A 46,954-nucleotide genomic window follows, 5' to 3' on the forward strand; every position below is an offset into this window, starting at 1 on the left:
GCGGATCACGCCGGAGACGCCGGCACCGGCGCAGGAGGGAGCCCCGCCGTGCCGGCTCCCTCCACCGCCTTCCGGTTGCGCGCACCTGCCTCCGCTCATCTGGGCCGACGGGTCACGTCAGGTCCCTCCGATTCCGCCGGCCTGATCCGCCGGGCAGGCCCTGCCGCCGCCGAGCACGGCCGGTGCGACGGGGGTGACAGGGGCGACGGGGATCACCGACGCGGCGGGCAGGGCCGCCGTGCCCACCGGCCTCACCGGTACGGCGGGCACGGCCTGGAGGGCCGACAAGGGGGGACCCGCCGCCACCGAGGCCACGGCCGGTACGGCGGACGCCGCCGAGGCCCCAACCGCGGCCCCGACGGCGGTCGCGGACCCCACGGTCGTCACGGATCCCACCGCCGGTACGGACAGGACGGCATGCGCCCCGCCGGTGTAGATCCCGGTGCCGCCGCCCGCCGCCGCCCCGGCGTACGCGGACCCGGCCGGGCCGTGCGTCACCGCGGCGTGCGCCAGCGGGGTGTGCGGGACCGGGGTGTGCGGGACCGGGCAGTGGCCGGAAGCGAGCGTCCGGCGCAGCCGGTGCTCGTCCAGCGGACCGCCGAAGGCGAGCCCCTGGCCGTGGGTGCAGCCCATCGCGCGCAGCGCGGTGATCTGCTCGGGCCGGTCCACGCCGTCGGCGACGGACTGCATCCCGAGATCGCCGGCGATACGGAGCAGCCCCCTGGTGATCTTGTAGAGCCGCGCCGACTCGGAGATGCCCTCGACCAGCCCGCGGTCGAGTTTCAGGACGTCCACGGGGAGCCGCCGCAGCGCGGTGATCGCCGCGTAGCCGCTGCCGAAGCCGTCGAGCGCGATCCGCACGCCGAGCCGGCGCAGGGCGGCGAGCCGGCGCTCCAGGTCGTCCAGGGAGACCCGGGGGTCGGTGTCGGCCAGCTCGACGACCAGTGCCCCGGACGGCAGTCCGTGCCGGGTGAGCAGCGCCTCGACCGAGCCGAGCGGCAGCGAGCGGTCCAGCAGCCGCCGGGCGCCCATCCGGACGGTCACCGGTACGCCCACTCCGGCCGAGGCCCGTTCCGCGGCCCGGGCGACGGCCTCCTCCAGCACCCAGCGGCCCAGTTCGGCGGTCTTCTCGCCGTCCTCCGCGACCCGCAGGAACTCGGCGGGCGTGAACAGCACGCCCTGGGAGGAGCGCCAGCGCGCCTGGGCGGCGACCGAGGTGATCCGGCCGTTCTCCAGGTCCACCACCGGCTGGTGCAGCAGGGTGAACTCGCCGTCCTGCAACGCGGCGCGCAGCCGGGTGGCCAGCTCCGCCTTGCGGACGACGTCCTGCTGCATCTGCGGGCGGTACAGCTCGACGCGGTCCTTGCCGGCCGCCTTCGCCCGGTACATCGCGAGGTCGGCGTTGCGCAGCAGCTCGCCCGCGGCGAGGCCGGGCTCGGCGAAGGCGACGCCGATGGAGGCGGCGACACGGACATCGTTGCCGTCGATGGAGTAGGGCTGGGAGAGGGTGACCCTGAGCCGGTCGGCGAGTTCCAGGATGTGCCGCTCCCGCGCCGCGCGGTCGCGGGTGCCGTCCCCGACGATCAGCGCCGCGAACTCGTCGCCGCCGAGGCGGGACGCGGTGTCGCCGTGCCGGAGCGACTCCTGGAGCCTGCGGGCGGCCTGGATCAGCAGTTCGTCCCCGGCCTGGTGGCCGATCGTGTCGTTGACCGCCTTGAAACCGTCCAGGTCGATGAAGAGCACGGCCGTGCCCCGCAGGGCGGCGCCCCGGTCGGAGGCGCGGCGGCCGGACAGGGCCTGCTGGACGCGCCGGGTGAACAGGGCGCGGTTGGGCAGGTCGGTGAGCGGGTCGTGCTCGGCGCTGTGCTGCAACTGCGCCTGTAGACGCACTCTCTCGGTCACGTCCCGGCTGTTGAGGATCAGGCCGCCGTCGTGGCGGCTGACGGTGGACTCGACGTTCAGCCAGCCTCCGCGGCCCGAGCGGAACCGGCACTCGATCCGGGTGGTGGGTTCGTGCACCGCGCTGGCCGCGAGGAAGCGGCGCACCTCGTGGACGATGCCGCCCAGGTCCTCCGGGTGGATGAGGTCGGCCAGTTCGGTGCCGACGAGGTCCTCGGCGGGACGGCCGTAGACCCCGGCCGCGGCGGCGGAGACGTAGCGCAGGACACCGGTGGGCGCGGCGATCATGATGACGTCGCTGGAGCCCTGCACCAGGGAGCGGAAGTGGTTCTCCTTGTGGGCCAGTTCCTGGGTGAGTCTCATGTTCTCGACCAGCATGATCGCCTGCCGCACGACGAGCGCGAGCACCACGGCCCCCGCGGTCAGCAGCACCACACGGTCGGGGCTGCGGCCGTCGAGGACGTTGTAGAGGATGCCCAGCGTGCAGACCGCCGCCGCGAGGTAGGGGGTGAGCGCGGCCAGGGGTCCCGCGATGGGGCGGGAGGCCGGGTCGTGCAGGTAGGGGGCCGCGAAGCGCGGCCCGGTGGGGTGATCGGCGGGACGACCGGTGGCGTGACCGGTGGGGCGTCCGCTCCGCGCGGCCTCGCCCTGTGGGGTCTCGCACCCCGGGTGGCCGTCCGCGGGGCGGGGATGCGGGCGGGCGGGCGGCGGGTTCTGCGCGGGCAGACGGACACGGACCGCGCGGAGACGGCCGCCGGGGCGGTCGCCGTCGGGGTCGGTGTCTTCGGTACGGGCGGTGGCCCGGCCTGCGCCGGGACACCCGTCGGTGCCGCTCCCCGCGGCGTCGCGGCGGGGTGCGCCGGGGCCCGTGGGGAGCTGAGCGCCGCCGTCCCGCCGTACGCCGTCGTGACCGGCGGCGGCCAGGTCCGCCGTGCCGTACGGCGCGCCGTCGTGGCGGAGCCCGTCGTGCCCGGGGCCGTCGTGGCGGGGCCCGACCCAGGGGGCGTAGGCCAGGAGGAGGGAGCCGGCGAACCAGCCCGCGTCGAGGAGCTGGCCGGAGTGGTAGTTGCTGTGCAGCAGCGGGGAGGTGAACACGGCGTCGCACAGCACCGTGAGGGCGAGGGCGCCGATCGCGGTGTTGACGGCGGACCGGTGCACCGGTGAGCGCCGGAACTGCAGTGCGACGACCATGCTGACCAGCGCGATGTCCAGCAGCGGATACGCCAGGGAGAGCGCGGTGTGCGCCACGCTCGGCCCGTCGAAGCGGGCGGCCTGGGCCAGCGCGAGGCTCCAGGAGATGGTGAGCAGCGAGCCGCCGATCAGCCAGGCGTCCAGCACCAGACGGACCCAGCCCGACTTGGTGGTGGGCCGTTTGGCGAGCACCAGCAGACCCACGATGGCGGGCGGCGCGAAGCACAGGAAGAGGAGGTCGGCGATGCTGGGGCTGGGGACGGGCCGCCGCAGGACGACCTCGTACCACCCCCAGACGCCGTTGCCGAGGGCCGCCATCGCCGAGGAGAGGGCGAACAGCAGCCAGGCGGGACGGAAACCGGCGCGCGGATCGCGGGCGTAGAGGAAGCAGGAGACCGCGGCGGCGCCGCCCGCGGCGCTCAGCCCGAAGTCGCCCATGATCAGAGCGAGTTCGTTCGTACCCCAGTCGAACGCGGCACCGACGGCGTATGCCGCGCACACCAGGGCCAGCATCAGCTGATGCATCAGGCCCGGCCTTCCTCCGCCGCCGGACGGCGGCCGGGGCGGGAGGCTCCCGGGGAACGGCCTGCCGTTCCCGGGGGCCCGCCGGTCCTGCGGCGCGGCGCCGAGCGTGGTCGTGGGAGAGGACGGCGCGCTCACCGGGGCCTCCCGGTCGGCGTCGTTCCGGGGTCCCGCGGAACGCGGGACGTCACCGAGGTGCCGTGCTGTGCGCGGTGCCCACCGGGCGGGCCACCGTGGCGGCCGCGTCTGCGCGTGGTCGTGCTCCAGGGTCGCCGCCGGCGGTCTCGCCGCGTCGGATCGTTCGTCCATAGGCCGTGCATCGCCTGTCGCCCCCCTCACAAGTCCGAAAGTCCGTCCCCGGCGCCGAACGGTGCGCGGCGCAGCCCCTGCCCGGACGATACACCAGTCTCGTCACTCAGGGACAGGGGTTCTCTACGCTCAGTGACGGTTGACCCAATGCGGGCACTTACCGCACTCACGGGACTGCGGAGGGTGCCCGGAAAGGTTTACGTACCCGTGATGCGCCCGGTTCAGCGCATTTCGCGCCCGGTCGTGCCCGTCACAAGGATCACGTGGTCAAGTGGTTGACGGTTCACGAAACGGTGCAACTGGCCCACCAGCAGCCGTTTGGCGCGCGGCAGGAAGGCCGAGGTGGGCCCGCCGACGTGCGGGCTGATGAGCACACCCGGCGCATGCCACAACGGGTGCCCCGGCGGCAGGGGTTCGGGGTCGACGACGTCGAGGGCGGCGGTGATCCGGCCGTGTTCCACCTCGGCCAGCAGGGCCTCGGTGTCCACCACGGCGCCGCGCGCGACGTTGACCAGCAGGGCGCCGTCCTTCATCCGGGCGAGGAAGCCGGCGTCGACCAGCCCGCGGGTGGCGTCGGTGAGGGGGGTGACGACGAGTACGACGTCCGCCTCGGGGAGCAGCCGGGGCAGGTCGGTGATCGGGTGCACCGGACCGCGTGCCGTGGTGCGTGCGGAGCGCGCGACGCGCACCACCCGCGCGACCTCGAACGGCACGAGCCGGTCCTCGATCGCGGCGCCGATGGCCCCGTAGCCGACGATGAGGACGCTGCGGTCGGCGAGCGCCGGGTGGAAGCCGCTCTGCCAGCGTTCCTGGTCCTGCGCCCGGACGAATCCGGGGACGCCGCGCAGGGAGGCGAGGGTGAGGGTGAGGGCGAGTTCGGCGGTGCTGGCCTCGTGGACCCCGCGCGCGTTGCACAGCGTCACGCCGGGCACGACGGACGGCAGGACGGCGGTGATGTCGTCGACCCCGGCGGTCAGCGTCTGGATGAGCCGCAGGTTCCGCATGTGCTCCAGGGGACGCGCCTTGACGGGCTGCCGTTTGAGGTAGGGCACCACGTAGACGGCGCAGTCGGCGGGATCGCCGGGGAACTCCTGCGTCCCGTCCTCTCCGCCGTCCCAGAAACGGTAGTTCAGCCCGTCGGGGAGCCCGGTGATCTCCTGCGGCGGGATGGGCAGCCATGCGTCAGCACTCATGGTCAGGAGGCTATGCCAGGCACACGTCGGCGCACGGGGAAGGGTTAGGTTGGGGGCCGGAGAGCGGAGGGTCACGGGCAGGTGGAGCGCAGGACGGTCGGCGCGGGGGCACTCGGGGTGGGTGCCGTGGGACTCGGGTGCATGCCGATGAGCTGGGCCTACAGCGGGTCGCGGCAGCGGGGCGACGAGTCGGTCAGGGCGGTGCACCGGGCGCTGGACGTGGGTTCGACGCTGCTCGACACCGCCGACATGTACGGCCCGTTCACCAACGAGCTGCTGCTGGGGCGGGTGTTGAAGGAGCGCCGCGCGGACGCCTTCGTGTCGACCAAGGTCGGGCTGCTGGTCGGTGATCAGCACCTCGTGGCCAACGGCCGTCCCGGGTACGTGAAACGTGCCTGCGACGCGTCTCTCCGCCGTCTCCAGACGGATGTCATCGACCTCTACCAGTTGCACCGTGCCGACCCGGAGGTCCCGGTCCAGGAGACCTGGGGCGCCATGGCGGACCTCGTACGGGCCGGGAAGGTAAGGGCGTTGGGCCTGTGCGCGGTGGGTGTCCGCGGCGGTCGCCGCTCCGGAGCCGGTCCGTACGACGCGACGCTCCGTCAGCTGACGCGTATTCAGCAGGTCTTCCCGGTGAGCGCGGTGCAGGCCGAGCTGTCGGTGTGGTCGCGCGAGGCGCTGGAGGCGCTGCTGCCGTGGTGCCGGGCGCGCGGGGTGGGTTTCCTCGCGGCGATGCCGCTGGGCAACGGTTTCCTCACCGGCACGCTCACCCCGGGCGAGGGGTTCGAGCCGGACGACCTGCGGGCGCGGCATCCCCGTTTCACCGCCGAGATGATGGCGGCCAACCAGCCGATCGTGGTGGGCCTGCGCCGTGTCGCCCGCCGCCACGGCGAGCATGTCACCCCGGCCCAGGTGGCGCTGGCCTGGACGCTGGCCCAGGGCGGGCACGTGATCCCGGTCCCGGGCACCAAACGCGAGCGCTGTGTCACGGAGAACGCCCACGCGGCCGCCCTCGCCCTGACCTCCCGGGACCTCACAGAGCTGGCCGCGCTCCCGCCGGCCCGGGAATCATGGATCTGAGCCTCCTGGAAGCCGTCCGGGGGTACCCGTGCCCGTGAAGCCCGGAGAGACCCGGGCACACGGCCCGTCCAGGGAAGGACCCCCACCCCATGCCGGCCACCGCCCCCCACCGCACCGCATCCGCCGTACTGACGGTGACCGCGCTCCTGCTGGCGGCAGCCTGTTCCTCCGGCGACGGCGGCACCGGCGCCCCGGGCCGGAGCAGCGGCGGCAGCACGTCCCCGGCCTCCTCCTCCGCCGCCGCCTCCGGGACCGCGGCCCCGCTCCCGCCCGCCAAGGGCTCCGCCCGGGTGCTCCGCACGGTCACCACCGGCCTGACCACCCCGTGGGGCCTCGCCGTTCTTCCCGGCGGTGACCTGCTGGTCTCCTCGCGCGACGACGGCACGATCACCCGGGTGGACGTGAGGACGGGCGGCAAGACGGTGCTGGGCACGGTCTCGGGCGTCTTTGCCGCCGGTGAGGGCGGCCTGCTCGGCATCGCGCTCTCCCCGTCGTACGCCTCCGATCACATGATCTACGCGTACTTCACCTCGGCTTCCGACAACCGCATCGTGCGGATGCTCCACGACGGGAAGAAGCCGGCCGGTGAGCAGCTGGGAGCCCCCGACACGGTCTTCAAGGGCATCCCCAAGGGCGCGATCCACAACGGCGGCCGGATCGCCTTCGGCCCCGACGGGATGCTGTACGCCGGTACGGGCGAGAGCGGCCGGCGCGGGCTGGCCCAGGACAGGAAGTCCCTCGGCGGCAAGATCCTCAGGATCACCCCGGAGGGCGAACCGGCCCCGGGCGATCCCTTCCCCGGCTCGCCCGTCTACAGCTACGGCCACCGCAATGTGCAGGGCCTGGCCTGGGACAGCCGGCAGCGTCTGTTCGCCTCGGAGTTCGGCCAGGACACCTGGGACGAGCTGAACGCGATCAAGCCGGGCGGCAACTACGGCTGGCCGGAGGCGGAGGGCAGGTCCACGAACCCGGCGTACCGGAATCCGGTCACCCAGTGGCACACCGACGAGGCATCCCCCAGCGGCATCGCCTACGTCGACGGTGTGATCTGGGTGGCCGCCCTCAAGGGCCGGCGCCTGTGGCGGGTCCCGCTGGACGGCACCAGGCCGGCGGCCGCCCCCCAGTCCTTCCTCCAGGGCGCCTACGGCCGCCTGCGGACCGTCGTCGCGGCGGGCGGCGGCAGGCTCTGGCTGACGACCAGCAACACGGACGGCCGCGGCACCCCCGCGAAGGGGGACGACCGGATCCTGGAGGTGCAGGTGCGATAGGGCCCGGCTCCCGTCCGGCCGTCAGCCCACCCCCGCCCGGTCCTCCGCGCCGTCCGCGAAGAGCCCCGACCGGTGCGCCACCGCCGCCGCCTCGCCGCGGCCCGAGACGCCCAGCTTGCCCAGGATGTTGGACACGTGGACGCTGGCCGTCTTCGGGGAGATGAAGAGTTCCTCGGCTATCTGCCGGTTGGTACGGCCCTCGGCGACCAGGCGCAGGACGTCGTGTTCACGGCTGGTGAGGCCGAAGGACCGGGCGGGGCCGAGGGCACGCGGGACGGGTCCGGTGAGGGGGAGGCGGGCGCGCTGGGCGAGCAGGGTGACGGCGTCGGCGAGCGGGCGGGCGCCGAGGTGACCGGCGACGGCGTGCGCCAGGCGGAGCAGTTCGGCGGCCCGGTCACGCTCGTCGTCGCCGCCCCCGGTGAGCAGCGCCTCGGCGAGGCGGTGGCGGACCCGGGCGAGGGCGTAGGGCCGCTCCAGGGGTTCGACGGCGGTGAGGACCCCGGACCAGTCCGCGGCGCCGGCGCGGCCCTCGGCGCGCAGCAGTTCGGCGCGCACCCAGTGGTCGTAGGCCCGCCAGACGGGGACGCCGGTGGCGACGGACTTGGCGGCGGCGCGGATGGCCGCGACGGTCCCGGCGCGGCCCGGCTCGCTGCCGGGGCGGCCGACGGCGTCGCCCTCGACGGAGGCCGCGGCCAGCAGGAGGGGCCACACCTCGCGCTGGGTGCCGGGCGGGAAGCCGTCGTCCAGGGCGCGCCGGAGTTCACGGCGGGCGTCGGGCAGGCGGTCCTCGCGCGCGGCGAGTTCGATGGTGAGCCGCGTCAGCGGCAGGACGTGCTGGGGTGCCTTGTCGTGGGTGCCGTAGTACGCGCGGGCGGCGGCGAGCCGGCGTCCGGCGCCGGTGAGGTCGCCGCGGGCGAGGGCGAGTTCGGCGCGCAGGGCGGCGTGGAAGCCCCGGGGCTTGGCGCTCTGGCCGATGCGCTCCGCCTTGTCGCCCGCCGCTACGGCTTCGTCCCAGCGGCCGAGTGTGCAGAGGGACTCGGCGAGGTTGCCCCATATCCACGCCTCGGAGTCGAGGAGCCCGTGACTGCGGGTGTGGGCGAGGCCCTCCTCCAGGATCGGCAGGGCCTCGCGGGAGCGGCCGACGGATTCCAGGTAACTGGGGAGGTTCACATAGGCGCGGCCCGCCACCGCGTACATGCCGTCCTCGACGGTGCGTTCCTTGACCTCGGCCATCTCGGTGATCCCGGCCTCCGCGTGCCCCGCGCCGACCATCAGGCCGGCGAGGGTGAGGCGGGCGTTCATCTCGATCTCGCGGGCGCCCACCATGCGCGCGTACTCGACGGCGAGTTCGGCGGCGGAGAAGGCGTCGGGGCCGGGGGTGTGGAGCATGGACCAGTTGGCGACGTTGGCCAGGACGTCGGCGTGCACCTCGGACGGCGGCAGACCGCGCACGAGTTCCTGGGCGGTGCCGAGTTCCTGCCAGCCGTCGCCGCGGCCCTGCGCCTGGACCAGGCGGGAGCGCTGGGTCCAGAACCAGGCGGCGCGCAGCGGGTCGAAGTCGTCCTCCAGGTGGCGCAGGGCGCGCTTGATGATCTTCAGGGCCCGTTCCCGCTCCCCGCCGAACCGGCCGGCGACGGCGGCCTCGGCCAGGAGGTCGAGGTAGCGCAGGGGTGTGGTCTCGGGGTCGCGGCCGCTGGGGGTCCCCCCGCGCCTTTCGGGCTGTGGGGGAGGGTAGACCTCGGTGTGGTCGACGGGGCGGAGATGGGCGCGGACGTCCTCGGGGACCGTGTCCCACAGCTCCATCGCCCGCTCCAGCAGGCGCAGTTGTTCGCTGTAGGCGTGCCTGCGGCGGGCGGTGACGGAGGCGTCGAGGACGGCGGGGAGGGCTTTGGCGGGGTCGTGGGCCTGGTACCAGTAGCTGGCCAGGCGGGTGGTGCGCTGTTCGGCGGGCACCAGCGTCGGGTCGGCTTCCAGGGCCTCGGCGTAACGGCGGTTGATGCGGGAGCGTTCGCCGGGCAGCAGGTCGTCGCTGACGGCCTCGCGGACCAGGGAATGGCGGAAGCGGTAGCCGTCGTCGGCGGGAGCGGCCTGCAGGATGCCCGCGTTGACGGCGGCGCGCAGCGCCTCGATGAGGTCGTCCTCGGTGAGCCGGGCGACGGCGGCGAGCAGCCGGTACTCGACGGTGGAGCCGCCCTCGGCGACGATCCTGGCGACCCGCTGCGCGGTCTCGGGCAGGGTCTCGACGCGGACCAGGAGGAGGTCGCGGAGCGAGTCGGACAGGCCGGTGCAGCAGCCCTCGGTCAGGGCGACGGCGAGTTCCTCGACGAAGAACGCGTTGCCGTCGGAGCGGCCGAAGATGTCGTCGACCTGGGCGGGGTCGGGTTCGGCGGCGAGGATGCCGGCGATCTGGCAGCTCGCCTCGGCACGGGTGAAGCGGGCCAGTTCGAGGCGGCGCACGGTGCGCAGCCGGTCGAGCTCGGCGAGCAGGGGCCGCAGCGGATGGCGGCGGTGGATGTCGTCGGAGCGGTAGCTGCCCAGGACGACGAGGCGGCCGGTGCGCAGGGTGCGGACGAGGTAGGACAGGAGGTGGCGGGTGGAGGCGTCGGCCCAGTGGAGATCCTCCAGGACGAGGACGACGGTACGGTCGGCGGCGACGCGTTCCAGTACGCGCGCGGTGAGGGCGTAGAGGCGGGCCATGCCCTCCTCTACGTGCCGTCCCGGCCCGGCCTCGCCCAGTTCGGGCAGCAGCCGGGCCAGTTCCTCCTCCTGTCCCGCGGCCGCGGCGGCCAGTTCGGCGGGCAGTGCGCGGCGCAGCGCGCGCAGGGCCGTGGAGAACGGGGCGAACGGGAGTCCGTCGGCGCCGATCTCCACGCAGCCGCCGAGCGCGACGACGGCCCCGGTCCGGCAGGCGGCCGCGGCGAACTCCTCGATCAGCCGTGTCTTGCCCACACCCGCCTCGCCGCCGACGAGCAGCGCCTGCGGCTCCCCCGCGGCGGCACGGGCGAGCGCGTCGTGCAGGGTGTCCAACTCGTCGGCGCGGCCGACGAACACCGGACTGACGGACCTGGTCTCCACGGCCCCGAGCATCGCACGGGGGTCTGACAAACCGGCATTCGTTTTTCGCACAGCCGAGCGGTTCGAGGTGCCGGACCGGCGTGCCGGGGCACCGGCGGCGGTGCTCATACGGCCCGGGGGGTCCGGAACCACCGGCGACGGCGGCTGTCGTCGGCGTCCTCGGCAGCACGTGAGGCGTCTTCCGCGCGGGCGGCCCGGCGGCCTCGCACCGCCTCCCGGGCAAGGCGGTGCTGCTCGGCCTCGCGGCGCAGATCGGCGGACCGGAGGTGGTGGAGGTCGTACTCCTGCATGGTGTCTCCCTGACGGACGGCGGTGGTGGTCGCCGATCCGCGTGACCGCCGGTCAGCGACGCCTCCACGGTCGTCCGCCAGGGGTGCCCGCCGCATCGGGAGAGTTCCGCATCTTCCGGTGCCGGGCGGGGCCTCAGCCGCGGCCGAGGGGCCCGGTGGGCTCCGTAAGGCGCCCACCGGGGCCGGTAAGGCCCCTCATGGCCCGCGGCGGGCCGGGGGTGGGTCAGCTGCTCGTCGAGGGGAGGGCCAGGAGGGCGTCCGTGTACTTGAGGACGGCCAGCAGGAGGCCTACGACGCCGAGGACGACGCCTGCCCAGGCGACCGACCTGATCCAGGGGGCCTGGGTGCGGCCGGGAGTGCCGAAGGCGGGGCGGGCGAGGACGGCGACGCCGGTGATCAGCGCGGTCAGGGCGAAGAGGCCGGCCCACAGGGCCGTGGTGTGCCAGGCGTCGCCGTAGATCTCCTTGATCTGCTTGGCGACGCTCGCCGAGGACGAGGTCTGGAGCTGGCCGACGAGGGTCTCGCGGGCGGCGGCGACCGAGCCGATCCAGCCGCCGGTGAGGGAGACCAGGCCGAGGACGGCGGAGACGACGGCGGCGGCGCCCTGGCCGACACCGGCGGGGGGCTCGGCGGCGGGGAGTTCCCCGCCGTCCAGGAGATCGTCCAGCAGGTCGTCGTCGGACTCGTCCGAGGCGTCGGACTCGTCGGACTCGTCGTCCTCCGCTGCGGCGGTGCCGGCGGTCTCCGTGCCGGCCTCGGCCGGTGTGCCGGTGGCGGCCTGCTCCGCCGCTGTCTCCGTCTCCTGTGCCGCTTCCGCTTCCGCCGTCCGCGCGGCGGCCTTCTCCTCGGTGGCTGCGCCGGTGGCTCCGGTGCCGGTTTCTGTCGTGGCCTCGTCAGTCGTCTTCGTTCCCATGGGGCGCACGCTACGGAGGCTGTCTGAGAGGGTTCTTAATATCCGCCGCGCGCACGCGCCGCGTGCCATTCCGGGGCGAGGACCGACCAGATCTCGATGTCGTGCCGTGTCCCGCGGTGCGGGTGGCTCTCGCGGAGGACGGCGTCCCGGGTCATCCCGAGGCTCCGGGCGACGGCGATGCTCGCCTTGTTGCCGCTCGCCGCGTGCCACTCCGCACGGTGGATGCCGCGCTCGTCGAAGGCCCAGTCGAGCAGCACCCGTATCGCGCGCGTGACGAGGCCCCGGCCGATCGCCGCGGGCTCCAGCCAGCAGCCGACCTCACAGGTGCCCCGGGCGGCGTCGAAGGTGCGGAACAGGACGCCGCCGACCAGCGTGCCGGAGAGCCAGATGCCGTGCAGGCCGCCGCTGTCCTCGGCACGCTGCCGGGCATATCTGAGCAGCAGGGCGCGGGCGGAGTCGGCGTCGGTCTCCCGGGAGCCGAAGGCGATGTACTGCCCGACGAACTCGCGTCCCCGGTCGAGATGGGCGAGGAACTCCTCGGCGTGCCAGGACTCCAGGGGCCGCAGTTCGGCGCCGTCGTCACCCAGGGATATCGCGTACATGCCCGCCCCTCACGTCCTCACTCGGTCTCCGGCTCCCGTACGGCCGCGCCCGGCGTCTCCCCGGCCGGGGTCCGCGGGGCCGGGAGGTCCGCCGTCCGCACGCCGTCCAGCGCGTCCGCCACCAGCGCGTCCGCCACTTCGGCGTCCGCCGCGGCGGCAAGCCTCTCATGAGCGGCGCGGCACTCGGGCGGTTCGATGCTGATGCGGGGCAGGACGCGGTCGACGCTGCGGGGCAGCCACCAGTTGGCGGCGCCGAGCAGGTGCATGAGGGCGGGCACCAGCAGGGTGCGCAGGACGAAGGCGTCGAGGGCGACGGCGGCGGCGAGCGCGATGCCGAACATCGCGATCACCCGGTCGCCGCTGAGCACGAAGGCGAGGAACACCGAGATCATGATGACGGCGGCGGAGTTGATCACGCGGCTGGTCTCGGCGAGGCCGACGCGGACGGCGACCCGGTTGTCGCCGGTCTCCAGCCACTCCTCGTACATCCGGCTGACCAGGAACACCTGGTAGTCCATGGAGAGCCCGAAGAGGACGGACACCATGATCACGGGGAGGAACGGTTCGATCGGACCGGCGCGGCCGAGGCCGAGGAACTCGCTGCCCCAGCCCCACTGGAAGATCGCCACGACGACGCCGAAGGCGGCGGTCACGGCGGCCACGTTCATCACGGCGGCCTTGACCGGGATGCCGACCGACCGGAAGGCCATCAGCAGCAGGATGCCGCCGAGCCCGATGACGGCGCCCACGAACACCGGCATCTTGCCGACGATGACGCCCGCGAAGTCGTCGTAGCTCGCGGTCACGCCGCCCACGTGCACGTCGAGGGAGGTGCCGGTCTCGGCCCGCGGGAGGACCTCGGTGCGCAGCCGGTCGACGAGGTCGCTGGTGCGCTGCGACTGGGGCGCGGAGTCGGGGACGACGGTGACGTAGGCGGTGCTGCCGCCGGTGCCGTAGGTCACCGGGGTGACGCCCGCGACGCCGTCGGTGGCCTGCAGGGTGGCGCCGAGGTTGTCCAGGGAGAGCCGGTCGGCGGCGCCGTGGACCTCGGTGACGAGGGTGAGGGGGCCGTTGACGCCGGGGCCGAAGCCGTCGGCGAGGAGGTCGTAGGCCTGCCGGGTGGTGGTGGACTTCGGGTCGTTGCCCTGGTCCGAGGTGCCCAGCCGCAGGGAGAACGCCGGCAGGGCGAGGACGGCGATGACGAGGACGGCGAGCGAGCCGAGCAGCTTGGGCCGGCGTTCCACGAACGCGGACCAGCGGGCGGCGAACCCGGTCGGCACCTCCGGCTCGGGGCCGGTCTCGGCGAGGCGGCGCCGTTCGCGCCGGCTGAGGGCGCGCATGCCGATGAAGGACAGCAGCGCGGGCAGCAGGGTCACGGAGGCGGCGACGGTGAGCACCACGGTCAGCGAGGCGGCGACGGCGACGCCGTTGAGGAAGTTCAGCCGCAGGATCAGCATCCCCAGCAGTGCTATGCAAACGGTGGCACCTGCGAAGACCACGGCGCGTCCCGTGGTGGCCACGGCGGTGGTGGCGGCCTCGGTGACGGTGAGTCCGCGCTTCAGTCCGCGCCGGTGCCGGGTGACGATGAAGAGGGCGTAGTCGATGCCGACACCGAGCCCGATGAGCATGCCGAGCATGGGCGCGAAGTCGGCGACGGTCATGGCGTGGCCGAGCAGCGCGATGCCGGCGTAGGCGGTGCCGACGCCGGTGAGCGCGGTGGCGATGGGCAGCAGCGAGGCGGCGAGCGAGCCGAAGGCGAGGAAGAGCACGACGGCGGCCACGACCACGCCGACGATCTCGGCGAGGTGGCCGCCGGAGGTCTGGGTGCCGGAGACGGCGGTGCCGCCGAGCTCGACCCGGAGCCCCGCGGTCTGGGCGGACCTGGCGGTGTCCACCACGGCGCGGGCCTCGGACGCGGGGATGTCCGCGGCCTGCCGGTCGAAGGTGACGGTGGCGTACGCGGTGTGCGCGTCGGCGCTGACGCGTCCGGCGCCCTGGCCGTCGTAGGGGCTGGTCACGGCGGCGACACCGGGCAGGCCGGCGACCTTGTCGAGAGTGGCGGTCATCGTCTGCTCGACGTCGGAGGCGCGGACGGTGCCGGACGTGGTGTGCCAGACGATGGTGTCGCTGTCGCCGGAGAGACCGGGGAAGCCCTTCTCCAGCAGCTGCATGGCACGGCCGGACTCGGTGCCCGGGACGTCGTAGTCGTTGGAGTAGGCGGAGCCCGCGACGGCGGACGCGGCGGTCACCCCGCCGAGGGCGAGAAGCCACAGCAGGACCACCAGGAGGCGGTGCCGGACACTCCAGCGTGCGAGGGCTGCCACGAGCGTGCTCCCAGCGTGCGATGGGTGGATCTTTGACCGGGAAACAGCCGTTTCTGCACTGAACAGCCCGCAAAGAACGCATGAGCAATGCGTTCACTCTCGCAGGTGAAAGTGATCCTTTGAGCCGTTTGTGCACCGGTTCACAAGACTGGGAGACACATCACAGGACAGTTACGACGACTCTGTAGCCTGGGGTGACGCGCCTCACGTGACCGCGCGCACAGCCGGGGCGGCGGTCGGACACGTGCTCGGCGGGCGCTCAGTCGAACTGGTCGCCCAGGGCCATCACCATGACGCCGGCGATCATCAGCCACAGGGCGCGACGGGTGCGGCCGCGGGCGCCGAGGAACGCCGCCAGGGCGCAGACCGCGGCGCCGCCGGCGTAGGCGGCGGGCACCAGGACCGGGGCGGACCCGGTGAGACGGAGCAGCGAGGCGCCGAGTCCGGCGAGGGTGAGCAGGGTTCCGGTGACGGTCGCCGTCCAGCGGGCCCGGCGCGCCTCGGTGGCCGGGGCGTCGGCGTCCGTCACCTCGGGTATCCCGGGTGGTGTGTGCGTATGGGAATCGCCGCGTCCTCTCATGACCGGGGAGCCTAGCGCCTCGCACCGGGCCCTTCGGACACCGGGCAGCACGGAGGGGGTGCGCCGGGACCCGGCACACCCCCTCCGTCCCGTTCCGGCCGGGTGGGCCTCAGCCCTCGCTCACGCCCAGCTTCTGAAGGATCAGTTCCTTGACGCGGGCCGCGTCGGCCTGGCCACGGGTGGCCTTCATGACCGCGCCGACCAGGGCACCGGCCGCGGCCGTCTTGCCGCCGCGGATCTTGTCGGCGACGCCCGGGTTGCCGGCGATGGCCGCGTCGACGGCCGCGCCGAGCGCGGAGTCGTCGGAGACGACCTTCAGCCCGCGCTTGTCGACGACCTCGTCCGGGGTCCCCTCACCGGCGAGGACGCCCTCGATGACCTGGCGGGCCAGCTTGTCGTTCAGGTCGCCCTTCGTGACCAGCTCGGTCACCCTGGCGACCTGCCGCGGGGTGATCGCCAGCTCGTCGAGCCCCGTGCCGGACTCGTTGGCGCTGCGGGCCAGCTCACCCATCCACCACTTGCGGGCGGAGGCCGCGTCGGCACCGGCGTCGATCGTGGCGACGATCAGGTCGAGCGCGGCCGCGTTGATGATCGCCTGCATGTCGGTCGCGGAGATGCCCCACTCCGTGAGCAGCCGGTTGCGGCGGGCCAGCGGCAGCTCGGGCAGCCCGGCGCGGATCTCCTCGACCCACTCGCGGGAGGGCGCCACCGGGACGAGGTCGGGCTCCGGGAAGTACCGGTAGTCCTCGGCCTCCTCCTTGACCCGGCCGGAGGTGGTGGACCCGGTGTCCTCGTGGAAGTGCCGGGTCTCCTGGACGATGGTGCCGCCGGAGGAGAGCACGGCCGCGTGGCGCATGATCTCGAACCGGGCCGCGCGCTCCACGGAACGCAGCGAGTTGACGTTCTTCGTCTCCGAGCGGGTGCCGAACTTCTCGGCGTCCTTCCGCATCAGCGACAGGTTGACGTCGCAGCGCATCTGGCCCACCTCCATGCGCGCCTCGGACACGCCGAGCGCCTTGATGAGCTCGCGCAGCTCCCGCACGTACGCCTTCGCCACCTCGGGAGCACGGTCACCGGCGCCGGTGATCGGCTTGGTGACGATCTCGATCAGCGGGATGCCGGCGCGGTTGTAGTCCAGCAGGGAGTGGGACGCGCCGTGGATACGGCCGGTGGCGCCGCCGATGTGCGTCGACTTGCCGGTGTCCTCCTCCATGTGGGCGCGCTCGATCTCGACGCGGAAGGTCTCCCCGTCCTCCAACTGCACGTCGAGGTAGCCGTCGAAGGCGATCGGCTCGTCGTACTGGGAGGTCTGGAAGTTCTTCGGCATGTCCGGATAGAAGTAGTTCTTCCGGGCGAAGCGGCACCACTCGGCGATCTCGCAGTTCAGCGCGAGACCGATCTTGATCGCGGACTCCACGCCGGTCGCGTTGACGACCGGGAGCGAGCCGGGCATGCCGAGGCAGGTGGGGCAGGTCTGCGAGTTGGGCTCGGCGCCGAGTTCGGTGGAGCAGCCGCAGAACATCTTGGTGCGGGTGCCGAGCTCGACATGGACCTCGAGGCCCATGACGGGGTCGTAGGACGCCAGTGCGTCCTCGTACGACACCAGGTCGGTCGTGGTGGTCACGGTGAAAACTTCCCTCTCAGCCCAGCAGGACGTCGTCGTCGCCCAGCCGCTTCAGCTCGCGGACCAGGATGGCGAGACCGGTGACGATCGCCGCCGCCGACACCGCGGCGTCGATCAGCAGCAGGGTGTCCTGCTCGGACCTGGCCTTCCTGATCTGCTTGACCGCACCCAGCGCGCCGAAGGCGGTGGTCGCGATGGACAGGTACGTACCGGTGCGGGACTTCTTGAAGCCCTTGGCCTTGGACAGTGCGTTGCTCACAGTGCCGGAGCCTCCTCGAGGAGCGGGTGACCCCACCTTTCCACGAAGGCGGCCTCGACGGCGGCACCGACCTTGTAGAGCCGGTCGTCCTGGAGCGCCGGTGCGATGATCTGCAGTCCGACCGGGAGGTTGTCCTCGGGGGCGAGACCGCAGGGCAGCGACATGGCCGCGTTGCCCGCGAGGTTGGTCGGGATGGTGCAGAGGTCGGCGAGGTACATCGCCATCGGGTCGTCGGCGCGCTCACCGATCGGGAAGGCGGTGGTCGGGGTCGTCGGGGAGACGATCACGTCGACCTGCTCGAACGCCTTCTCGAAGTCCCGCGTGATGAGGGTGCGGACCTTCTGGGCGCTGCCGTAGTACGCGTCGTAGTAGCCGCTCGACAGGGCGTACGTGCCGAGCATGATGCGGCGCTTGACCTCGGCGCCGAAGCCCGCCTCACGGGTGAGGGAGGTGACCTCCTCGGCGGAGTGCGTGCCGTCGTCGCCGGTCCGCAGGCCGTAGCGCAGGCCGTCGAAGCGGGCCAGGTTGGAGGAGCACTCGGAGGGCGCGATCAGGTAGTACGCCGACAGGGCGAGGTCGAAGGACGGGCAGTCCAGCTCGACGATCTCGGCGCCCAGCTCCTTCAGCAGCGCGACGGACTCGTCGAAGCGCTGGATGACGCCGGCCTGGTAGCCCTCGCCGCGGAACTGCCTGACCACGCCGATCCGCATGCCGTCGACGCTGCCGTTGCGGGCGGCCTCGACGACCGGCGGGACGGGCGTGTCGATCGACGTGGAGTCCAGCGGGTCGTGTCCGGCGATCACCTCGTGCAGCAGCGCCGCGTCCAGGACCGTACGGGCGCAGGGACCGCCCTGGTCCAGGGAGGACGAGAAGGCGACCATGCCGTAGCGGGAGACCGCGCCGTACGTCGGCTTCACGCCGACCGTGCCGGTGACGGCCGCGGGCTGGCGGATGGAGCCGCCGGTGTCGGTGCCGATGGCGAGCGGGGCCTGGTAGGAGGCGAGCGCCGCGGAGGAGCCGCCGCCGGAGCCGCCGGGGATCCGGGTGAGGTCCCACGGGTTGCCGGTCGGCCCGAACGCGCTGTTCTCCGTCGAGGACCCCATGGCGAACTCGTCCATGTTGGTCTTGCCGAGGATGATCACGTCGGCGGCCTTCAGCCGCTTGGTGAGCGTCGCGTCGTACGGCGGGATCCAGCCCTCGAGGATCTTCGAACCGACCGTCGTGGGCACGCCCTCGGTGGTGAAGATGTCCTTGAGTGCGAGCGGCACGCCGGCCAGCGGGCCGAGCTTCTCGCCGCGCTCGCGCTTGGCGTCCACGGCGCGGGCCTGCGCCAGGGCGCCCTCGCGGTCGATGTGCAGGAAGGCGTGGACCTTCTCGTCGACGGCCTCGATCCGGGCGAGGTGCGCCTCGGTGACCTCGACGGCGGTGAGGTCACCGGCGGCGATCCTCGCGGCGATCTCGGCCGCGGTGAGCTTGATGATGTCCGTCATGGCTGTCTACTCCTCCCCCAGGATCTGCGGCACCTTGAAACGCTGCTGCTCCTGGGCCGGGGCGCCGGAGAGCGCCTGCGCGGGGGTGAGCGACGGACGGACCTCGTCCGCCCGCATGACGTTCGTCAGCGGGAGCGGGTGCGAGGTCGGCGGTACGTCTTGGTCGGCGACCTCACTGACGCGGGCCACCGCGCCGATGATGTCGTCCAGCTGTCCCGCGAAGTGATCGAGCTCTTCGGGCTTCAGCTCCAGACGCGCCAGCCGGGCGAGGTGGGCGACCTCCTCGCGCGTGATGCCAGGCATGCAGCGTTCCTCTGGGGTGAGTGAGTGTGCTTTGGGCCCAATCCTAGGGTGCGGGGGCACCGGACCGTGAAACGGTTTGCCGCGGGCCGCTCCCGGCACCAACCACCACGACGGTCCACCGACACCGAACGGACGGCCCAGAACGGCCGACACCGACACGGCACAGATACCCGACGGACCACCGAACCGCCGGACCGATCAGCCGACGGGCCGACAGGCCGACAGGCCGATCAGCCGACTGCCGACGGGCCGCGGCAGCAGACCGGGCACGGGACCGGACGGCCAGCGGGCGGCGGACGGCAGGCAGCGGGGCGGACGGCAGGCAGCGGACGGGCCGCGGCAGCAGACCGGGCCTGCCGACGGGCCGCGGCAGCAGACCGGGCGCGAGGCCGGGCGGCCAGCGGCCTGCGGGCAGCAGGCGGCGGGGGCGGATGGGGACAGTCGGCCGGGCCGGGCCGCTGGGGTCGGCCGCCGACGGTGATCGCGCCCCACGGGTAACGGTCACCGTTTGAGCATGCCGAACGGGTGGGCGGGTGGGAAAGTCACTCCTCCGCAGCCGCCGCGGGCGACACCGCGGGCAGTGCCGCCCGTGGCCGCTGCCACCCCCGCGACCCCCGCGCCAGCAGCCACGCCGTCGTCTCCTCGGGAGGCATCGCCGCGGCGACCAGCCACCCCTGTACGGCGTCGCAGCGCAGGTCCCGCAGCCGCTCCCACGTCTCGTCGTCCTCGACGCCCTCCGCCACCACGAGCAGCCCGAGCGAATGCGCGAGGTCGATGGTGCAGCGGACGATCTCCGCGTCCTCGGCGTCGGACGCGAGCCGGGCCACGAAGGAGCGGTCGATCTTCAGCTCGCTGACCGGCAGCCGCCGCAGGTGCACCAGCGACGAGTACCCGGTGCCGAAGTCGTCCAGGGACATCTTCACGCCGTGCATGGACAGCCCGGCGAGGGTGTCGGCGGCCCGCTGCGGGTCCTCCAGCAGGACGTGCTCGGTGATCTCCAGCTGGAGCGCCGACGCCGGGACGCCGTGCCGGGCGAGCCGGGCGGCGACGGAGCCCGCGAAGCCGGGGGTGTGCACGTCACGCGGGGAGACGTTGACGGCGACCGGCACGAACAGCCCCCGGGAGCGCCACTCGGCGACCTGGCCGAGCGCGGTCTCCAGCACGTACTCCGTCAGATGCGGCATCAGCCCGGACGACTCGGCGATCGCGATGAATTCGTCCGGCGGGACGTTGCCGCGTTCCGGGTGCACCCAGCGGACCAGCGCCTCCAGGCCGGCGACCTGGCCGTCGAAGCGGACCTTGGGCTGGTAGTGCAGCTGCACCTCGCGGGCGTCCAGCGCGCGGCGCAGGTCGCCGAGCAGGCCGAGCCGGTCGGGGGTGTTGGAGTCGCGCTTGGACTCGTACACCTCCACACCGGTGCGGTCCCGCTTCGCCTGGTACATCGCCACGTCGGCGCGGCGCAGCAGTCCCTCGGCGTCGAGGGCGTGGTCCGGGAAGACGGCGACTCCGGCGCTGGCCTCCAGGACGAGGGTGAGCCCGTCGAGGTCGAGCGGGGAGCTGAGCGCGGCGACCAGGCCGCGGGCGACGCGGGTCGCGGACGTCGTGGAGTCGGCGACGGGCAGTAAAACGGCGAACTCGTCGCCGCCGAGCCGCGCGGCCTCCGCCCCGCGCGGCAGCGCCGCCCGCAGCCGGTCGGCGGTCTGGAGCAGCAGCCGGTCACCGGCGAGATGGCCCAGGGTGTCGTTGACCGACCGGAAACGGTCGAGGTCGATCAGCATCAGGGCGGCCCGCGCGCCGATGCGTTCGGCGTCGTCGAGGGCGGTCCAGATGCGTTCCAGGAGCCACTGGCGGTTGGGCAGTCCGGTGAGCGGGTCGCGCAGCTGCTCCTCGGCGCGGGCGCGGGCGATCCACAGGGTGGAGTCGAGGGCGATCAGCGGGACGGAGAACAGCGGCAGCAGGAGGGGCTGGGCGACGGCGACCGCGCAGACCAGCGGTGCGATGCCGAGCAGGGCGACCGCGACGAGGCTCTGCCGGACCAGGGCGGTGCGGGCGACGGTGGGCAGTCCGCCGCGCCCGGAGTGCAGGCACCACAGCAGGGCGCGGGTGACGAGCAGATAGGCGGCGGCGACCAGCACCACCTGCGGGACGGCGGAGAGGGTCCAGGTGCCCGGGTCCCAGGGCTGTTCGACGCTCGGTACGCGCCCGAGGGCGGCCAGCAGCAGGGCCCCGGCGCCGATGCCGAGGATGTCGACCGAGCCGTGCAGCACCCCGGAGTGCCAGCGGCCCCGGCGGGCTGTGCCGACGAGGACGACGACGGTGAGGCTGACCATGCCGGCGGGCACCCAGCCGTAGAGCATGAGCACGGCGAGGGTGAGGGTGGCGCCGGAGCCGGTGCCGCCCCACCAGCGGGAGCGGCCGAGCATGACGAGGTGGCCGACGATGATGCCGGTGAGCATGGCGAAGGACCAGCCGGCCTGGCCGGCCGGGAAGAGGGCGTGGGTGCCGGTGAAGGCGCGGTAGAAGCCCGCGCCGAGCACGAGCGCGGCCAGGGCGACGATGAGGGCGGGCAGCGCGGGCGCGGCCGGGCGGCGTTCGTGACCGCCGGTCCCGCCGCCTCCGCCGCCCGGGGGCAGCGCGAGGGGCGGAAGGGACCCGGCCGCCTGCCGGGGCCCCGCGGCCTGCCGCGCGGCGGCGCGTCCGTCCCGGGATCTGTCCCCGAACCGGTCTCCGAACCCGCCCGGAAATCCGCCGGTGAGTCCGTCGCCGAACCCGTCGCCGAACGCGTCCGCGAATCCCTGGGTCCGTCCGTCGGCGCGGCCGTCGGCGTGTCCGTCGGTGAACGGGGGGCCGAAGCCGTCCGCCGTGCGCCGTGCGCGCCGCTCCGCCGCCGCGTGTCCGCGGTCCGGCGCGGGACCGCGTCCGAAGGGGCGTCCGCCGGCGCGTCCGGAGGGACCTCCGTCCGCGCCGCCGTCACGTCCCGGCAAGGACCATGCCACCCACCGGCTCCCCCGCCACGCGCCCGCCGCACGGCGCAGCCGTGAGCCCTGGGCGACGCTCTCGGTCGGTTCCATTCCCGTCCCTCTCACAGCCGGCGGTGCCCACGCCACGCGGCCCGATGACCCGGCACATCCCTCAACGGCTTCCGCGTTGAAAAACCCTTTGTCCTGTCCCGCGAGAGCCCGTCGGGGAGCGGGACAGCGCCCCGGCCGCGACTGGGCGCGGCGGGCACACCTCCCAACAGTAGGCTGCGAAAGGCTCCTACGGGCAGCGGTCGCCGACGGTTGCCCGAATGCGCCCCGGCCACCCGTATGCATCTGGTATGCGCCGATCAGGTGGCCTTCAACCGCTACTCGCCGGTCGGGAGGGCGACTTCGGCCGCCGCGTCCGCGCCCCGTTCGAGCAGGACACCGAACCCGTCCTCGCTGAGGACGGGCACTTTGAGCTGCATCGCCTTGTCGTATTTCGATCCCGGATTGTCACCTACGACCACAAAGGATGTCTTTTTCGATACGGAACCGGTTACTTTGGCGCCCTGGTTCTGTAGCGCCTCTTTTGCTCCGTCCCGGGTGAAATGCTCCAGGGTGCCGGTGACGACGACGGTGAGCCCTTCGAGCGGACGCGGTCCCTCGTCCTCGCCGGAGCCCTCCTCCTCCGTCCGCACCCCGGCGGCCCGCCATTTGCGCAGGATCTCCTGGTGCCACTCCTCGGCGAACCACTCCTTGAGCGAGGCGGCGATGATGGGACCGACACCGTCCGTGGCCGCGAGCTCCTCCTCGCCGGCCTGCTCGATGCGCTGGACGGAGCGGAACTCCCGGGCCAGCGCCTCCGCGGCGACCGGCCCCACGTGACGGATCGACAGTCCGGTCAGCACCCGGGCCAGCGGGCGCTCCTTGGCCGCGGCGATGTTGTCCAGCATGGCGAGCGCGTTCTTGCGGGGGCCACCGTCCTGATTGGCGAAAACCAGTGCGGTCTTCTCCTCGCCGGTCTTCGGGTCGCGCTTGGGCAGCCCGCTGTCCTGGTCGAGGACGTACGCCCTGATGGGCAGCAGCCGCTCGATGGTGAGGTCGAACAGGTCGCCCTCGTCGGTCAGCGGCGCCTCGGCCGGCTCCAGCGGCTTGGTGAGGGCCGCGGCGGCGACATACCCGAAGTGCTCGATGTCCAGCGCCTTGCGACCCGCCAGATAGAACAGTCGTTCGCGCAACTGGGCCGGGCAGGTACGGGCGTTCGGGCAGCGCAGGTCGACGTCGCCCTCCTTCATCGGCCGCAGCGCGGTCCCGCACTCGGGGCACTCGGCGGGCATCACGAACTCGCGTTCGGTGCCGTCACGCAGATCGGCGACCGGACCGAGGATCTCCGGGATGACGTCACCGGCCTTGCGCAGCACGACCGTGTCCCCGATGAGCACGCCCTTGGCCTTGACGACGTCCTGGTTGTGCAGGGTGGCGAACTCGACCTCGGAGCCCGCCACCGTCACCGGCTCGACCTGCGCGTACGGCGTCACCCGTCCGGTGCGGCCCACCCCCACCCGGATGTTGACGAGTTTCGTGTTGACCTCCTCCGGCGCGTACTTGTACGCGATGGCCCAGCGCGGCGCGCGCGAGGTGGATCCGAGCCGCCCCTGGAGGGGGATCTCATCGAGCTTGACGACGACGCCGTCGATCTCGTGCTCCACGGAGTGCCGGTTCTCGCCGTAGTACGCGATGAACGCCCGGACGCCGTCGAGCTCGCCGACCACCTTGTTGTGCCGCGAGGTCGGCAGTCCCCAGGAGCGCAGCAGGTCGTACGCCTCGGACAGCCGGCCGAGCCCCTCGAAGCCCTCCAGCGCCCCGATGCCGTGCACCACCATGTGCAGCGGCCGGGTCGCGGTGACCCGGGGGTCCTTCTGGCGCAGCGAACCGGCCGCCGCGTTGCGCGGATTGGCGAACGGCTTGTCACCGGCCGCCACCAGGCGGGCGTTGAGCTCCTCGAACGCCTCCATCGGGAAGTAGACCTCGCCGCGGATCTCCACGAGGTCCGGCACCCGGTCGCCGTTCAGCCGGTCCGGGATCTCCGAGATGGTCCGCACATTGGTAGTGATGTCCTCACCCGTACGGCCGTCACCGCGGGTCGCGGCGCGCGTCAGCCGCCCGCGCTCGTACGTCAGGTTGACGGCGAGGCCGTCGACCTTCAGCTCGCACAGGAAGTGACAGGCGAGCGTGCCCACGTCCTTGTGGACGCGCTCGGCCCAGGCGGCGAGCTCCAGATCGTCGAACGCGTTGTCCAGCGACAGCATGCGCTGCCGGTGCTGGACGGAGGTGAACTCCGTCTCGTACGCCCCCGCGACCTTCTGGGTCGGCGAGTCGGGCGTACGGAGCTCGGAATACTCCGCCTCCAGCGCCTCCAGCGCGCGCAGCAGCCGGTCGAACTCGGCGTCGCTGACGACCGGGGCGTCGTTCACGTAGTACCGGAAGCGGTGCTCCTCGATCTGCTCAGCGAGCTGCGCGTGCTGCTCCCGTGCCTCGACGGGCACCGTCGTCTCCGCTTGCTTGTCGCCGGCCACCGTGTTGTCCTCCCGTTACTCTGGGTTGTCCGCGAGGGATCTCGCCGCCCGGACACAGTGCGCGAGCGCCGCACGGGCGTACGCCGGGGAGGCACCCGCGAGCCCGCACGCGGGCGTGACCGTGACCACGTCCGCGAGAAGCCCCGGCCGCAGCCCCAGCCTGCGCCACAGAGTCCTGACACCCATGACGCTACCGGCAGGGTCTGACAACGGGCCGTCCGTGCCCCGCACCACACCCGCGAACAGCCGCGTGCCTCCTTCCACAGCTTCCCCGATCGCGTCGTCGTCACGCTCGGTGAGCAAGGAGAAATCGAAGGAAACGGCGTCCGCCCCGGCCCGGCGCAGCAGCGCGAACGGGACGTCGGGCGCGCACGAGTGCACGACGACGACGTCCGCGCCCGCGGTGCCGACGAGATCGCGCAGGCCGGCCTCGACGACCTGCCGGTCGACGGCCCGGTACGTGCGGTAGCCGCTGGCGGTCCCCACCTGTCCGCGGAGCACCGCGGTGAGGGACGGTTCGTCGAGCTGGAGCACGAGCCGCGCCCCCGGCACCCGGCGCCGTACCTCCTCCAGATGGAGCCGCAGTCCCTCGCCGAGCGATCCGGCGAGGTCCCGGCACGCCCCGGCGTCGGAGAGAACGGCTTCCCCGTTCCGCAGCTCCAGTCCGGCACCCAGGGTCCACGGCCCTACCGCCTGCACCTTCAGCGGCCCCTCGTACCCCTGGGTGAACTCCTCGAGCGCGTCGAGATCCTCGCCCAGCCAGGCACGGGCCCGCCTGGTGTCCCGCCCCGGCCGGTCACCGAGCCGCCAGCCGCTGGGCTCCACACGGGCGTAGAGCTCGACGAGCATCCCGGCACTGCGGCCGATCATGTCCGCGCCGGGCCCGCGGGCGGGCAGCTCGGGCAGGTGGGGGAAGTCCTCGAAGGTCCCGGTGACGGCCTTGACGGCCTCGCGCGCGTCGCCGCCCGGCATGGACCCGACGCCGGTGGCTCCGCCGAGGTTCGCCTTGTCGTTGTTGCTCACCGGTGCAGCCTATGCAACGCGGTTGCGCGTCGGCCGGTCACGGGGGTTGCCCCGGGCCCTTTCCGCCGGGCCGCGCCCAGCTCCCCGCCGTTGCCGGGGGCTCCGCCCCCGGACCCCGTCTGCCCACCACACCCACCCGTCTCGGTGGGCTGGACAGTGCCCCCTTGAAGAAACCGGGTCGGCCGGCGGGTGGGCAAAGGCCCGGGTGGTCCGGGGCGGAGCCCCAGGGACGGGGCCGGGAAGGGGCGGCGGGGGCGAATCCCCCTCACCGCAGCCCCAGGGGCACCGTCAGCGCGTCCCCGGTCGTACCGTCAGGTCGTTGACCTCCGCGTCCCGGGGCAGGTCCAGCGCCATCAGGATCGCCGTGGCGACGGACTCCGGCTCGATCCACGCCCCCGCGTCGTACGCCTTCCCCTCCTGCCGGTGCACCTTCTCCTGCATGGGACTCGCCGTACGCCCGGGGTACACGGACGTCACCCGCACCCCGTTGCCGTGCTCCTCCAGCCGCAGCGAGTCCGCCAGCGCCTTCAGCCCGTGCTTCGACGCCGCGTAGGCCGACCACGACGCGTTCGCGTTCAGCCCCGATCCCGAGTTCACGAACACCACATGCCCCCGGGCCACCCGCAGCTGCGGGAGGAAATGCCGGGTCAGCTCGGCGGGAGCGATGAGATTGACGTTCAGCTGGTGCCGCCAGGTCTTCACCGACAGCTCCCCCACCTCCCCCAGGTCGACCACCCCGGCGATGTGGAGCAGCGAGTCCACCCGGTCCGGCAGCGACTGGTGCGAGAAGGCCCAGCTCAGCCGCTCCGGCTCGGCGAGATCGCCGACGAGGGTCCGCGCCCCGGGAAACCCGGCGGCCAGCTCCTTCGCGCGAGCGGCGTCGCGGGCGTGCAGCACGAGATCGTCCCCGCGCTCGTGCAGCCGCCGCGCGAGGGCAGCCCCGATACCCGAACCGGCCCCGGTGATCACATGAGTAGCCATGCCCGCCATGCTCGCATCACACCGGCCCGCACCGGGCCCCGGGCTTCCCCGCGGTCCCCGGGCTCACACGATCCCCACGTTCTCCTCCAGGTAGGCGAGCGCCCCCACCGGCTCCTGTGCGAAGAACACCAGCTCCGCCAGCGGCCGGGGCAGGAACCCCTCGGTCTCCATCCGCCGGAACTGCTGCTGGAGCCCGTCGTAGAACCCGGCCGTGTTCAGCAGCACCACGGGCATCTCGGAGTGCCCGTGCTTCTTCAGTTCGAGGATCTCCGTCGCCTCGTCCAGGGTGCCCGTGCCCCCGACCAGGATGACCACGGCGTCCGCGTACTCCAGCAGCAGCCGCTTCCGCTCGGCGAGGTCGCGCGCGATCACCATCTGATCGACGCCCGGCCGGGCCTTGGCCGACAGGAACTCCACCGACACTCCGAGCAGCCCGCCGCCCGCCTCCTCGACGCCGTCCGCGACGACCTTCATCAGGCCCACGTCGGAACCGCCCCACACCAGGGTGTGCCCTCCCTTGCCGACCAGTTCGGCGAATTCCCGCGCGGGGCGCGTGTAGCGGTCGTCGAGGTCGGCGGCGGAGAGAAAGACACAGATTCGCATGAGGTCACCGTACGGGGGAAGAACGCGGCAGCGGCAGGCGCTGTGCCTGTCATGACCCGAGGACATGAGATCACCATCGAGCAGGGCACCCAGCACGTGCGCGTGGCGCACGGCGGCACGATCCTGGCGGAGACCGACCGCCCCCTGCTCCTGCGCGAGACGGGCTGCCCGGTCCGCTACTACATCCCGGCGGAGGACGTACGCCTCGACCTCCTCGCCCCCTCCGACACCCACACCGTCTGCCCCTTCAAGGGCACGGCGTCCTACTGGTCCGTACCGGACGGCCCGAAGGACCTCGTCTGGTCCTACCCGGACCCGAAGCCCGACGTGGCGGCGATCAAGGGGCACCTCTGCTTCTACGAGGCCGAAGTGTCAGAGGCGTCGGACGTGTCGGACGTGTCGTAACCCGTGAGGCCCCCGCGCGATGGCAGGGTGAACAGACATGGACCAGCAGACGATTTCGCGTGACGGTACGCCCCTCGCCTACACCCGCAGCGGGAAGGGCCCGGCGGTCATCCTGGTGAGCGGCGCCATGTCCACGGGCGCCACCATGGGACCCCTCGCCGGGCTGCTGTCCGCCCGCTTCACCGTCGTCGCCCACGACAGGCGGGGCCGCGGGGAGAGCGGTGACACGGCGCCGTACGCCGTCGAGCGCGAGGTCGAGGATCTCGCGGCGCTCATCGACGTCGTGGGCGGCGAGGCGGCGCTGTACGGCATGTCGTCCGGCGGCGCGCTGGTGCTGGAGGCGGCGGCGAGCGGGCTGCCGGTGCGTCAGGTCGCGGTGTACGAGCCGCCGTTCGCGATGGACGAGGCCGAGGCCGAGCGGCGCGCGGAGTACACGAGGAACCTGACGCGGGCGCTCGGCGAGGGGCGGCGCGGGGACGCGGTGGAGCTGTTCCTGAGGCTGACCGGGCTGGCCGAGGCGATGATCCAGGGCGCCCGCCAGTCCCCCATGTGGCAGGGCATGGAGGCCCTGGCGCCGAGCCTGGCCTACGACGACGCGGTCCTCGGCGACGGCCGGGTGCCGCAGAACCGCCTGGCCGCCGTCTCCGTACCGGTGCTGGCCCTCGCGGGCGGCGCCAGCCCGGCGTGGATGCGCGAGGCGGCCCGCGCGGTCGCGGACGCGGCACCGAGGGGCACGTACCGGGCCCTGGAGGACCAGACCCACATGGTGGACCCGAACGTACTGGCGCCGGCGCTGACGGAGTTCTTCACGGCGTGAAAACCGTGAAGGCCGTGAAGGTCACGCCGGACCGCCCGTGGCCGGAACCGGACAGCGCCGCCGGCACCGCTCACTGACAGATTCGCCGCACGCACCCGGCGCACGCGGTCCCGTCCCCACCGCAGACGCTCGTGACCGCCTGCTTCCGCACCCCACCGGCCCGCCGCAGGTAGTACCACCCCATGTTGGAGGTGACCCCCGCCAGCAGCACCCACACCACCCCGAGCCAGGACCCTTGAGCGAACGACACCACCGCGGCGGCGACGGCGAGAACACACGCGGCGAGAACCAGAAAGGCAGGACGGCGGGACATGGTGCGGCGGCTCCCTCTTCAGCCGGGTGCCGCCCATACGGCGCCCGGGAAACGGGACCCATGACACCACCGGGGACGGGACCGACGTCGCGCCGACGGTCCCGCCGTCGAGCCCGAAGGTCCCTCCCCTCAGGGCCTCTTGCCCCCTTGCCCTCTGGCGTCCAGCCGTCCCGCCACTCCGACGACAGGCGCCGGCGCCGCACCGTCCCCGGCCCGACCCCACCGCCGCCGCTACGGGTGCAGCTTCTCGCCCCTCGCCAGCATGCCCACGTACTTCTCGATCCGGCGTGCCCGGGTCTCGGCCTTCTTGGCGTCCTGGATCCGGTACAGGATGGCGTAGCGGTTCTGCCCGTCCAGGGTCCCGAAGAACTCCGCCGCGCCCGGTTCGGCCGCCAGCGCCGCCGCGAGGTCGTCCGGCACCGTGGCGGTCCTCGCGCTGTCGTAGGCCGCCTCCCAGCGGCCGTCCGCCAGGGCACGGTCGACCTCGGCCTGCCCCGGCGGACGCATCCGGCCCTGCTCGACGAGCGCGGCCACCTTGTCCCGGTTGACCTTGGACCACTTGCTGCGCGATGTGCGCGGGGTGAACCGCTGGATCCACCACTCGTCGTCGAACTTGGCCTTCCGGCCGTCGATCCAGCCGTAGCAGAGTGCCACGTCGAGCGCCTGGGCGTAGTCCAGCGCGACGATTCCGGGGCCCTTCTTGCGAAGCTTGATCCAGATGCCGGGCGAGACGGCGTGGTTCTCACCGAGCCACGCCTCGAACGCCTCGGCGGACGCGAATACGACGGTCTCCAAGTCCTGAGTCACCCCAGCAGCGAACCACACCCGGCCGTCGCGGCGGGAGGCCACGGCACCCCGAGCAGCGCGGCGACCGCCGTGCGAGCGTGGTGGGCCGGGGCCGCGTCGCCGTTGATCGCGGCCGTCACGACGGCGCCCTCGGCCAGCAGGAAGACCGGTTCGGCCACCGGCACCCCGGTGGCGTGGACCCACGCGGCGACCTGGTCGTGGAACGCCCGCTTGTGCGAGCGGACTTCGGCCAGCACCGCCTCGGACGTGGCGCCCAGTTCGCCGTAGGCGTTGATCCATGCGCACCCTCGGAAACCGGGCTGCGCGAACCACTCGCCCAGCCAGTCGAAAACCGCGAGGACACGCTCACCGGGATCCTGGACCTGTTCCACACGGGCGGCCAGCTCTCCTCGCCACCGCAGGTCCCGCCGCCTGAGCACCGCCACGACGAGGTCCTCCTTCGCCGCGAAGAACCGGTAGATCCGCTTCAGCGGCAGACCGGAGGCGACGCGCACCTCGTCCATGCCGACCGCCTGGACGCCGCGCCCGTAGAAGAGCGCCTCCGCCGCGTCGAGCAGCGCCTCACGGTCGAGACGGTTCTGCTCCTCGGTGAGGGGGGCCGGCATCCGGGACTCCTTGACGTCGAGAACGATCGTTCCCTACCTTAGCCCCACGAGCGGAGAACGCCCGTTCTCTACCGATGGAGGCCGCGATGCCGGAAGACCGCCCGCCCTACCCGCCGTTCACCCGGGAAACCGCCCTGCGGAAGGTCCAGGCGGCCGAGGACGCGTGGAACACCCGCGATCCCCGACGGGTGGCCCTGGCCTACACACCGGACTCGACATGGCGGAACCGGGACACGTTCGTCAACGGCCGCGAGGAGATCGTCGCCTTCCTGACCAGGAAGTGGGAGCGCGAACTCGACTACGCGCTGCGCAAGAGCCTCTGGGACTTCCACGAGAACCGCATCGCCGTGCGCTTCCAGTACGAATGGCACGACACGGAAGGCCGGTGGTGGCGCAGCTACGGCAACGAACTGTGGGAGTTCGACGAGCACGGCCTCATGCGCCGCCGCGAGGCGAGCATCAACGACGCCGCCATCACGGAAGCCGACCGACGCATCCACGGCCCCCGCCCCGCCACCGACCACGGCACCGACATCCCCCTCCACTGACTCCCACCGCCACGCCATCGCAAGATGGCGGATCCAGGGAGCAGTTCGGTTGCCCCCTGCTCAATGCGTCGCCCGCCGCTTCTCTTCGAGGAGTGCGATCTGCCGGGCGATGTCACCGGTGGCGAGTTCCGGGACACCGCCGTAGTGGCCGTGGAGGTAACGGCGTTCGAGGTTGTCGTCCTTACGGGCCTTGCGGGCGTTCCGCGACCGACGGGCCCAGCAGGGTGGCGCCGTGGGTCGTGAAGATCACCTGGGCGGTTGCCAGGTTGACTTCCTCGTCCTGGAAGAGACGGATGAGCTCCGCCGCGAGGACGGGATGAAGGCTGGAGTCGAGTTTCTCAAGCGGCGAGAACGGGCCGCCGTGCCGTCCCCGGCCCGGCGCCGCCGCCCTCACCGCCGACGGCGCCCGAGGGGTCACCACCGCCCAGCCGCAGCTCGAACCAGACGCTCTTGCCGCCGATCCCGAAGACGGACTCCCCGAGGCTGCACCCGCCCCAGTCGTCGGCCAGCAGATCGAGGATCAGCAGCCCCCGTCCACCTTCGGCATCCGCCCCGCCCGACGTCATCGGCATGGGAAGGAGCGGACAGGTGTCGGTGACGCTGACCCTCAGCACGGGGTTCGCCCAGTTGAGCCGCACGGTCGCCGGACCCAGGGAGTAACGGACGGCGTTGGTGGTCAACTCGGAGGTGAGCAGCTCCGCCCGGTCGGTGAACTCCCCCAGCCCATGGGCCCCGAGCACGGCCTTCAGCGTCGTCCGGGCGACGGCCGGTCCCCGGACGTCACGGGGGAAGTGAAGCTCGTACTCCCAGGGTTCGGCGAACGGAATGAGCGGCGACTGTCCCGTTTCCACGTCCGCCATACGGCACCTCCTTGTGCGTCTTCGCGGTGCGACCAGCCACGGGTCGCGTCGTTAAGCCCGGTTACCGGGCGGCTCCCTTACGGGAACAGTGGCGTGCATCACACGCTAGCGCGTGGACTAAAACGCGTGCTACTTCATTCACTAAAACGAGTTTTATTGCGAGTTAAGGTGGACGCCGCCATCAAGGGTCGGCAAACTATGCGCGCGAGCGAGGAGTTGTTCATGGCACCACGGCACCACCCGAGCATTCGTCAGCGCCGGTTCGGAGCCGAGCTACGGCGGCTGCGCGAAGCCGCCGGAATGGCCGCGCCCGTGGCCGCGACGCGACTGGGCGTGGACCGCACGATGATTTCGAACATCGAGTCGGGCCGGTTCGGCATCAGCGATGAACGGCTACGCCGCTTGGCGAGCATCTACGAATGCAACGATCCTGATCTGGTCGACGCCTTGGCCTCGATGACCGGTGGACGCCCGAAGGGCTGGTGGGACGAGTTCCGCGGGAAGATCCCTCCGGACTTCCTCGACGTAGCGGAGCTGGAGCACCACGCCACAGGTCTCCGAACCCTCCAGACCGCACACATCCCAGGAATCTTCCAGACGGAGGATCACGCACGGGCCCTGTTCGATCTGTTCGTCCCGGCGCTGCCGCGGCTTGAGGTGGAGCTTCGGGTGGCGCAGAGGATCGGTCGGCACAGGGTGGTCGCGAGCAGCCCGGGAACCCCGTATGTGGGCTATGTCTACGAAGCCGCTTTGCGTATGCGTATCGGCGGAAAACAAGTCGCCAAGGCGCAGTTGAACCGTCTCCTGGAAGAGAGCGAACGCGACAACGTCCGATTGCTGGTGATCCCCTTCGCGACCGAGGGCTTCCCCATGGCGGGTGACACCGTCATGTACGCATCGGCCCCCAACCCGCACCTGGACACCGTGCAGGCGGATTCACCCATCGGTGCGGTCTTCTTCGACTCCCCCACCCACCTGGCCAACTTCCGTACACGGCTGGACTTGGTCGAACAGGTGACGTTGAATCCGGAGAAGTCGAGGGACCTCATCCTCGACATCATCGGAGACCTGTGAGAGGTAACCAGCCGTGTCCGAGCTGAACTGGTTCAAGTCGTCGTTCTCCGAGGCCTCCGGCAACGCCTGCGTCGAGATCGCCGTCCGCGACGACACACGGATAGCCATACGCCACAGCGTCCACCCCGCCAGGGGATTCTCCGTCGGCCGGGGCGCGTTCGTCGCGTTCGTCGGTGCCGTGCGGGCAGGGGATCCGGAGGTCACCGCCCCCGCCGTCTGACAGCCACCGGCCGGCCGGCCTCAGGCTCCGGCCTGTAGGCGGAGGCCGGCCAACGTCAGTTCCAGCGCGGAGCGGAACTGGTCGACGTCGTCGTGGCCCTCGAACTCGTCGACGATGTCGTGCACGAACGGGAAGTCCGCGGGATCGAGCTCCCGCCATTCCTGGGCGAAGCGGCCGAGGAACTCGTCACGGCTCGTGGCGCCGTCGAGGACCTCCTGCGGCGGCTCCTGCCCCAGGTCGATGGCGGAGCCGACGACGACCCCCACGATCGCGGACACGGCGTGGAACCGTTGCCGCGCGCTCAGATCCAGTCGGAGGGTCTGCCGACCGAGCCTCTCGTACAGGCGCAGGGCGTTGCTCTGGAGGCTGGTGTTGCGCATGAAGTAGGCACTCAGCCAGGGCCGGTCCACGATCGCGTCGAACAGCGTCAGCGCCATCGCACGGAGGTCGTCGATGGGGTCGTCGCTGCCGGGAAGTCTTTCGATGTCGGCCAGCACCGCGCCGACGACGTGGTCGGTGGCACGGTCGAGCAGTTCGTCCTTGCTCTCGACGTACCAGTAGATGCTGGCGACACCGCCGCCGAGCCGCTGCGCGAGGGCCCGGAACGTCAGCGCGGGCGCCCCGGCCTCGTCCAGCAGGGCCACCGCCTCGGTGAGCACGGCCTCCATCGAGTGCGAGGCCCGCCGACGTCCTTCGCCCGAGCGGCTCTTCAGGCGTGCCATGGCTCGCTTCCCTTCGCGTCTTGCACCGTACCGAACGTTGTTCTATCGTACCGCATCGTACGCCGTTCGATAACCGAACCACGTTCGATCGGAGCCCTTCATGACCACCACCACGCCCCTTCACGCGCCGCCACGCGGCTACCCCTCCCTGCGCGCCGCGTGGGTTCCCCTGGCCGCCCTCTGCCTGGCCTTCTTCGTCGAGATGGTCGACAACACGCTGCTGTCGATCGCGCTGCCCACGATCGGCCGCGACCTCGGCGGCGGGACGACCGCGCTCCAGTGGGTCACCGGGGCGTACTCGCTGACCTTCGGCGGCCTGCTGCTCACCGCAGGGTCGCTGGCCGACCGGCTCGGCCGCCGCCGGGTGCTGCTGGTCGGACTCGCCGTGTTCGGCTCGCTGAGCCTGTGCGTCGTCCTCGTCAGCACGGCGGGCGAACTCATCGCCCTGCGGGCCCTGCTCGGCATCGCCGCCGCGGCGATGGCCCCGATCACGAACTCGCTGGTCTTCCGGCTGTTCGACGAACAGGCCCTGCGGATGCGCGCCATGACGGTGATGATCGTCGTCGGCATGTCGGGATTCGTCCTCGGGCCGCTGCTCGGCGGCACCGCGCTGGCGCATGTGCGGTGGGAGTGGCTGCTGGTCGTCAACGCCCCGATCGCGCTGCTCGCGTGCGTCGGCGTCCGGCTCGGCGTTCCGGCCGACCGGGCGGAGGACCTGACCGACGACGCGCTCGACCTGCCGGGTGCCGCCTTGAGCGTCAGCGCCATCGGACTCGCCTGCTACTCACTGACCAGCGGTGTCGAGCGCGGCTGGCTCTCCGCGATCACCCTCGCGTCGGTCGCGGGCGCCGTCGTGGCCGCGATCGCGTTCGTACGGCACGAGCGCCGTAGCCCGGCACCCATGCTGGATCTGCGGCTCTTCTCCCGGGGCACCGTCCGCGGCGCCGCCCTCGCGCAGATCGGGACGTCCATCGCGATGGCCAGCGTGATGTTCGGGCTGATCCTGCACTTCCAGTACGCCTACGGGTGGAGCCCGGTGCGGGCCGGCCTGGCCAACCTGCCGATCATCGTGACGATGATCGCCGCGACCCCCCTGTCGGAGTGGCTCGCGCGCCGCTTCGGCCACCGTGTCGCCTGTCTGGTCGGCGCGGCCTGTCTGGCCGGCTCGCTGGCGGCCCTCTCCTGGGGCGTCGACCACGGGTACGCCGCGATCGCCGGCTGCATGGTGCTCATGACCATAGGACTGCGCACCGTGATGACGATCTGCGCGGTCGCACTCGTCGACGCGATGCCGGCCAACCGCACCTCCATCGGCGCGGCCCTCAACGACACGGCCCAGGAGGTCGGTTCCAGCGTCGGCACCGCTGTGGTGGGCACCCTGATCGCCGCGTTGGTCACCACCCGGCTCCCGGCCGGCACCTGGAGCGGTGACCTCGTCGCGTCGTTCTTCCACGGCGAACGGATCACCTACGGCGTGCTCGCGGTCGCCGTCGGACTGATCGCGGCGGGCGGCGCACTGACCCTCACCGACTCCCACACGGTCGAGGAACACCCGACCGAGGAACACCCGGCCGAGGAACCCGCGGCCGAGAAAGCCACCTGATGCGGAAGCCGCGGCCCCGCGCCCGGGTCTGCCGGAGCTGGGCCGTGCAGGCGGCGGGAGCCGTCGGGGCCGTGCCACACCAGCGGGGCCTGATCGCGGTGAGGGCGCGTTCGCCGGAGCTGTCCGGACCGAGGACCTGGACGGCACCGCTCCCTGATTCAGCTCCCGGCCAGCAGCGTCACGAGGTCCTCGACGAGACGGTCGTCGAAAGGCTGCGGGACGGCCATCAGCCGGTACCAGAACACACCGAACAGGACGTCGGCCGCGAAGCCCGCGGTCAGGGCGGCAGGCAGGTCTCCCCGCTCGGCCGCGCGTTCCACCAGCACGGCGAGCGCGGCACGGCGCCGTTCCAGGAACTCGGCGCGGAAGCGCTCCCCGAAGGCCGGGTCGAGCTGGGCCTCGACCATGAGGGCGCGCAGCAGTTCACCGACCTGCGGCGCCCGGGCCAGGGCGCAGCTGTCGTCGAGCATCCGCCGCAGGCCCGCCGCCCAACCCCCCTCGTCGGGCAACGGGATGTACAGCTCCGCCTTACGGGCGAGGGCGTCCATGAGAACGTCCCCCTTGGACGGCCACCAGCGGTAGATCGTCTGCTTGCCCACCCCGGCACGCTGGGCGATCTTCTCGATCGACACCGCCGCGTACCCCAGCTCGACCACGAGTTCGGTGGCCGCCCGCAGGATGGCGTCCCGGCTGCCCTCGCTGCGCGGCCGACCCTGCCTGCGCCGCCCCGCACCGGCACTGTCGGCCGTTCCCTCACTCATGGGTCGCATGATACCTGATTTTCAATACGAGACGGACCGGTTTGTAAATGTCCCCTGACTGCCCTACGGTAGTTTTCGAATCGGACCGTCTCGTTTTCATGGGAGCAGCACCGTGACCTCACGCACCACTCTCATCATCGGCGGCACCTCGGGCGTCGGCCTCGCCGCCGCCCGGCAACTGGCCGCCGCTGGCGAAACCGTGCACGTCGCGAGCCGCGACGCCGCCAAGGTCGCCACGATCACCGACACCGCTCCTGAACTGGTGGCGCACCAGGTGGACGGCAACGACGCGGCAGCCGTGGCCGGACTCGTCGCCGGACTCGCCCCGCTCGACGCCCTCGTCATCACACTCGCCGGCTCCGAGGGCGCCGGCGCTCTCGCCGACCTCGACCTCACGGCGCTGCGCAGGGCGTTCGAGGCGAAGTTCTGGCCGACTCTGACCGTGCTGCAGGCCGCGCTGCCGCACCTGGCCGAGCGGGCCTCGATCACCCTCGTCGGCGCGGTCAGCGCTCACGCCGCGATGCCCGGCACCGCGGGCATCGGCGCCCTCAACGCGGCCGTCGAGGCCTTGGTCCGGCCACTGGCCGTCGAACTCGCGCCGCGACGCGTCAACGCCGTCTCTCCCGGCCTGATCGACACCCCCTGGTGGAGCGGAATGCCCGAGCAGGCCCGCGCCGAGTGGTTCTCCAGCGCCGCCAAGGGCCTGCCGGTGGGGCACGTCTCCTCCGCCGACGAGATAGCGGAAGCGGTCGTACTGGCTTCCACCAATACGTCGATGACCGGGGCCGTCCTGAACATCGACGGCGGCGCACGCCTGGTGCAGTTCTGACGGCTGCGGGTCGACAGGCCGTCGTGACGCCACGGCAGAAGCTCAAGGCCCCCCGAGCAGCGCCGCAACCTCCGCTCGGGCATGGCGAGCGAGGCCGTGTCGCCGTTTGTCACGGCCGTCACGACGGCTCCCTCCGCGAGGAGGAAGACCGGTTCGGCCACCGGCACCCCGGCGGCGTGGACCCACGCGGCGACCTGGTCGTGGAACGCCCGCTTGCGCGAGCGGACTTCGGCCGGCACCGCCTCTGATGACGAACCGGGTTCGCCGTAGGCGTTGATCCAGGCGCACCCTCGGAAACCGGGCGAAGTCTGTGCACCACCCGGTGGAACCATGCCTGCCGGCGACCGGTCTTCCCTCGGAGCGACCGCCGGTCTCGCGTGCGCTGTGCTCATGAACTCCGCTGCCGCGAACAAACAGGGTGCGCAGGGAGACCGTCGATCAGTATCGACGGCTCCCTGCGCACCCGCTTCGTCCGGAAAGGGGTCACAGGCGGGTGCGCCGCCGGATCGCCCAGTACGTCCCCTTGGCCAGTACCGGCTGGTTGGGGACGGTGACACTGCAACCCGTGCCGTTGGTCAACTGGAAGTGACTGCCGCGGGTGCGAACCCACGTGAAGCCGTTGTTCGTGAGGCAGCGGACGACATCACCGGCGGAGCACGGCCAATCGGGGAATCGGGCTCTGCGCGAACGCTTGCTCATGAGACATCCCTTCGACGCGGCCCGGGACAACGGCCCGGGGCCGGGCGGAAAATGGGGGGTGTCTCCAGTGCGCCGCGCAGGGCACAGGGGTCCTAGCCAGCCGGACGCTTCAGGTCGATCTCGGACGGTTCCGGACCTGCGGCAACAGACTCCGGACACTTCCGGACACCTTGAGGGGCGGCGCCATGCCGGACGGCAGTCAGCACGCGGTGGACGAATTCGCCGCGTGGCTCAGGCAGATGAGACTCGTGGGCGGGGACCGCTCGTTACGGGTGCTGGAGAAGCTGACCGAGAGACACCATGAGCGGGTGGCGCGGAGCACCATCAAGGACGCGCTGGACGCGAAGCGCCTGCCGTCGGTCGACCAGGCGATCGCGATGGTCCGGGCCATGACCGATGACGAGGCCCGGGTGGTGGAGTGCCGCAAGAAGTGGACGGCGGCCCGTTCGGCGGTGACCGGAGTGGCGCTGTCGGAGATGCAGGCCCCGGCCACCGCCCGACGCCCACCCAACTCCGCTGTAAGGAAACCCGGTTACTCCGTCAGCGACCCGCCGACCGGAGAGGCGTCCGCCCCTGGGACCGTCCCGCCACCGCATCCGCCGGCGCCCGGGAGCGGCAGGACCGGCCGGCCGCGCGGCAAGCGCGTGGGGATCGCCGCGGTGGCGGTGGCGGCGCTGGCTGCCGTGGGGGGCGGGGTCTACGCCCTTCGAGCGGGCGATTCCGGCGGCTCGTCCGGTTCACCGCGGGCGCAGGAGAAGCCCCAGGACGGCTACTCCCTCGTGTACCGCGGCCGGCCGGCGGCGACCGCGAACGCCGACTCCTCCATCGACCTGACCGCCGGCAAGGCGGCCGCGCAGGGGGCCTGGCTGCTTTCGTCGGATTCCGGTGGCGACGGAAAGGGAGCGTTCGACCTCCAGGACGCCACGGATGCCGCGCTGTCCCCTCAGCCCTCGCCCACCCCGACGGAGTGCCTCACCGCGATCACCGAGAAGCCGCTGGCGAAGGTGTCCTTCGCTCTCGCCCCGGCCGGGACCACCTTCTGCCTGCGCTGGAGGCTGGACGGCGGTATCGCCGTGGTGCATGTGCTGGACCTGGACACCGGGAACTGGGCGATCAGGGTCTCCCTCGACTACTACCGCCACACCGGCGGCAGTTCGGCATCCGGCTCCACCGCCCCCTCGTCCTCCTCCGCGTCCGAGGCCGGTTACACCGCCGCCTACCGTGACAAGCCGGCGGAGTTGCGCAGTTACAACGACGACATCGACCTGGCCACCGGCAGGCGCACCACGGACGAGAAGACCTGGTACCTGAGCAGCAACGCCGGTAACGACAAACGGGGCGCCTTCGAACTCGCCCCCGGTACCGACGTGTTCATCGCCGGCGTCACACGGCCGGGCCCGGTGACGTGCGCGCGGCGGATCGGGCAGCACCGTCCGGCCACCGCACCGGACAAGGTCCACTTCCCCGAGGTGCCTGTCGGCAACTGGTTCTGCCTGCGCTCACGGGCGACCGGCGACATCGTCGTCGTACAGGTGATCGATGTGGACACCGGCGACTGGGGCGCCAAGGTCACCCTCAGCCGCTTCCGCCCCAAGTCCACCTGACCATCTGGCCATCTGACGGTCTGGCCACCTGACGGTCCGACCCCGCCTCAAGCCACCGGCGCCGTTTCCCCCGCCCGCACCGTCGACGCGATCGTCGCCGAGCCCACCACCCGTGTGCCGTCGTACAGGACGATCGCCTGGCCGGGGGCCACTCCGCGCACCGGGGCCGCGAAGCGGACCTCCAGCAAGTCACCCACCGGCTCCGCCGTCACCTCGGTCTCCCCGCCGTGCGCCCGGAGTTGGGCGGTGTAGGCGGCGGGTGCCGTCGGGGCCGTGCCGCACCAGCGGGGCTTGATCGCGGTGAGGGCCGTGACGTCCAGGGCCGACGCCGGGCCCACCGTCACGGTGTTGGACACCGGGGAGATGTCCAGGACGTAGCGCGGCTTGCCGTCGGCGGCCGGGGTGCCGATGCGCAGGCCCTTGCGCTGGCCGATCGTGAAGCCGTACGCGCCCTCGTGCGTGCCGACCTTGGCGCCGGTCTCGTCGACGATGTCGCCCTCGGCCCGGCCGAGGTGCTGTGCGAGGAAGCCCTGGGTGTCGCCGTCGGCGATGAAGCAGATGTCGTGCGAGTCGGGCTTCTTCGCCACCGCGAGGCCCCGGCGCTCGGCCTCCGCGCGGATCTCGTCCTTCGTCGTGACCGTGTCGCCGAGCGGGAACAGCGCATGGGCGAGTTGCCGCTCGTCCAGGACGCCCAGGACGTACGACTGGTCCTTCGCCATGTCGGAGGCACGGTGCAGCTCGCGGGCGCCGTCGGGGACGGTGACGATCTTCGCGTAGTGCCCGGTGCACACCGCGTCGAAGCCCAGTGCCAGCGCCTTGTCCAGCAGCGCGGCGAACTTGATCTTCTCGTTGCAGCGCAGGCACGGGTTGGGGGTGCGGCCGGCCTCGTACTCGGCGACGAAGTCCTCGACCACGTCCTCCCGGAAGCGCTCGGCGAGGTCCCAGACGTAGAACGGGATGCCGATCACGTCGGCGGCGCGGCGGGCGTCGCGGGAGTCCTCGATCGTGCAGCAGCCCCGCGCACCCGTGCGGAACGACTGCGGGTTCGCGGAGAGGGCCAGGTGGACGCCGGTCACGTCATGGCCGGCTTCCGCCGCGCGCGCGGCGGCGACGGCGGAGTCCACGCCGCCGGACATGGCGGCGAGGACGCGGAGCGGACGGGCGCCGGAGGGAAGGGCGGGCTGCGGGGTCTCAGTCATAGCCCCTCCAGGGTACGGGGGCGCGGGAACCGGGGCCCGTGAGTATCCGTTGTGGATCACATGGGGGCGGAAGCGGGCGGTGTGGCGGAGCGGGCCGAGCGGGCGGGCAGGCGGCAGCGGGTGGGGCGGCGGGCGGTGCTGGTGGGCGCCGCCGCGGGGGTCGTGGGGGCGGGGGTGCTCGCCCGGGACGGGCTGACGCGGTGGTACTGGCGGCTGCCGTGGACGGAGAAGGACCGGGTGGCCGGTGCCGTGGACTACGACGGGGCGCACTGGATCGCCGCCGCCTCCGCCAACTTCATGCGGGCCGACCGGCCCGCCGACTACGTCATCGACCGCGTCGTCGTCCATGTGACCCAGGGGTCCTACGGCAGCGCCGTCAAGGTGTTCCAGGACCCCGGGCACGAGGCCGCCGCCCATTACATCGTCCGTAAGGACGGGCACGTCACGCAGATGGTCCGGGAGCCGGACGTGGCGTACCACGCCGGGAACTGGGGGTACAACCTGCGCAGCGTCGGGATCGAGCACGAGGGGTTCGTCGAGCACGCCTCGTCCTTCACCGACGAGATGTACGCCGCCTCGGCGCGGCTCACCGCCGCGATATGCCGGCGGTACGGCATACCCGTCGACCGGGAGCACGTCGTCGGGCATGTGGAGGTGCCGGGGACCGATCACACCGACCCGGGGTCCCATTGGGACTGGGACCGGTATATGCGGCTCGTCCGAACGGCGTAAGCCGTGCGTGACGCACGTCACGTCGCATCATTGTGCGAGGCCGGCCTGCACTGTGTCATGTCCTTGACCTGCGAGTCGTCAACTCCTGCCATATACAAGGGACTTGGGCCAGGTCTCCGTTCATGGCCTGCGCACAGCCCACCCGGCGAGCTGCCAGGTGGGCCCCAGTCCTCACACAGTCCTTACGTCGAACATCCCGGGCTATGACTCACCTCACAGAGCCCGAGCACTCCGACAGCGGCACGAGCGGCACCGGCGGAAAGCGGCACAAGGGGCTGCACCGGCGCAGGTTCCTCGGCGGGATGGCCGGTGCCGGACTGGCCGCGGTCGGCGCCGCCGGAGGGGCGTTCGCGTTACTCACCGACGGCGCGCGCAAGGCCTCCGCGGCGACCGGCACCCTCCCCGTCCCCGACCTCCTCGAAGGCACCGCCTCCGGCGGCACCACCACCTTCACCCTCGAGGCGAGGACCGGCACCGCCTCGGTGCTCAGCGGCGTCACCAGCAGCACCGCCGGCTACAACCAGGCGTTCCTCGGCCCCACCCTGAAGTGGACCACCGGCGACACCGTGAAACTGGACATCACCAACAGCCTCGGCGAGGACACCACCGTCCACTTCCACGGCGCCCATGTCCCCGCCAAGATGGACGGCGGCCCTCAGCTCGCGTTCTCCGACGGGGCCACCTGGTCCCCCGCCTTCGAGGTGAAGGACGAGGCCAAGACCCTCTGGTACCACCCCCACGCCCTCGGCACCACCGCCGAGCAGGCGACCCACGGCCTGGCCGGGATGATCATCGTGGAGGACTCCACCGATACCTCCGACGCCCTGCCCCACGAGTACGGCGTCGACGACATCCCGCTCATCCTCCAGTGCCTGGCCACCGACAGCGCCGGCGACATCAAGTACAACCTCACCGGCTACCTCAGCAGTGGCCTGAGCTTCCCCGTGCTCTGCAACGGCACCAACGTCGACGGCACCACCCTCACCTTCGAGGCGACCAGGACCCGCACCCGTTTCCGGCTGCTCAACGCCTCCCCCTCCGACATCATCACCGTCCAGCGCAGCGACGGCGGCACGATGACGCAGATCGCCACCGACCAGGGCTATCTCGCCGCACCCGCCGAGGTGACGTCCGTACGGCTGGTGGCCGGCGCCCGCGCCGAGATCGTCATGGACCTCTCCGACGACGTCACCCTCCAGGCCGTCATCACCACCGGCTGGGTGCGCGGCGGCAGCGGCACCTACGACTTCCTCACCGTCACCGCGAGCGGCAGCGACACACCGGACGACCTGCCGAGCGCCCTTCAGACGATCGACCGGTACGACACCTCCGCCTTCACCGCCCGCACCATCACCCTCGGGCAGAGCGGCACCACCATGCTGATCAACGGCTCGGCCGGGACCAGCATGGCGTCCATGGCCATGATCAGCACGACCCTCGGCGCCAAGGAGATCTGGACGGTCAAGAACAGCACGCAGCTGGAGCATTCCTTCCATCTGCACGACGTGCCGTTCCAGCTCGTGTCGATCAACGGCGCGGACCCGACCGGCGTCGAACTCGGCTGGTACGACACCTTCGAGGTGGTCGGCGGCGGCACGATCAAGATCGCGATGGAGTTCACCGACTTCGCCGACGACACCTACATGTACATGCTCCACTGCCATCTGCTGCAGCACGAGGACGAGGGCATGATGGCGTCCCTCATGGTCACCGACAGCTGACGCAGCCGGGCAGGCTCAGGTCAGCCCGGCGGCCCTCGCCCGTTCCACCGCCGGGCCGATCGCCTTCGCCACCGCCTCCACGTCCGCCGGCGTGGAGGTGTGGCCGAGGGAGAAGCGCAGGGTGCCGCGGGCCAGTTCCGGGGAGCTGCCGGTGGCCAGCAGGACATGGCTGGGCTGGGCGACGCCGGCGGTGCAGGCCGAGCCGGTGGAGCACTCGATGCCGGCCGCGTCCAGGAGCAGGAGCAGGGAGTCCCCCTCGCAGCCGGGGAAGCTGAAGTGGGCGTTCGCCGGAAGGCGGTTCACCGGGTCGCCGCCCAGGATCGCGTCCGGCACCGCCGTACGGACGGCCTCGATCAGGTCGTCGCGCAGGGCGCCGATCTCGCGGGCGAACGCCTCGTGGTGCCCGGTGGCGTGCCGGGCGGCCACCGCGAAGGACGCGATCGCCGGGACGTCGAGGGTGCCGGAGCGGACGTGCCGTTCCTGCCCGCCCCCGTGCAGCACCGGCACCGGGGTCCAGGACCGGCCGAGGAGCAGCGCCCCGATGCCGTAGGGCCCCCCTATCTTGTGGCCGGACACCGTCATCGCGGCAAGCCCCGACCCGCCGAAGTCGACCGGCACCTGCCCCACCGCCTGCACCGCGTCGGCGTGCATCGGGATGTCGAACTCGGCTGCCACGTCGGCCAGTTCACGCACCGGCAGCAGCGTGCCGATCTCGTTGTTGGCCCACATCACCGTCACCAGGGCCACATCGGCCGGATTGCGGGCGATGGCCTCGCGCAGGGTCTCCGGGCGGACGCGCCCGTAGCCGTCCACGGGGAGGTGTTCGACGGTGGCGCCCTCGTGCTCGCCGAGCCAGTGGACGGCGTCCAGGACCGCGTGGTGCTCGACGGGACTGGCCAGCACCCGGGTGCGGCGCGGGTCGGCGTCCCGGCGTGACCAGTACAGGCCCTTGACGGCGAGGTTGTCGGCCTCGGTGCCGCCGGAGGTGTAGACGACCTCGCTGGGGCGGGCGCCGAGGGCCTCGGCGAGCGTCTCGCGGGACTCCTCCACCGTACGGCGGGCCCTGCGGCCGGATGCGTGGAGGGAGGAGGCGTTGCCGGTGACGCTCAGCGCGGCGGTCAGGGCCTCTGCCGCCTCCGGGAGCATCGGCGTGGTCGCGGCGTGGTCGAGGTAAGCCATGGTGGGGCCGATTCTACGGCGCCCGGGTCGCCGGTCCTGAGACCAGGCCCGGCCGAAGTGCGCCCCGCGGGGCCGTCAGAGGTTCCAGGACACCGTGCCGGACATCTGCATGGTGAGCAGCAGGACCGCCAGATCGGCCACGCCCAGGCCGAGGCCCAGGTACGCCCGGCCGCGCCGCTCCGTGCCGCGCCACAGGGCGACGGACGCCAGGGCGATGGCGACCGGGCCGAGGAACAGGTTCAGGACGAGCAGGCCGAGGAGGCCCAGGACGAAGGACGCGACGGCCATGCCGTCGGCGTCGCGGAGTCCCGTACGGCCACGGCTACGGGTGTCGGTGCGGCCCGCGGCAGGTGCGGTCAGGTGCATCGAGATCAGCTCCCGGGATCGGTACGACCGGATCGATGGACGACCGGATCGATGGACGGTTGGCCGGCTGGACGGCGCGGCGGCGCGGGCGGCCGGTCAGCCGACCGGGGTGCGGCGACGGCGGGCACGGTGCTCGCGGAGCGCGAAGACGCCGAGCCAGACGGCGATCACGGCGGCCCCGGCGGCACTCACGGTCAGCGGCACATGCGCGACGGTGCCCAGGACGACACCGAACAGCATCAGCGCGGCGACGAGGAACAGCATGGGATCGGTCTCCCCCTCCGTGAGGTTCCGAAGTGCTCAGTACTCACGTTCCCGGTGAACGGTTGAAGTAACACTTGTTCACTGACTTATGAGTCTAGCGCGCATCCGGCTTTCCCCACCGGGAGAACAGTTGTTGACTGGATGGCATGAGTCACACTCCCGGCATCCGGCAGGCACAGAAGCAGAAGACCCGTCAGGCGCTGCTGGACGCCGCACTCGGACTGCTGGAGGGGCAGAGCCTGAGCAGTCTGGGGCTGCGGGAGGTCACCCGGGCGGTCGGGGTCGCCCCGACCGCCTTCTACCGGCACTTCCGCTCCACCGAGGATCTCGGTGTCGCCCTGGTCGACGAGGCGCTCGGCAGTCTGCACCCGCTGATGCGCACGGCGGTCTCCTCGGCGGACGGCAGCGACGAACGCATCGCCCGCGCGATCGAGTTGACGGCCCGGCACGTGGACACCCATCCCCAGCACGTCCGCTTCATCGCCCGGGAACGGCACGGCGGGGTACGTCCGGTGCGCGAGGCCATCCGGGAGCAGCTGGAGCGGTTCGCCGCCGAGGTGCGGGACGAACTCGCCGGGGATCCCGAGGCGGCGGGCTGGAGCGACGACGACCTGCTGATGCTCGCCCAGTTGTATGTGGACCAGATGCTGATGACGGCCTCCCTCCTCCTGGAGACCCAGGAGTCCGGGGCCACGGCCGGCGAACGCTTGCGAGTGGTGCGCCTGGCCACCCGCCGGCTGCGACTGGTCACCATCGGCCGGGAGCACTGGCTGGACTGAGGACGCGAGGCGGGGCGGCAGGATGCCGGCGCATCCCACCGCCCCGCCCGCGTGCGGAGTTCACCGCGTGCGGGGTTCAGCCCTGCGCGCCCTGTCCGCCGCCCCCGGGGCCGCCGCAGCCGTTGCCCTGTCCCCCGCCGGGACCGCCCTGGCCGCCGGGACCGCCGCTCGGCATGCCCGACGGCATCCCGGACGCCTTGCCCGAAGGAGCCCCCGACGGCATCCCGGACGGCGCGCCGCCGGCCCGCCCCGACGCCTTCCCCGTCGGCATCCCGCTGGGCATTCCCGACGGCGGCGAGCACGACTGCTGAGCGGAGCTGCCGCCGCCGGAGGACGAGGACGCCGAGTCGCTCGAACCGCAGGCCGTGAGCAGCAGCGGCGACAGGGCCAGCAGAGCCACGGCGGGGGCGAGGCGTACACGCTTCATGAGGGACAACTCCAAGGCAGATGAGGATTTCCTGAAGAAGTCACACCCCATCAGCGGCGGATAGGCCGGACTTGGGCCTGCCCTGTCCCCAGCCTGTGAGTCGGGCAAAGCGCGCCCCAAGACGGCGCGCAAAGCCGCGGACCCTCAGCCCAGCCGCACCCGTGCGAGCTGCCGGGACTGGGCGACCAGCCGGTCGGCGCTGTCCCAGACCTCGGCGTCCTCCTCCAGGAAGCCGCCCGCCAGGTTGCGGGTGGTGACCGAGACGCGCAGCGGGCCGGGCGCCGGGCGGGAGCGGACGTGCACGGTCAGCTCGACCGTCGGCACCCAGCCGGTCAGGCCGAGTTCGAACGCCGTGGGCGGCAGGGCGTCCACCGCCAGCAGCAGGGAGAGCGGGTCGTGGTCACGGCCGTCGGCGAGGTCGAACCAGGCCCGCATCTCGCCCTTGCCGGACGGCGCGCCGAGGGCCCAGCCCACCGTGGCGGGGTCCAGCCGGATCCTCAGCCGGGCGGTGAGGGCCGAACTGCCGGGCATCGGACCGGAACCCCCGGACGGCGGCCGCACGTCGGACGGCGGTCGTGCATCGGCCTGCGGTCGTGCACCGTCCTGCGGACGGGCACCGGGCAAGGGCTGCGGGCCGAGGCACTGTTCCAGCGGCGGTATCCGCGGCGGGAGCGCCGTGGTGCGGATGTCGTCGGGGAGGCCGTCGAGGTCGCCGTAGGAGGCGAGGACGCGGATGCGTTCGACCTCCTCGCCGTGCTCGTCGTACTGGAGGAGCGAGGCCTGGCCGGTGGAGAGGGTGCGGCCGGTGCGTACGGTCTCGGTGCGCACGACCGCCGGACCCGGCCGGGAGGCGGTGAGGTAGTGCGCGGAGACGGTGAAGGGGTCGGGGTGCGGCAGGGCGTCCGCGAGGGCCCGGCCGAGCACGGCGAGGAGGTAGCCGCCGTTGACGGCGTTGACGATCGTCCAGCCCGCGGAGAGGTCGATGCCGTAGACGCCGGGCTCGCGCGGGGTGAGCCGCGTGTCGCGGTCGAACTCGCTGTCACCGATCGCGGCCCGGGCGGCCGGGACGACCGCGGCGGAGGGGGCGTCCGCCGCCGGGACGGAGGCTGCTTCTGGCACTGGCATGGGTGAACCGTACAACAGACAACTACTAAGAAATCATCTCATTTGGTGAGTCTGCGGTAGCAGATGAGGGTACAGGCGATGCCGGCGAAGGCGAGGAAGTGTTCGGCCTTGCGTTCGTAGCGGCGGTGCAGGCGGCGGCAGCCGGCGAGCCAGGCCGTTGGGTCGGCCGCGCGGCGAGGTGCTCGCCGTGAGGGCGAGTCCTGTTCCGCGCGGCCTCCCGCCGAACC

General features: G+C 72.3%; 44 protein-coding genes and 2 pseudogenes. 13 read left to right on the forward strand and 33 right to left on the reverse strand.

Annotated features, from left to right (window positions below):
- Positions 1-117: 117 nt before the first annotated feature.
- Both ABZ862_RS17460 and ABZ862_RS17465 read right to left on the reverse strand, forming a co-directional pair.
- Entirely contained in the window at positions 118-3,750 is a 3,633-nt protein-coding gene (locus tag ABZ862_RS17460) for an EAL domain-containing protein (RefSeq protein WP_360958685.1), read from the reverse strand.
- Positions 3,751-4,142: 392 nt separating this feature from the next.
- On the reverse strand, positions 4,143-5,114 hold the full coding sequence (locus ABZ862_RS17465) for a 2-hydroxyacid dehydrogenase (RefSeq protein ID WP_360958688.1): 972 nt from the start codon (positions 5,112-5,114) through the stop codon (positions 4,143-4,145).
- An 81-nt stretch (positions 5,115-5,195) separates the two neighbouring features.
- Here ABZ862_RS17465 and ABZ862_RS17470 point away from each other — a divergent pair, with 81 nt between their 5' ends.
- Both ABZ862_RS17470 and ABZ862_RS17475 read left to right on the forward strand, forming a co-directional pair.
- Positions 5,196-6,194 (forward strand): aldo/keto reductase, encoded by a 999-nt coding sequence (locus tag ABZ862_RS17470; protein WP_360958691.1) that lies wholly within the window; start codon positions 5,196-5,198, stop codon positions 6,192-6,194.
- An 89-nt stretch (positions 6,195-6,283) separates the two neighbouring features.
- Complete coding sequence (locus ABZ862_RS17475; RefSeq protein WP_360958694.1) at positions 6,284-7,462, forward strand: PQQ-dependent sugar dehydrogenase; 1,179 nt, start codon at positions 6,284-6,286, stop codon at positions 7,460-7,462.
- 21 nt (positions 7,463-7,483) lie between these two features.
- Here ABZ862_RS17475 and ABZ862_RS17480 read toward each other — a convergent pair whose 3' ends face one another.
- The 15 genes from ABZ862_RS17480 to ABZ862_RS17550 all read right to left on the reverse strand — a co-directional run bounded on the left by ABZ862_RS17480 (position 7,484) and on the right by ABZ862_RS17550 (position 27,068).
- Complete coding sequence (locus ABZ862_RS17480) at positions 7,484-10,549, reverse strand: AAA family ATPase (protein ID WP_360958817.1); 3,066 nt, start codon at positions 10,547-10,549, stop codon at positions 7,484-7,486.
- 92 nt (positions 10,550-10,641) lie between these two features.
- On the reverse strand, positions 10,642-10,827 hold the full coding sequence (locus ABZ862_RS17485; RefSeq protein WP_360958697.1) for a hypothetical protein: 186 nt from the start codon (positions 10,825-10,827) through the stop codon (positions 10,642-10,644).
- A 223-nt stretch (positions 10,828-11,050) separates the two neighbouring features.
- On the reverse strand, positions 11,051-11,740 hold the full coding sequence (locus ABZ862_RS17490; protein WP_360958700.1) for a hypothetical protein: 690 nt from the start codon (positions 11,738-11,740) through the stop codon (positions 11,051-11,053).
- A 35-nt stretch (positions 11,741-11,775) separates the two neighbouring features.
- Positions 11,776-12,342: a GNAT family protein gene (locus tag ABZ862_RS17495; protein WP_360958703.1), complete on the reverse strand. Its 567-nt coding sequence runs from the start codon at positions 12,340-12,342 to the stop codon at positions 11,776-11,778.
- Between the two features lie 17 nt (positions 12,343-12,359).
- Positions 12,360-14,666 carry an MMPL family transporter gene (locus tag ABZ862_RS17500; RefSeq protein ID WP_360958706.1) on the reverse strand — a complete coding sequence of 769 codons (2,307 nt, stop codon included), beginning with the start codon at positions 14,664-14,666 and terminating at the stop codon, positions 12,360-12,362.
- A gap of 259 nt (positions 14,667-14,925) precedes the next feature.
- Complete coding sequence (locus tag ABZ862_RS17505; RefSeq protein ID WP_360958708.1) at positions 14,926-15,246, reverse strand: hypothetical protein; 321 nt, start codon at positions 15,244-15,246, stop codon at positions 14,926-14,928.
- A 109-nt stretch (positions 15,247-15,355) separates the two neighbouring features.
- Positions 15,356-16,870, reverse strand: coding sequence for an Asp-tRNA(Asn)/Glu-tRNA(Gln) amidotransferase subunit GatB (gatB, locus tag ABZ862_RS17510; protein ID WP_360958711.1), 1,515 nt, complete (start codon positions 16,868-16,870; stop codon positions 15,356-15,358).
- Positions 16,871-16,886: 16 nt separating this feature from the next.
- Complete coding sequence (locus ABZ862_RS17515) at positions 16,887-17,129, reverse strand: hypothetical protein (RefSeq protein WP_360958714.1); 243 nt, start codon at positions 17,127-17,129, stop codon at positions 16,887-16,889.
- Complete coding sequence (gene gatA, locus ABZ862_RS17520; protein WP_360958717.1) at positions 17,126-18,619, reverse strand: Asp-tRNA(Asn)/Glu-tRNA(Gln) amidotransferase subunit GatA; 1,494 nt, start codon at positions 18,617-18,619, stop codon at positions 17,126-17,128. Before gatA ends, ABZ862_RS17515 begins: the two co-directional genes overlap by 4 nt.
- Positions 18,620-18,625: 6 nt before the next feature.
- Complete coding sequence (gatC, locus tag ABZ862_RS17525; RefSeq protein WP_360958720.1) at positions 18,626-18,922, reverse strand: Asp-tRNA(Asn)/Glu-tRNA(Gln) amidotransferase subunit GatC; 297 nt, start codon at positions 18,920-18,922, stop codon at positions 18,626-18,628.
- A gap of 542 nt (positions 18,923-19,464) precedes the next feature.
- Positions 19,465-21,555 carry an EAL domain-containing protein gene (locus ABZ862_RS17530; RefSeq protein WP_360958820.1) on the reverse strand — a complete coding sequence of 697 codons (2,091 nt, stop codon included), beginning with the start codon at positions 21,553-21,555 and terminating at the stop codon, positions 19,465-19,467.
- 713 nt (positions 21,556-22,268) lie between these two features.
- On the reverse strand, positions 22,269-24,461 hold the full coding sequence (gene ligA, locus ABZ862_RS17535) for an NAD-dependent DNA ligase LigA (protein ID WP_360958723.1): 2,193 nt from the start codon (positions 24,459-24,461) through the stop codon (positions 22,269-22,271).
- A 15-nt stretch (positions 24,462-24,476) separates the two neighbouring features.
- Positions 24,477-25,433 carry a methionine synthase gene (locus tag ABZ862_RS17540; RefSeq protein WP_360958823.1) on the reverse strand — a complete coding sequence of 319 codons (957 nt, stop codon included), beginning with the start codon at positions 25,431-25,433 and terminating at the stop codon, positions 24,477-24,479.
- A gap of 339 nt (positions 25,434-25,772) precedes the next feature.
- Positions 25,773-26,465: an SDR family oxidoreductase gene (locus ABZ862_RS17545; protein WP_360958725.1), complete on the reverse strand. Its 693-nt coding sequence runs from the start codon at positions 26,463-26,465 to the stop codon at positions 25,773-25,775.
- Positions 26,466-26,528: 63 nt separating this feature from the next.
- Positions 26,529-27,068 carry a TIGR00730 family Rossman fold protein gene (locus tag ABZ862_RS17550; RefSeq protein WP_360958728.1) on the reverse strand — a complete coding sequence of 180 codons (540 nt, stop codon included), beginning with the start codon at positions 27,066-27,068 and terminating at the stop codon, positions 26,529-26,531.
- A gap of 51 nt (positions 27,069-27,119) precedes the next feature.
- On the opposite strand from ABZ862_RS17550, the gene ABZ862_RS17555 reads away from it, so the two are divergent.
- Together ABZ862_RS17555 and ABZ862_RS17560 are read left to right on the forward strand one after the other, a co-directional pair.
- Complete coding sequence (locus ABZ862_RS17555; RefSeq protein WP_360958731.1) at positions 27,120-27,473, forward strand: DUF427 domain-containing protein; 354 nt, start codon at positions 27,120-27,122, stop codon at positions 27,471-27,473.
- 37 nt (positions 27,474-27,510) lie between these two features.
- Positions 27,511-28,290, forward strand: a complete 780-nt coding sequence (locus ABZ862_RS17560; protein WP_360958733.1) for an alpha/beta hydrolase — start codon at positions 27,511-27,513, stop codon at positions 28,288-28,290.
- A 70-nt stretch (positions 28,291-28,360) separates the two neighbouring features.
- Here the strand turns inward: ABZ862_RS17560 and ABZ862_RS17565 are convergent, their stop codons facing one another.
- From ABZ862_RS17565 to ABZ862_RS17575, 3 genes are all read right to left on the reverse strand, one after another.
- On the reverse strand, positions 28,361-28,603 hold the full coding sequence (locus ABZ862_RS17565) for a hypothetical protein (protein ID WP_360958736.1): 243 nt from the start codon (positions 28,601-28,603) through the stop codon (positions 28,361-28,363).
- A gap of 231 nt (positions 28,604-28,834) precedes the next feature.
- Positions 28,835-29,428, reverse strand: a complete 594-nt coding sequence (locus ABZ862_RS17570; RefSeq protein ID WP_360958826.1) for a YdeI/OmpD-associated family protein — start codon at positions 29,426-29,428, stop codon at positions 28,835-28,837.
- Positions 29,407-30,015, reverse strand: coding sequence for a TetR/AcrR family transcriptional regulator (locus ABZ862_RS17575; RefSeq protein ID WP_360958739.1), 609 nt, complete (start codon positions 30,013-30,015; stop codon positions 29,407-29,409). Before ABZ862_RS17575 ends, ABZ862_RS17570 begins: the two co-directional genes overlap by 22 nt.
- 86 nt (positions 30,016-30,101) lie before the next feature.
- Here ABZ862_RS17575 and ABZ862_RS17580 point away from each other — a divergent pair, with 86 nt between their 5' ends.
- Complete coding sequence (locus ABZ862_RS17580; RefSeq protein ID WP_360958742.1) at positions 30,102-30,563, forward strand: nuclear transport factor 2 family protein; 462 nt, start codon at positions 30,102-30,104, stop codon at positions 30,561-30,563.
- A 181-nt stretch (positions 30,564-30,744) separates the two neighbouring features.
- Here ABZ862_RS17580 and ABZ862_RS17585 read toward each other — a convergent pair whose 3' ends face one another.
- Positions 30,745-30,984: an AAA family ATPase gene (locus ABZ862_RS17585; protein ID WP_360958745.1), complete on the reverse strand. Its 240-nt coding sequence runs from the start codon at positions 30,982-30,984 to the stop codon at positions 30,745-30,747.
- Positions 30,902-31,423, reverse strand: a complete 522-nt coding sequence (locus ABZ862_RS17590; protein WP_360958748.1) for an ATP-binding protein — start codon at positions 31,421-31,423, stop codon at positions 30,902-30,904. Before ABZ862_RS17590 ends, ABZ862_RS17585 begins: the two co-directional genes overlap by 83 nt.
- Before the next feature lie 222 nt (positions 31,424-31,645).
- Here ABZ862_RS17590 and ABZ862_RS17595 point away from each other — a divergent pair, with 222 nt between their 5' ends.
- A complete protein-coding gene (locus ABZ862_RS17595; RefSeq protein ID WP_360958829.1) occupies positions 31,646-32,497 on the forward strand; it encodes a helix-turn-helix transcriptional regulator in 852 nt (283 codons plus the stop codon).
- 13 nt (positions 32,498-32,510) lie between these two features.
- Complete coding sequence (locus ABZ862_RS17600; protein ID WP_360958751.1) at positions 32,511-32,717, forward strand: DUF397 domain-containing protein; 207 nt, start codon at positions 32,511-32,513, stop codon at positions 32,715-32,717.
- A gap of 20 nt (positions 32,718-32,737) precedes the next feature.
- On the opposite strand, the gene ABZ862_RS17605 is transcribed toward ABZ862_RS17600, so the two are convergent.
- Positions 32,738-33,385, reverse strand: a complete 648-nt coding sequence (locus ABZ862_RS17605) for a TetR/AcrR family transcriptional regulator C-terminal domain-containing protein (protein ID WP_360958832.1) — start codon at positions 33,383-33,385, stop codon at positions 32,738-32,740.
- Positions 33,386-33,539: 154 nt separating this feature from the next.
- Here ABZ862_RS17605 and ABZ862_RS17610 point away from each other — a divergent pair, with 154 nt between their 5' ends.
- Positions 33,540-35,042: an MFS transporter gene (locus ABZ862_RS17610; protein WP_360958754.1), complete on the forward strand. Its 1,503-nt coding sequence runs from the start codon at positions 33,540-33,542 to the stop codon at positions 35,040-35,042.
- A 158-nt stretch (positions 35,043-35,200) separates the two neighbouring features.
- Here ABZ862_RS17610 and ABZ862_RS17615 read toward each other — a convergent pair whose 3' ends face one another.
- Positions 35,201-35,803: a TetR/AcrR family transcriptional regulator gene (locus ABZ862_RS17615; RefSeq protein WP_360958757.1), complete on the reverse strand. Its 603-nt coding sequence runs from the start codon at positions 35,801-35,803 to the stop codon at positions 35,201-35,203.
- 112 nt (positions 35,804-35,915) lie between these two features.
- On the opposite strand from ABZ862_RS17615, the gene ABZ862_RS17620 reads away from it, so the two are divergent.
- Positions 35,916-36,632 (forward strand): SDR family oxidoreductase, encoded by a 717-nt coding sequence (locus ABZ862_RS17620; protein WP_360958760.1) that lies wholly within the window; start codon positions 35,916-35,918, stop codon positions 36,630-36,632.
- 42 nt (positions 36,633-36,674) lie between these two features.
- Here the strand turns inward: ABZ862_RS17620 and ABZ862_RS17625 are convergent.
- Both ABZ862_RS17625 and ABZ862_RS17630 read right to left on the reverse strand, forming a co-directional pair.
- Positions 36,675-36,934, reverse strand: a pseudogene (locus ABZ862_RS17625) (TetR/AcrR family transcriptional regulator); the annotation flags it as partial.
- Positions 36,935-37,115: 181 nt separating this feature from the next.
- On the reverse strand, positions 37,116-37,331 hold the full coding sequence (locus tag ABZ862_RS17630; protein ID WP_360958762.1) for a type II toxin-antitoxin system HicA family toxin: 216 nt from the start codon (positions 37,329-37,331) through the stop codon (positions 37,116-37,118).
- 185 nt (positions 37,332-37,516) lie between these two features.
- Between ABZ862_RS17630 and ABZ862_RS17635 the strand changes: the two genes are divergently transcribed.
- Entirely contained in the window at positions 37,517-38,935 is a 1,419-nt protein-coding gene (locus ABZ862_RS17635; protein WP_360958764.1) for a hypothetical protein, read from the forward strand.
- Between the two features lie 47 nt (positions 38,936-38,982).
- Here the strand turns inward: ABZ862_RS17635 and mnmA are convergent, their stop codons facing one another.
- The gene (gene mnmA, locus ABZ862_RS17640; RefSeq protein WP_360958767.1) at positions 38,983-40,134 is read right to left on the reverse strand and encodes a tRNA 2-thiouridine(34) synthase MnmA; all 1,152 of its coding nucleotides are present in this window, start codon (positions 40,132-40,134) and stop codon (positions 38,983-38,985) included.
- Positions 40,135-40,194: 60 nt separating this feature from the next.
- Between mnmA and ABZ862_RS17645 the strand changes: the two genes are divergently transcribed.
- Both ABZ862_RS17645 and ABZ862_RS17650 read left to right on the forward strand, forming a co-directional pair.
- On the forward strand, positions 40,195-40,866 hold the full coding sequence (locus tag ABZ862_RS17645; protein ID WP_360958770.1) for an N-acetylmuramoyl-L-alanine amidase: 672 nt from the start codon (positions 40,195-40,197) through the stop codon (positions 40,864-40,866).
- A 203-nt stretch (positions 40,867-41,069) separates the two neighbouring features.
- Positions 41,070-42,587: a multicopper oxidase domain-containing protein gene (locus tag ABZ862_RS17650; RefSeq protein ID WP_360958773.1), complete on the forward strand. Its 1,518-nt coding sequence runs from the start codon at positions 41,070-41,072 to the stop codon at positions 42,585-42,587.
- A gap of 15 nt (positions 42,588-42,602) precedes the next feature.
- Here the strand turns inward: ABZ862_RS17650 and ABZ862_RS17655 are convergent, their stop codons facing one another.
- From ABZ862_RS17655 to ABZ862_RS17665, 3 genes are all read right to left on the reverse strand, one after another.
- Complete coding sequence (locus ABZ862_RS17655; protein WP_360958775.1) at positions 42,603-43,766, reverse strand: cysteine desulfurase family protein; 1,164 nt, start codon at positions 43,764-43,766, stop codon at positions 42,603-42,605.
- A gap of 75 nt (positions 43,767-43,841) precedes the next feature.
- On the reverse strand, positions 43,842-44,132 hold the full coding sequence (locus ABZ862_RS17660; protein WP_360958778.1) for a DUF4190 domain-containing protein: 291 nt from the start codon (positions 44,130-44,132) through the stop codon (positions 43,842-43,844).
- 96 nt (positions 44,133-44,228) lie between these two features.
- Positions 44,229-44,396: a hypothetical protein gene (locus ABZ862_RS17665; protein WP_360958780.1), complete on the reverse strand. Its 168-nt coding sequence runs from the start codon at positions 44,394-44,396 to the stop codon at positions 44,229-44,231.
- Between the two features lie 146 nt (positions 44,397-44,542).
- Between ABZ862_RS17665 and ABZ862_RS17670 the strand changes: the two genes are divergently transcribed.
- Positions 44,543-45,175 (forward strand): TetR family transcriptional regulator, encoded by a 633-nt coding sequence (locus ABZ862_RS17670; RefSeq protein WP_360958783.1) that lies wholly within the window; start codon positions 44,543-44,545, stop codon positions 45,173-45,175.
- 76 nt (positions 45,176-45,251) lie between these two features.
- On the opposite strand, the gene ABZ862_RS17675 is transcribed toward ABZ862_RS17670, so the two are convergent.
- The 3 genes and pseudogenes from ABZ862_RS17675 to ABZ862_RS17685 all read right to left on the reverse strand — a co-directional run.
- Complete coding sequence (locus tag ABZ862_RS17675; RefSeq protein ID WP_360958785.1) at positions 45,252-45,602, reverse strand: hypothetical protein; 351 nt, start codon at positions 45,600-45,602, stop codon at positions 45,252-45,254.
- A 144-nt stretch (positions 45,603-45,746) separates the two neighbouring features.
- Positions 45,747-46,727 carry a thioesterase family protein gene (locus ABZ862_RS17680; protein WP_360958788.1) on the reverse strand — a complete coding sequence of 327 codons (981 nt, stop codon included), beginning with the start codon at positions 46,725-46,727 and terminating at the stop codon, positions 45,747-45,749.
- A 38-nt stretch (positions 46,728-46,765) separates the two neighbouring features.
- Positions 46,766-46,954: pseudogene (locus ABZ862_RS17685) on the reverse strand (hypothetical protein); the annotation flags it as partial.

The sequence above is a fragment of the Streptomyces sp. NPDC047000 genome (assembly GCF_040644295.1).
Taxonomy (GTDB): Bacteria; Actinomycetota; Actinomycetes; order Streptomycetales; family Streptomycetaceae; genus Streptomyces.

Bases quoted from the DNA above. Each gene is read 5' to 3' on its own strand.
- ABZ862_RS17540 (WP_360958823.1), bottom strand. From the start codon at position 25,433: ATGCCGGGCGGCGACGCGCGCGAGGCCGTCAAGGCCGTCACCGGGACC.
- ABZ862_RS17680 (WP_360958788.1), bottom strand. From the start codon at position 46,727: ATGCCAGTGCCAGAAGCAGCCTCCGTCCCGGCGGCGGACGCCCCCTCC.
- ABZ862_RS17605 (WP_360958832.1), bottom strand. From the start codon at position 33,385: ATGGAGGCCGTGCTCACCGAGGCGGTGGCCCTGCTGGACGAGGCCGGG.
- ABZ862_RS17615 (WP_360958757.1), bottom strand. From the start codon at position 35,803: ATGAGTGAGGGAACGGCCGACAGTGCCGGTGCGGGGCGGCGCAGGCAG.
- ABZ862_RS17490 (WP_360958700.1), bottom strand. From the start codon at position 11,740: ATGGGAACGAAGACGACTGACGAGGCCACGACAGAAACCGGCACCGGA.
- ABZ862_RS17655 (WP_360958775.1), bottom strand. From the start codon at position 43,766: ATGGCTTACCTCGACCACGCCGCGACCACGCCGATGCTCCCGGAGGCG.
- ABZ862_RS17595 (WP_360958829.1), top strand. From the start codon at position 31,646: ATGGCACCACGGCACCACCCGAGCATTCGTCAGCGCCGGTTCGGAGCC.
- ABZ862_RS17660 (WP_360958778.1), bottom strand. From the start codon at position 44,132: ATGCACCTGACCGCACCTGCCGCGGGCCGCACCGACACCCGTAGCCGT.
- ABZ862_RS17590 (WP_360958748.1), bottom strand. From the start codon at position 31,423: ATGGCGGACGTGGAAACGGGACAGTCGCCGCTCATTCCGTTCGCCGAA.
- ABZ862_RS17555 (WP_360958731.1), top strand. From the start codon at position 27,120: ATGACCCGAGGACATGAGATCACCATCGAGCAGGGCACCCAGCACGTG.
- ABZ862_RS17475 (WP_360958694.1), top strand. From the start codon at position 6,284: ATGCCGGCCACCGCCCCCCACCGCACCGCATCCGCCGTACTGACGGTG.
- ABZ862_RS17610 (WP_360958754.1), top strand. From the start codon at position 33,540: ATGACCACCACCACGCCCCTTCACGCGCCGCCACGCGGCTACCCCTCC.
- ABZ862_RS17665 (WP_360958780.1), bottom strand. From the start codon at position 44,396: ATGCTGTTCCTCGTCGCCGCGCTGATGCTGTTCGGTGTCGTCCTGGGC.
- gatA (WP_360958717.1), bottom strand. From the start codon at position 18,619: ATGACGGACATCATCAAGCTCACCGCGGCCGAGATCGCCGCGAGGATC.
- ABZ862_RS17480 (WP_360958817.1), bottom strand. From the start codon at position 10,549: ATGCTCGGGGCCGTGGAGACCAGGTCCGTCAGTCCGGTGTTCGTCGGC.
- ABZ862_RS17675 (WP_360958785.1), bottom strand. From the start codon at position 45,602: ATGAAGCGTGTACGCCTCGCCCCCGCCGTGGCTCTGCTGGCCCTGTCG.
- ABZ862_RS17485 (WP_360958697.1), bottom strand. From the start codon at position 10,827: ATGCAGGAGTACGACCTCCACCACCTCCGGTCCGCCGATCTGCGCCGC.
- ABZ862_RS17545 (WP_360958725.1), bottom strand. From the start codon at position 26,465: ATGGCTACTCATGTGATCACCGGGGCCGGTTCGGGTATCGGGGCTGCC.
- ABZ862_RS17650 (WP_360958773.1), top strand. From the start codon at position 41,070: ATGACTCACCTCACAGAGCCCGAGCACTCCGACAGCGGCACGAGCGGC.
- ABZ862_RS17635 (WP_360958764.1), top strand. From the start codon at position 37,517: ATGCCGGACGGCAGTCAGCACGCGGTGGACGAATTCGCCGCGTGGCTC.
- ABZ862_RS17560 (WP_360958733.1), top strand. From the start codon at position 27,511: ATGGACCAGCAGACGATTTCGCGTGACGGTACGCCCCTCGCCTACACC.
- gatC (WP_360958720.1), bottom strand. From the start codon at position 18,922: ATGCCTGGCATCACGCGCGAGGAGGTCGCCCACCTCGCCCGGCTGGCG.
- ABZ862_RS17550 (WP_360958728.1), bottom strand. From the start codon at position 27,068: ATGCGAATCTGTGTCTTTCTCTCCGCCGCCGACCTCGACGACCGCTAC.
- ABZ862_RS17565 (WP_360958736.1), bottom strand. From the start codon at position 28,603: ATGTCCCGCCGTCCTGCCTTTCTGGTTCTCGCCGCGTGTGTTCTCGCC.
- ABZ862_RS17465 (WP_360958688.1), bottom strand. From the start codon at position 5,114: ATGAGTGCTGACGCATGGCTGCCCATCCCGCCGCAGGAGATCACCGGG.
- ABZ862_RS17505 (WP_360958708.1), bottom strand. From the start codon at position 15,246: ATGAGAGGACGCGGCGATTCCCATACGCACACACCACCCGGGATACCC.
- ABZ862_RS17670 (WP_360958783.1), top strand. From the start codon at position 44,543: ATGAGTCACACTCCCGGCATCCGGCAGGCACAGAAGCAGAAGACCCGT.
- ABZ862_RS17575 (WP_360958739.1), bottom strand. From the start codon at position 30,015: ATGCCGGCCCCCCTCACCGAGGAGCAGAACCGTCTCGACCGTGAGGCG.
- ABZ862_RS17630 (WP_360958762.1), bottom strand. From the start codon at position 37,331: ATGAGCAAGCGTTCGCGCAGAGCCCGATTCCCCGATTGGCCGTGCTCC.
- ABZ862_RS17495 (WP_360958703.1), bottom strand. From the start codon at position 12,342: ATGTACGCGATATCCCTGGGTGACGACGGCGCCGAACTGCGGCCCCTG.
- mnmA (WP_360958767.1), bottom strand. From the start codon at position 40,134: ATGACTGAGACCCCGCAGCCCGCCCTTCCCTCCGGCGCCCGTCCGCTC.
- ABZ862_RS17580 (WP_360958742.1), top strand. From the start codon at position 30,102: ATGCCGGAAGACCGCCCGCCCTACCCGCCGTTCACCCGGGAAACCGCC.
- ABZ862_RS17645 (WP_360958770.1), top strand. From the start codon at position 40,195: ATGGGGGCGGAAGCGGGCGGTGTGGCGGAGCGGGCCGAGCGGGCGGGC.